Raw genomic sequence first — 54,849 nt, 5'->3', positions numbered from 1 at the left:
TTTCAAGATACATTTTCGCTTCGGCATGGCGAGCAGTGGAATAATTGCTGAAAGCTAGCCAGATGTTCTGTTTTGCCTGATAAAGTGCGGAATTCTCTCTGGAGAAGAGATCCATGGTATACCGTTCCGCAATTTTCAATGCTTCATCGGCTTTCTCTGTTTTTTTTGCAGCTAGATATTGTTGAGCCTTGGTCACGAATTGTTGCGACTTGAGCAGAGGCTGCTCCACTTCAATAACAATCAGTGCTTTGTTTGCCAAATCCAGTTCTCTGTCTGCATCCAGCTTTTTGTTTTTTGTCAGATATTCCTTTGCCCGGTCTAGGTGCTTCTTTGCCTTATCGGTTGGAAGATAGATGGATGCTTTATTTAGGGAATCATATATCGACGGGAAGTCCTTCAGGACCTGCTGCGGATTCTCATATTCCAAATGGTTACGCGCAACCCGGATAAGGTTCTTCGCCACAGATGTAGAGAGATTGTCTCTGATGCTTTCAATGAGCCATACAGCCTCATTCAATTCGTGTCTGGCTTTTGCGAATTCCTTGCGATGAATATCGGAACGAGCCTGGGAGATGCGACGCAACGTGACGATTACAGTATTTTCTATGGTAGATTCAACCCGCGGCCCTATGCTCTTGTACGGCACGGTTTTGATGTCGTCCGTTGTCTGAGCGAAAGCTGAAGAGACTGAAAATATGACAAGAATCAGTGACAGCATTAACATGTTCGATTGGATTGTTATTTTCATGATTGCTCCTCCCTAGCTACTTGGTGTGCCAACTCCTTTATCCATGGCCGATTCATTGACTTTCCAGCGTCACAAAGAATGTCTGTTTCCCTCTTTTCAAGAGAAATAGTGTTGGTTGTCCTTCGCTTCTTTTAGCCACGACAGCATTGAAATCAGCCAGGTTTTTGACGGCTTTCCGGTTGACTTCCTTGATGACATCGCCCCGTTTAATTCCCGCTTCATCAGCCAGACTTCCTTGTTCTACTCCAACTACCAAAACTCCAGTTTTTTCAGTGGTCCCGAATTGCTGTCGCCACTGTGGAGTAATGTTGTCTACTTTCATGCCGAAGCTCTGTACCGGAGCACTCGACTGTGCAGCGATTTTTTCTTCAGTCAACTCTTCTACTTTAATGGAGAGTTTGACTTCTTTGTTTTCACGTATAACGGTTACGGGGGTTGTTTTCCCCACTGGCGTTTCGGAAACGAGCAGTGGAAGGTCGTTGGAAGTCTTCACGTTTTTCCCGTCAAATGAAACAATTATATCGCCGGTTTTTATTCCTCCCTTTTCCGCCGGGCCGCCACTGGCAACGTCTCCAACCAAGGCGCCTTTCGTTTCCTTCATGCCGAATGACTGTGCAAGTTCCGGGGTAACGGTCTGTATAGTTACACCGATCCAGCCACGAACTACTTTCCCCTTGTCCTTTAGCTGGCCGGTCACTGATTTGGCCAATGCGCTTGGGATTGCAAAACCGATTCCCTGGCCACCCGGGACAATGGCGGTATTTATCCCAATAACCTCACCCTTGAGGTTGACCAACGGACCGCCGCTGTTGCCAGGATTGATCGGCGCATCGGTCTGGAGGAAGTTGTCATATGGGCCGGAACCGATTACTCTGCCGGTAGCGCTTATGATCCCCTGGGTAACGGTTTGTTCCAGACCAAAAGGGTTCCCAACCGCCATTACCCAGTCGCCAACTCGCATCTTGTCCGAATCGCCAAGGGCCAGGACTGGCAGATTTTCAAAAGTGGAGGAGATTTTTATCAATGCCAGGTCGGTCTTGCTGTCGCGGCCTATTACTTTTGCCTTGTACTCTCTGCCATCAGAAAGTTTCACCTTGATCTCATCAGCATTGTCAACCACATGATTGTTGGTGATTATGAACCCGTCTTTGTTGATGATAAATCCGGAGCCCAGACTCTGCTGCTTCATCGCCTTGTCAGGGACATCATCAAAGTAACGTTTGAAGAAATCGCCAAAAGGATCGTTCTGATCTCCCTGGTCAGGTCCGAAGAAATGCTTGAATGGGTTGCCAGGAACTTTTACGGTCGATGTCGTCCTGATGTTCACGACCGCTGGTTTTACCTTGTCTGCGAGATCAGCAAATGATTGTGGGAACCCGATAATTTCCGTCTTTCCTCTGCTCTCGCAACCGCCTTGTGCAACAAGAGAGAGAATTAAAAAAACGGAAATCAGACTTGTATTCAGAAACTGTTGCAGAATTCTCATCTTCATAGACCCCTCCCAATTGATGAAATTATTATTGTGGTTATCTCCCTATTAAATTTGTTACATTGCTTAACATGCTGACAAAATCCAAAATACATCAACAAATTGCGTCCTTGGTTGTTTTGATTCTAGTAATGCTTGAAGTGTTGCTTTATCGAGCAAACGCTGCTCTACCTCCCGTGGAAAGAGTAATAGTCTATAAGAGTCAAAAAATAATGCAGTTAATCACCGGAAATGAAGTAGTACGTTCCTACAAGGTTGCACTTGGACGTAGCTCGCTTGGCCATAAACAAAAGGCCGGCGACTGCCGCACCCCGGAAGGTGCCTATACAATCGACAGCCACAACAAAGACAGCCGGTTTTACAAGTCATTACACATCTCCTACCCCAACCGACACGATCTGGCATCGGCAAAAAAAAGCGGCCGATCTCCAGGTGGCGATATCATGATTCACGGGCTTCCCAAGGGGTTTGAAGATCTGGGTGATCTCCATACCCAGAGAAACTGGACCAAGGGGTGCATTGCCGTCAACAACACCGAAATTGATGAAATTTGGCAACTGGTCGCAGATGGCACCCCGATTGAAATTCGCCCTTGAAACACCGCTTAGATTGAACATTGTTTATTGAAGGCGCTTTCCAACCTTTCCCACGTCTTTGGCAACCAAATCTTCCGTAATGTCTGTCGGTATACCCGTCTTATCTCTTAGAGCCTTGGCCAGTTTTTGCTGATCAACTAACCCACTAACCCCTTTTTGATTAATTATCTTTTCTGCCTCAACCATGAGGTCTCGAACCTCATCGCCATGGACTTCCAGCAGAACCCTGCCGTTTGCAAATCCAATCTTCACGGGTTGGCGAATTATCGTGACTTTAGTTCCCACCCTCACCTTCTTGAATAGTTTTGGTATATCCTCTGGATATAGATGAATGCAACCATGGCTGACCTGCCTGCCGATGCCGAAGGGACGGTCCGTGCCATGAATCAGTATTGTGCCAATGGAAAGCCTTAGGGCGTGAGTGCCGAGCGGGTTGTCATTGCCCGGCGGGACCACATCAGGCAGTTCAGGCTTCTGCATTTTAATGGATGCCGGTACATGCCAAGCTGGCGCAACTATCTTTTCGATGATCCGATACGTGCCAATGGGAGTCTCCCATCCTTCGTCTCCGATACCGATGGGATAGGTTATCACTCGATCCTTCAGACGCTTTGGAAAATAGTACAGGCGCATTTCATCAAGATTAATCACAATTCCCTCCCGCACTGTCACGTCAGGGATGATCCATCGACTGGGAATATTCACCTGTGTTCCCGGTTCGGGCAAAATAGGATCGACACCGGGGTTCGCAGCAACAATCTCGTTGTAGCCTACGTTAAATCTTCGAGCCAATTCGATAAGAGAATCGTCCCCCCTCACAACATGCTGGTGTGAATTGCCAATAATATTGTCGCGAAGCGTGTATTCGGCAGCTGTTGCACCTTGAACCAACAGTACACATAAAAATGTCGAGATCAAAATCGATTGCATCCGAATGGTCAATGAACTCAATGTCTTTCCCATTAGTCAAGGGGGCTATGCATCGCCCCCTTGATCGAGTCCGGATAATCACTTCTTTTGCTCAAGGTTGAAAAGCTTTTCCGACTTCTTCTCTTCTTTCTTGGCTTCCATTGCAGCAGCTTCAGCCCTTTTGGCAGCAGCTTCAGCCCGATCAGCGTCTGCTGTAAGTTTGCCAACAGCATCGAGAGCTTTCTGCGCCTTGGCGTCAGCTTGGCTGATGGCCATGCGCTCAGCATCCGAAAGACCCGCTGGCTTTGCCTCAAGAGCATTGACCTTTTTCTCGAGCGTGCCCAAACGCTCGGCAAGCGGATCAACCTGAGAGTGGACAAACCCTTCTGTTGCACACCCGCTGAGACCTGCTATCGCCATAAGACCAATAAATCCCGCAATGCGTTTCATGTCATCCTCCCTAAATCTGATTATGTATTTCTTAGAGACGCCTTAATTCTGCTACAAGTAACTACAGCAGGTTTCACGCCAAACTAATCCGACATAAAAGCATAACAATATCGAATAATTACTATTTAATCCCGTAGTATTCAGTACTATTTAACTGCAATATTTATTGCACAGGAAATGTTGAGGTGTGATTAACAAACATAACCATACTAGAGCAGCTAATAATGCAGTATTGTTTACAAGCAAGACAAAAGTTGCATGTTCCTGAGCAGGTCATCAAGGTGGTAGACAAAAGCATAAAGAGCATCAAGTACTGATCTGATTAACACCATGCTGTCTAAACGTACAAAGCCGTCCTAAATGGGGCGGCTTTGTACATAATGCACGTTCAATAAAGCAGAATATTTTCCGTATTGACCTTGTACTCTGCACTGAAATGATAGAATAGCAATAATCATATTAATTGAGGAGGCCATATATGCTGACGTTATCGACAGTCAGAGCAAAACTGATTTTGATCGTTTCACTTCTTTCCGTCGGCATGGTGATCATTGGCCTTATCGGCCTCGGTAGCACCAAAAGAGCCAATTCTGGGATGGAGGAGATGTACAACAATAATCTGGTGCCGGTGGTCCAGATAACAACTGTTCGGGCAAGCATAAACGCCATAGTTCGTGAACTTGCTTTTGCCGCAATCCACGACCCAGCCAACCAAGTCAGCAAACTTCACGATCATCCCGTAACGAACCACACCGAGAGTGTCGAAAAGGCTCTTGGTGAGATAACGAAACTCTGGACCGAGTACGAAAAGACCATTGACTCGCCAGAAGAAAAGAAACTTGCTGATGCGTTTAACACTACCAAGAATGAATTTATTGATAAGACTGTCTCTCCTGCCCTGGACAATATCAAGAGCAATAATTTTGGGGTCGTCAACGAACTCATTTTCAAAGGGGGCACCGCCCAGGCAAAAAAAGCAGCCGGTGATGCGCAATTGTTGCTTGAGTTCCAGTTGAAGCAGGCAAAGGACCTCTATCAGAGCAGTAACGCATCCTACCAGAAGATGATAGGCTGGTCGGTAGCAAGCATCATCATCGGAGTCATCTTGGCAGTAATTATCGGATTCCTCATCATTCGCTCAATTACAAAATCTACCAGAAGCCTTATGGAAACAGCAGCGCATATCGAGCAAGGTGACCTGACCGCTCGATGCAACATGAGCGGTACTGATGAGATGAGCCAGATTGCAAAATCATTTGACCAGATCGCATCGACATTCACCAGCAGCATCAACAATCTTACCGCAATAGCCTCTGAGGTCACCGCAGCAGCGTCGAAAGTACACATGTCTTCGGAAACTCTTGCTGCAGGTTCTGAACAGGTTGCAAGCGAAACCACGACTGTGGCCACAGCAGGTGAAGAGATGGCAGCAACTTCCGGTGATATCGCAAAGAATTGCCAACTTGCCGCTGAAAGTGCGTCACAGGCCTCTGAACAAGCCAATCATGGATCAACAATCATCAAGAACAGCATAGCCGTTATGGAGCGAATCGCACAGCGGGTCAGCGAGTCGGCAAAGACAGTCGGATCTTTGGGGGAGAAGTCGGAGCAGATTGGCGCGATTATAGGTACTATTCAGGATATAGCGGATCAGACAAATCTGCTGGCACTGAACGCAGCAATAGAGGCAGCCAGGGCCGGCGAACAGGGACGCGGCTTTGCAGTAGTAGCCGACGAAGTTCGTGCTCTTGCAGAGCGCACCACCAAAGCGACCAAAGAGATTGACACAATGATTAAGTCGATCCAGCAGGAAACCAAGACCGCTGTTTCGTCTATGGAAGAAGGAGTTGTCCAGGTTGAGCAAGGCACTCAGGAGGCCGCCCGCTCGGGTGAGGCGATCGATTCAATCCTTGCCCAGATCAGCAATCTCTCCATGCAGGTGAGTCAGATTGCCACTGCAGCGGAAGAACAAACGGCTACAACCAGCGAGATCAGCGGTAATATGCAGCGCATTACAGATGTCGTCCGCCAGAGTTCTCAAAGCGCTCATGAATCTTCGGTAGAGGCGAGTCGTCTCAATACGCTGGCAGAATCGTTAATGGCAGACCTCAACAAGTTTACAATCGAAGAAAATGTTGCTTTGAGCCTCAAGAAGGCCAAGAGCGCACATATGATCTTCACTGGCAAGATTCGCGCACATCTGTCAGGTGCGACACGTCTCGATCCAAACAACCTGCCTACCCACCTCACCTGTGCGTTCGGCAAGTGGTGCCAAGGAACCGGCAAGGAACTCTGCGGACATCAACAGTTGTTCCGTGAGATTGAAGGTCCGCACGCTAAGGTCCACGATCTTGGCAAGCAGGCTGTGCTTGCGTTTAACAACGGAGATACCCGCAAAGCCCATGAATATTGCGACGAAATGATCTTACAATCTGAGTACCTTATCGATATGCTGGATCGTCTGTCGAATGAAAATGTCTAATTTTTACAATGGAACGCCAAATACAGCGTCAATATCCGCTAGTTCGACGACCAGCACAAGCGACTGGTCGATATGGTGAACCAACTAAATGATCCCATGGAAACCGGCAAGGGCCATGCCGCCTTGAAATCAATTCTGGATGGGCTCATTCAGTACACTGCATCACATTTTTCCGATGAAGAGCGTGTCATGGCACAGCACAACTACCCTGACCTGGCCATGCATAAGAAGGCGCACGAAAAGCCCTTGCCGGAGTTGGTCCTTAGCAAGGGCTTTTGTTGAGGTCGTCAGGCTCAGATTCGAGCGAACCCTACCCAGCCATCCGTTATTTTTTCCCCCACAGCGGATCATCAGCGAATTGCTGCCAGATTCGCTCTTCCGGATTCTGTTCGTAAAACTCATTCTCGGCAAAGAAGAAGCGGTATTCAGTAACATAGTCGAGTATAACCCGGTAGGCGGCATTCACCTGTCTGATCATCTCCGACTCATTCGTATTGCCGGTATCCGGGTGATGTTGTTTCACCAATTCCTTGTGTCGGGCCTTGATCTCCTTCAAGGTTGCCCGCTCACCTAAGCCCATCACTCGGCGCGCTTCTTTCAGGTCGGCATAGGTCATGGCTTGATTCCCAATACCTGAACTACGGATGCCAGGCCAGTATGTCCCCGCCCCTCCAGCACTTCCCGTTCCATTTGAACAGCATGCACAAACTCCAGACCGGCAAGTTCCTGTTTCAGGTCATCCAGCGACATGAGCATGTCGAGGGATTTGGGGCCTCCGGTGTCGTAGGGGAGTTGGTCCTTGCTGAACGCCTCCAATACAAAGGCACCGCCAGGTTTCAGCCCCCTGACAGCTGCCTGATGTAAAGGAATGCGGATCGCTGAAGGCAGGTGGCAATAGATGGCGACGATTCCGTCCCACACCTCCGGTTCTATTTCAAAGGTACTCAAATCAGCATGTATCGTGGTTATGGTAACACCACGCTCTAAAGCCAGTTTCGCGGCTTTACGCAGACCGACTTCCGATCCGTCAACTCCGGTCACCTGATACCCAAGCGATGCCAAATAGACGGCGTTTCGCCCTTCACCCTCTGCCAGTGAAAGAATTCTTCCGTTCGGAATTCGGTCTACTACCGATACCAGAAACTCATTCGGTGCAATGCCGTATGAAAAACCCGGCTCGCTGTAACGTTCATCCCAGTTCATCAATCGTAGTCCTTAAATATCAGTTATTGTAATCGCTGTTTTCTTCGCCGGTGATTCGACCATCGCTTACCTGAAAAATCCGATCGAATCCTTCCACCATCCTATGGTCATGCGTTACGACCAGAATCGCCGAATGGTTCTCAACCGCGAGCGATTTCAACAGAGACATGACGTTTTTCCCGTTCTCGGTGTCCAGCGCTGCAGTCGGTTCATCGGCCAGAATTACCTTAGGCTTGTTGGCCAAAGCCCGGGCAATGGCTACCCGCTGCGCTTCGCCACCGGAGAGAGCCGTGGGATAGTTGTTCAGGCGATGCCCCAGATTGAGGGATTCAAGCAGTTCAGTTGCCCGGCTTTTTGCCTCCTGTCCGGAGAGATTGTTGATCTCCAGCGCAACCATGACGTTTTCCAGGGCGGTCAGAAAAGGGATCAGGTTGTGATGCTGAAAGATGAAGCCGAGTTTTTCCCGGCGGAGCCGTTTCAGGTCGATACCCGTTATCCACCCTTCATCGGCAACTGTTGCACCGTCAATGACTACCGTGCCATGGGTCGGCTCATTGATCAGGCCGATAGAGGTAAGCAGGGTAGTCTTCCCTGATCCTGACGGGCCGAGAATGGCTACCAGTTCCCCTGGTTTTACCTGGAAGGAGGCATCCGCAATGGCGGTTACAGCAGTCTCGCCTTTGCCGTAAATCTTCGTCAGTTTTTCAACTTCTATTGCATACATGGATTTATCCACCAAGTGCCTCCGCCGGCTCTACCTTGAGTGCTTTTCTGATTCCGACAAAACTGGCAATCATGCAGATCGCAATGACAATGACAAACAGCGCCTGAAGGTCTAACGCCTCCAGGACAATCCGCCGGGGGAACTTTTCGTACGTCAGAAGGATCAATACGTAACCGATGCCGTAAGCGATCACTCCCATCAAGAGTGACTGCTGAAGGATCATGCCGACGATTACCCGGTTCTGCGAGCCGATCAGTTTCAGGGTAGCGATTACCTTAATCTTGTCGAGGGTCGAAGTGTAGATGATGAGCGAGATGATTACTGCCGAAATCACCAGCAGGATGATCCGGAACAGCCCCAACTGCATCCGCGCCTTCTCGATCATCCCCTTGGTGAGTATCTTTGTCTGCTCTTCCACTGAGATCGGCTTGAAATGGTTCCAGCGGCTTATCCGCTCCTGTACCTCTTTGAGATCAGCGCCCGGCGACAGCCGTGCCACGACGGTATTTACCGTATGGGTCGATTCCGTGATGCCAGATATGTTCTGTTGCAGAAACTTCGCCTGTACGGGAGATAGAGACTGAACGCCGGCCAGATTCGCGCCGATCCGTTCCCGGTCGTTCCTGATGGCGTCGTTATCTTTCTTGAACTGGATGTCCTGAGCATCGGCAAGGCTCACAAACGCTGCGGGGTCGCCGCTTGATGACACCACCTTGCCGGTGATGCCGACTACCGTATAGTCATGGAGTCCGAGATGAATCTTGTCGCCGATCTCCATCTTCATCCCCTTGGCTGCCACCATCTCGTAATGTTTCTGGCGGATGTTCCTACCGGCAAGAATCATTGGCGGTCCGCCGAAACCATTCAGGTCATATCCGATCAGGAAAAACCGGAACGGCATGTTCTTCCGCTCGATCTGGATGGTCTGGAATGAGAGCGGTGATGCTTCAGCCACACCGGGCACCGCTCGTATTCGATATTTTATATCTTCCGGAATGCGCGAGTTCTCGGCAAAAGGGCCGTTGGTATTCTGCTGCACCACCCAGATGTCGGCTTTGGTGAATTCCAGTATTGCCAGTGCATCGGCAAAGAGTCCCCGGTAGATGCCACCCATGCTCATAACCACGCCAAGGAGAAGCCCAAGGCCGATGGACGTCAGGATGAACCTGCCCCGGTGATAGCGTATGTCCCGTATGGCGAGATTCATTTACCTCCCCTTACCTTCATGCCTGCCTGGAATTTTGCCATTTCAGGAGGAGGGGCCATTGCAACCTGTTCGCCACCATCGAGACCGGTAACGATTTCGGTAACGTTGCGCTTATCCATGATACCGGGAGTTACTTCCCTGAATGCGAGTTTGCCACCGTTCACCAGCCACACGCCACGCTTTTTGTCCTTCGTGACAATGGCAGCAGAGGGGAGTGACGGGGCATCTTTCTTCGTCCCGGTAACGATGTAGACATCGGACTGCTCACCCAGGCGAAAGTTTTTCAGCGGCTCATTGAAGGCTACATCGACTTCGAGTTCTTCGGTTACCCGATCGCTCTGACGACCCAGCCTGGCAACCTGCCCGGGGAGTTGATCGCCGGGCGAGGAACGAAGGGTGATTATTGCCTTTTTGCCGACGTTAACCCCTTTCAACTGCGATTCGTCAACGTTAGCCTTGACCCAGATGGTACGAGGATCAGCCAGGGTGAAGACCGACATCCCCGGAGAAACAGTTGCACCCTTTTCCAGGTCTCGGGTGATGATGATGCCATCCTGGGGGGCATAGATAAGAGTGTCCGCCACTTTACTTTTAGCGAAACCGACTCCGGCGCTGTTAGCGCGCTGTTCCATCTTCACAGCCTCTACGGCAGCCGTGCTGCGGGCGACCTCTTCCCTAGCCACCTGGCAGGCGGTATCATACTGTTCAGCCTCCAGTTTGGAGACCAGGTTTTTTTCGGCCAGTGCCTTGAATCGTTGAGCGTTTTTTTCAGCCAGGACCAGGTTGGTCCTGGCCTTTTGAAGATTGGCCTGTTCCGCACTTAAGGAGGCCGCTGACCGGTTAAGGCCGGCCTCGGACTGCTGCTCCTGGTGGCGGAAATCTTCGTTTTCCAGTTTGGCGAGAAGTTGGCCCCGCTTCACCATGTCACCTTGATCGGCGTACAACTCAACGATTCGACCGGTGATCTTGCTGGAAATGCCGACCACAACCTTGGCCTCGACTGTACCGTTGCCATAGACCTGGGCGGTTAGGTCACGTTTTTCAATCGTGACGATTTTTACTGACTGCGGGGCCAATACGGTCATCTTGAGCGCAATGCCGAGAGCGATGAGCACTACTGGCCAGATCAGATACTTTTTCTTCCGTGACAGGGTTTTCAGCAGTTCCATTGATCACTCCTTGGTAGCGGCAACGCCTCTATTTCCCGGTTGCCCGGTCAAGTCGGCAGAGAGCGGTGTAATAGTCATATTGGGCCTGTATGCGGGCAGTTTGCGCATCAAGTGCCTGGGACTGGGCATCGGTCACTTCGATGATGCTGCCGACCCCTTCGTGATAACGCCCTTCAGCCAGTGCTTTGCTTTCATTGGCTGCGACAACTTCCTTATCGGTTGAGAGTATGCGGGCGGACGCCTCGTTAACGCCGAGCCAGGCGGATTCGACTTCCCTGGTGATCTGCAGTTTGAGGTTGTTCTGTCTGGCTTCAAGGGCATTGATGTTTGCGTTGGCTTCACGCACCTGCTCATCAGACGAGAACCCTGAAAAGAGCGGCATGGTCAGATTCAACCCTACGCCCCACACCTTTCCGTCAGGCGGGAAGTCCCGATCAGCATAGCCGGCACTGGCCGTGCCCGATATGACAGGGAGATAGGTGCTCTTGGCAGTTTTCAGGTTTGCGGTTGCGGACATTTTAAGGGCTGCCATTTGTTGCAGTTCTGCCCGTAACCGCAGCGCATCCTGTTGGGACAGAGTTCGCTCAGGCAAAGGAGTCGAAGAGGCTGAAGGCTCAACCAGGGTACGTTCTCCAAGGGATGCTATCCCCATGGCATTGGCAAGTTCGACCCGGGCTATCTCCCGATTGTTTTCAGCACGGATAAGGGAGGTCCTGGCGGTATACAGGTTTGCCTCGGCACGTGCGACATCCACTTTTGCCCTGATTCCTTCCTTGAAAAACTCCTGTGCCTGCCGGCACACATCCTCCCGGGCCTTTACGGTTTCCCTGACGGCTATGACCTGCTTTTCGGTTGCCAGAACCAGATAGAAGGCGTTCTTGACACGCAGCGCCAAGTCCTGCCGGGTTACTATCAGGGCTTTTTCGGCGGCCTCGCGATTGCTGCGGGCCGCATCGACGGCGCCGGCTGTGCGACCGAAATCATAGATGGTCTGCTTCAGATACAGGCCGCCGATGTTCACTTCTGTTGCTTTGATCATTTCCTGGGCCGGAAAATACGAGTCCCCTTTGTTCCAGTCACCGGCGATGCTGATCTGGGGGTAGTAATTGGCGAATGCCTGGCCGGCTTTCGCCTCGGCGCTGTGCACGTTCTCCCTTGCTTCGACAATCTGGGGATGTTTTTTCAACGCAGTTGTCAGGGCTTCATCAAGGCTGAGCGTTTCCGCAGCGTAGCCGCGTACGGCTATCAGGACAGATATTGCTATGACGATAATTGTTGCTCTCATATGTTCCCACTCTCGCGATATGTTTTACCGTATTGATTTACCGGGCCATTCCCAGAAGAGAACTCTTTTGTGCTAATTCCGCCCCACCGGGGGACAAACCATCCGTTCCTGTGTCATGTTCTTCTGAATCAAGTCGAGAAACTTCTGCTGCTGGTTAGCATCGAGTGTCGCCTTTTCCTGAAGAATATGGTCAATCACCATTCCTTCGATCTCTGCCTGATTCTTGCTTATATCTGCCAAGGCTGCCTTGATAGCCTGACCGTCTGTGACATCAGCACGCATGAGATTGAAGAGGTGATTTCTTTTTGCTACGACCTCCTGTCGTTTACGGTCAATCTGGGCACGAAAAGGCAGCGCTTTCTCGCGCATCTTCTTTACCTGGCCCGGCTGTAACGAGAGTTGTTCAAACAGGAATTTGTCTTTGCGCATTTTAGCGCCGAAAGGGGAGACCCAGTAAGCGTTCTTCGTGTAATAGAAATAACCAGCCGTTGCGAGAACGGAGAGATTGAATATCATTGAAACTGCTAGGGCAATTTTCAGGAAACTGATCCTCATCGTCTCTCCTCCGTCATGGCAAGATACGCCCGCCCTAAAGAGTCAGGCGGTAAAGCCTCGAAAGTATCAAGAGAAAGAGATGAGATAATCGCTTCTCCCCTGTGATGAAGAGCAAAAGAACTGATCAGCATGCCGCCCGACATGATCCCGGCTGATATGGTCAGCACGAAGACGCCAACTTCGGCAAACCGGATGAATATTGGAAATAACGAGAACCCCTTCACTGGTGCCTCGTTTACCTTCTCCATGATCCTTGCCTTTAATGCTGATGGGGCGGTAAATCGCTGGGCCTGATTGAACATTCCTCGAAGGTGACGAATCTGTTCCAGTTGCCCTGTGCATTGCTCGCAGTGATTTAGATGCGATTCGAGCAGGTCGACGTCTTGAGCACCCAACTCGTTATCAATATAGGACCACAGATATTTACCGGCTTTTGAGCATTTCATGACACCCTCATTCAATTTAACGATCCATGTTGTTATTTGTTCCGTACTTTTTTCATATTCTTTTGCAAATCTTCCCGCGCACGGGAAATCCTTGATTTTACAGTACCGATAGAGACATCTAGGATTTCGGCGATCTCTTCGTAGGAAAGCCCTTCCAGTTCATTCAGTACGACAACTACCCGTAATTTTGCGGAGAGATTATTCAAGGCAGCTTGTAAGGCATGCATTGACTGTTTGGTGGCGTAGGCTGATTCGGGTGTGGGAGCCTGTGAGGGGAAACGTTCAATGTGATTATCTTTGTTGTCAGAGAAAAATAGGGATTGAAGGGAGAATTTTCTTTTGTGGTCGATGCAGGTGTTGACTGCGATACGGTACAACCATGTGTAAAATGATGCGGTCGGGGAGTAGTTCTTGAGACCCTGATATGCTTTTATGAAGGTATCCTGTGCGGCATCCTCGGCGTCCTGAGGGTTTTCCAGCATATAACGGCACAGGTTATAAATCCTGTCCTGATATTTAAGGACTAACTCTGCAAATACAGAGGTATCGGCATTTTTGAAATGTTCTATGACCTTGTCGTCATTCATTTAAGTCCAAGATACGATCAGTGTGTCCAGTCGATAATTGCCTGTTCAATATATTCCTGCATTCTGCCAGCCGATGTGGCGATATCCAAGGGAACCCATGTGCCGTCGAGAAAAACGGTCGTGGCTCCTCTCAGTACATAGTTGGCAGCATCCGCTGAATCAATCAGATGTATCTCCAGGTCAATCGCCTCACCGAAGTGAGCCTTCATTCTATTGGCCACACCTGTGGCCATAGCGCAACTCGTTCAACCACTACTTCCGGTGTGAAATACAATCATCTTCAACATGGAAACCTCCTGATTATAAATTCAGTTCTGCTCAATGCAGTGCAGGTAATGATCTGTCAAGAACCTTGATGGGAGCCATTTATATTCAACAGGACTGCTGCCAGGGGCATCAGTATCCATCGCATCACAAAAACCCTTTGAGTTCCGCCACACCAGGTGCCTTTCCGGAAAACGCGACTTTCCCGTCAATCACCAGCGCAGGAGTGCTCATCACGCCGTACTTCATGATGGACGGGATGTCCTGCACCTTAACCACTTCTGCTTCTTTTCCAACCTCTTTGAGTGCGGACTTCACGTTGTCATAAAGCGTAGTGCACTTGGCGCAGCCGGTTCCGAGTACTTCGATTTTCATTGTCCATCTCCTTTGCCTGTATTTGACTTGTCGACTTTGGTTTGCCGTTCGAGAGCACCCATAAAGTCCTTCGCCCGCTCGCCTCGTAACTGTTCGGCAAGTCCGAGCAGACCATCAGTGAGATATTTTGCGTTATATCCTTTGCTTCGCAGATATGCCATTGCGATGGCTGAGCGATCCTTGTGCGGGCAGGCAACCACTATGATCTTGTCTTTTGGTAGATCATTGATTCTTTTAGGCAAATCGTTCAGCGGGATATTTTGCCCGAAACCGGTGCGCCAGGCGGCAACCTCCTCCTTGAACCGCACGTCAACAAGCACAGCCTTACCGTTTAGAAGGAGCGGTAGCAGCCCCTTGCTATCGATTTTCATATCATCGCGCAGTTCGTAATCGAAACGACCGAGAAACGCCTCAAATTCTGACTCTGACGCGGATGCAACGTGTGATTGCAGAAGTACGGCAAGTAATAACAGAACGATCATAGTAACCGTATGTCTCATCGGGTCTCCGTGGATATTGATAATGTTTTTATCAGTTGTTTTATTTCCATTGAACAGCAGCGCCCTCTGGGGCTCAACTCTTTATAGCACCCAAGCGTGAAGGCACCGGTAGTTCGTCTTATTGCATCTATGTTGCGGCACCATCATGTATGGATGTATAGATAGTGCGCTTTCTGACGTTGCTGTACCTGCAGACCATCTTATATTCTCATTATACTCGACCCTCACTCAGATATTTCCTTTTTCGAACTGCATGCACAACTGCATGAACAGTTCATCCCTTTTGCCTTGGCAAATGATTCCTTCCCTTCTTTGAAAGTCAGACATGCAATTAATACCGCTCCGATTGCGTCCAGACTGCCAATTCCAGTCAACTCATAGCCAACACTTGATATCATTAATACAACTGACAGGTAGAGACACGCTCGTGAACATGCTGCATCAGCCAGTATGGCAGGTGAGTTCAACAGCATACCGACTTTGGTCTTCTGATGAATCAGAACCCACATGAAAGAGACCGAGACAAGTGAGACAACGATTCCCCATATTGTTGTCTCAGGCTTGTGCTGCTGATAGAGGTTGAGCGCTGCCGTCAGAATCAAACCGATTGTCAGAACGTAGAAGGCGGCGCCGGTGATACGCAGTGCACGCTGCTCGAATTCGTCCCTGCTCTCATTACCGTTGGCCCGGATCCTACGCAGCATATGCCAGACACCGATTGCAGAAATCACTTCAATGAAGGAATCCACGCCAAAGCCGAACAGTGCCAGGGTTTCATCTGCAACCCCAAGCGATATCGAAACACCCCCTTCTGCCAGATTATAGAAAATCGTAAACAGGGCCAGCATACTTGCAAATCTATAGTTTCGATCTTTCATGCCTGCTTGTGTCCTTTATAGAATTGCATTGAACAGATACCCGACGATGATGATTGCCGTAGCCACGATACCGAAGAACGTTGCCAGCAGAGGTTTCTTCAGCACATTGCTGAGTATGACAGCCTCAGGCAATGATAGCGCTGTAACCGCCATCATAAATGCCAGCACGGTGCCGATAGCCATACCCTTGGCAGTCAGCGCCTGCACAATGGGTATAACACCGGCAGCATTACTGTAGAGCGGCACCCCAAGAGCAACTGCTACCGGCACGGCAAACGGATTATCACGACCAGCCCATTTGGCAAGGAAGTCCTGCGGCACATAGCCGTGGATGAAGGCACCGATGCCAACTCCGACAACCACATACGGCCAGATTTTTTTCAACAGTTCAATGGTGTACCCCTTTGCGTAATCGAACTTTTCACGCCAAGACATGACCTTGATCTCACTATTGCCGACCTGCATCTCCCAGACGTAATCCTGAACATATTTCTCCATCTTTAACTTACCGATCACAATCCCTGCGACAATAGCAACCAGCAGGCCGGTTCCGATATATATCAGGGCTATCTTCCAGCCAAACAGACCCCAGAGCATTATCAGTGCAACCTCGTTGACCATTGGCGATGAGATGAGAAAGGAGAAAGTCACACCCAGAGGAACGCCTGACTCAACGAAACCAATGAACAGTGGCACTGCTGAACAGGAGCAAAACGGAGTGACAATGCCGAGCAGGGCAGCCATGACGTTGCCCACGTACTCCCGCTTATGTGAAAGGATTTGTTTGGTCCGCTCCGGAGGAAAGGACGTCCGGATGATGGCAACCACGTATATGATCGTGGTGAGCAGCAAGAATATCTTCAGGGTATCATAGATAAAGAAATCGAGCGCTTCGCCTGAACGGGAACCGGGCACCATCCCAAAGAGGCTGAAAACAATGTAATCTGCGAAACCTTTCAGCATACAAACTCCATGAGTATTTGATTATTTACTCACTCAATGCGACAAAAAAATTTACTCTTAGGCAAGTCCGATTGTCTTATAAGCGGCCTTGCGGATAAGTGCCTCCAGAATCTCCTCGTAACTCTGGCCTTCGTAGGCGACTATTCGGAAACTCGTTTTCGAGCCGGTCAGGCAGGAGCATTACGAGCAGTGGATTCATCTGCTGCGGAATTGTCTAGAACCTCTTCCAGTGACTTTCCGTTGAACAGTATCAAATTCGATTGGTCCATTTGCTCTTCGGGCAGTTTCGTTTCCGTGAAACCGATGGTGCCCCCCTTGTCGGCAAGTTCATTATTCAGTTCTGCTACAGCCTCTCTGACCGACAAGCAGGTGGCGGCTTAGCGGTCAGAGGTTGCCCTTCTTTATCGTAATGCCGCCATTCTATGGTCAATTCATATCATGCTTTTATCCTCATAAGTGCTACCCTACAACGCTTTGAGCACCTTGTGCCGACCCGATATCTCCTGTTTAACAATCAACGTGACCATGTCAACTACATCAAGAATCTCCGGATGCTTGATTGCGTAGTAGATCTTCAGACCGTCCTTTCGCCGCGAAAGGACTCCTGAAGAGAGCATCATGCTCAGATGCCGGGAGGTGTTGGACTGCTCCTCGCCGATGGCCGGAAATATCTCGCAGACACAGCGCTCGCCATCGCGCAGGAACTCAATTATCTTCAACCGGGTCGGCTGGGCCAGTGCCTTCAGGATGTCGGCGCGGAAGGTGGAAATGTCGCTCATGTATGCTCACCTTTTATATGATTGATTAATCATGTAGTAATATTCATACCAGTTGTCAAGCATTTATTTGGGCGGTCCTCACCAGCGCCTCTTCATACAGACTCAAATTTTCATGAATTTATGGATAATTCATAACCAGCCGAGACGTTTGCATGCACCATAAACAAGGTATACTCCTACACACAAGAGTTGTAACCCACCGTTAACGAGGTGGAATGTTGACAAAGACGTCGCTGCATATTATTATATTCAAAAATTTGAATGTCTATTCAGAAGGGAGCAATGATGCCGATTTTCGAATATTTGTGCACGAAATGCGGTCACCACTTTGAAAAACTTCTCAAATACGACACATCACATGCAACACAATGCCCTGCATGCGGATCTGGTGACGTCAAAAAGGAATTATCAACTTTTTCATCTTCAGCAGGTTCAGCATCTTCCGCGGCATGTTACAGCGGCGGCTGAAAGATTTAGATGACGCCGGTCTGGCGTTACGGGATATCGTGTACATAATGAGCCTCCGGATTTCCGACAGTAATCTGGGGATGGCAGATGAATGCTGGAACAGTTTGATGTACGGTTATCACAATACTTAAGGTGCGGTCATGACCTATAATGATCTGCAGGAAGCCCTTCGATGTATGGGCCTCGGTGAGCGGGCTACATTGAATGATATCAAGGCCCGACACAAAGGACTGGTAAAACGCTATCATCTGGACACCGGTAACACAGACGAATCTGAAATGATCCGCCAGGTGAACGCTGCCTACCAATTGCTGCTTGAATATGTAACAGCCTACCGCTACACATTTACTGAGGATGAGTTTTTCGAACAGAATCCGGGAGCACGGATATGGAAACAGTTTGCTGATGACCCGCTGTGGGGCAAACGCTAAGTACGGTTTAGGCACACCCATACAACTTCACATCTTCCTTCGCTGCGCAATGCGCAGTCTTTTCCTCCTGTAGCACCTAATCCCATTCTCTCGATTCTGGCAGATTTGAAAAGGAGATAGAAAATGAACTGGAATGAATGCTTCAGTGAACCCGGCTTTGCCTACGGAACCGAGCCGAATGATTTTCTCGTATCCGTAGTTGCCAGGATACCGAAAGGCAGGCTTCTCTCGCTTGCTGAAGGAGAAGGAAGAAATGCCGTATATCTTGCGGCACTCGGCTATGAGGTGACGGCAGTTGACGGTTCTCCAGTCGGGTTACGCAAGGCTGAAGAACTCGCTGCTGAACGTGGAGTCGCCATTAAAACTATTCTTGCCGATTTAGGTGAATTTGAAATTGAACCTGAACAATGGGACGGAATCATCGCATTTTACTGCCATGTCCCCTCATCAATTCGCATGACTCTTCATCGGGCAGTTGTCAGAGGACTTAAACCTGGAGGTATGTTCGCATTGGAGGCGTTCAGCAAGGAGCAAATCGGAAATGAAACTGGCGGGCCAAAGTCCTTGGATATGCTTATGTCGCTGGATGAATTAAGGGGTGAATGTGCCGGGCTTGACTTCATTCACGCCAAAGAATTGCAACGGGATGTTCACGAAGGACGAGGACATACCGGCTTGGCATCGGTTGTTCAGATTCTGGGTGTAAAACCGTAAGCAGAGCCAATAGTGCAACAGGTGCAGGGCAACCGGCTGAAGTGCAAAATCTGCATGTAATAATAGTAAACCCTGAGTCACTTTTTGTAAATTACGTAGTAGTTTCAATTAAATATGAAATTGGCACATTCCCTGATACTCCTGAAGATACGTACATCACATCTTAGGAGGAAATAAGTCATGAAAACTCGTATGGTAACAACAGCAGCAGTAATCGGGTTATTGATTGCATTGAGTGCAGGCGAACTCCTTGCGGCAGGCCGTGGCAATGGTGGCGGCAAAGGACAGTCCAATGGTACCTGCACCAGTCAACAGGCAGGAACCGGCTCTTCGTCTGCAACCCGTCCCGTTGGTTCACAGCGCCGCGACGGCACGTTTCTGACCACTGGTACAACGGCCAACGGCGCAACATCACGTCCCAACAATGGCAAAGGACTTCAAGACGGCTCACGCCTGAACACTGCCACGACACCGGCAACAACACCGTAGAACTGCACCTTAAAACCCGGCAGGGAACCAAACCTGCCGGGTACGTCAAAAAAGGATTCCCTGTATGCTGCGATTCGTTCTCATTTTGATGGTTGCAATCATGACTGTCTGCACCCATGAAGCAAATGCTTTCTGGTGGAGTGACACAAAAGACCCAGTCAGCGGACTGGACGTTACTGCTGGCTTTGATGTCAACACCGTCACAACCATGACTGGTTCCGTAACTTCGCCTCCTGAACGGAAGGGTGAGCAGAATCATACCTTGATGTCTCTTGCCACCCAACAAGGCACTGTTACAGTCATTATGGGGCCATGGTGGTACTGGGAACGACAGACCATAAAAATTACAAGCAATCAGGAACTGACTGTCACCGGTTCACGCGCCCAGGGGAAAGACGGCACAATCTACCTCTTTGCTCAGCGCATCGAAAACCGGAGCAGCGGAGAGTCTCTGACACTCAGATCCGAATCAGGTGTTCCGCTCTGGTCACGTAGCGGCTCAGGCAATCAGAACGGCATGCAGCAGAGTGGTGGCCCACAAAGTGGAAGCGGTATGCGCAGCGGTGGCGGATTCAGAGGTGGCAGAAGGTGATGATACGATACCTGAAAACGCTCTACTCACTGAGTTTTATGATATTCACCTGCGTGACTACTGTGTTCGCAGCGGACGTCCCACCCAAGCAGCAGAGCGCCTCAGTAAGTTTTGGCGCTGAATACGCTTCGGGAGAGTACGAAACCGGTTCAACCACACGCAGCATCTATATGCCGCTGATTGTAACTTGGTTTCCGACAGATCGCATTGATGTAGGCGTTGAGATCCCGTTCGTCTATCAGAACAACTCAAACGTCACAACCGACCTGTACCGGAACAACCAAATAGCTGCTGCGGCAAAAACAGTCGCACGAGGTGGTCCCGGGGGAAGTGGAGGCTCAACGATACAGCAGCAGTCCGGAACTGGCAGTGGTAGTTCCGGATCATCAGATTCCGCTGTCTCCGGCATCGGTGACATAATTCTCCGGTTTGGTTTAATAGCGCTGTTTGAAGAGAGATGGCTGCCTCAACTTCGGCCGTCACTTTTTGTGAAGTTTCCTACTGCCAACTCTTCCGATGGCCTCGGAACTGGAGAGTTCGATGCCGGAGCAGGAATAGAGGCATCAAAATGGTTTGGTGATACCTATTTTCTGGGTGAGGTTCTCTATATTTATCAAGGCAAGGCAGATGGTTTCGGTCTGAAGAATTATGCCAGTTATACGTTAGGCGCCGGCTATCAACTGACAGCCTATTTTAAGCCGATGCTTATGCTCAAAGGTGCCACTGCGCCATCAACATACTCGGATGCTCTTCTTGAAGTAAGGGAAAGGGTTCTCTGGTCTCTGAGCAGCACAACCTCTCTCGACTTGTATCTGTCACAAGGAATTGCAGACAGCAGCCCTGATTACGGCGGAGGGATTGCAGTGGTCTACTCCTTCTGAACATGCTCAAATACACCCGCCTTATAATCGGTGTTCCGTTCTGTTTCACCCTTATGGTGATCTGGTTTGCCTGGTCCGCCTTCCGTGCGTCTCCGCAGATTGCAGCCGAAAACCTTCGTGGCGCTGGTCTATCCATCTCTGCAGCAATCGAGCAGTTGGTTGTAGCCGATGCCTCACTCCGTTCGCTTGCCAGATACACGACTCCCGACATAGCATACTTCGCTCTGATAGACAGGCAGGGAATAGTCCGCTTTCACACCAACCCCTTACTCATAGACCATCCATATACCGGTGCTATTCAGAATAGATTACCTGACGGTATCTCCGAACAGAGAGAACAACTAGGCACTGGCGAAGAGGTCTATATCCTCCGAACGATGATTCACGCCGGCAGCGACAAATATCTTCTCATTCTTGCGCTTCACACCTATCGCGCTGACCAGGTCATTCGTCGTGCACAAACCGGCATTACCGTTGTATCGGCTCTGACAGTAGCGCTGTGGGGCGGCACCATTCTTCTGTTTTATATGATACGGCGCGAAGAGCGCCATCAAAGGGAGATGCGGCGTCAGGATGAACTGGCGCGTCTTGGTGAAATGGGTGCCGTCATGGCCCATGAAATACGGAACCCGCTGGCAGGCATCAAAGGATTCGCCCAAATGATTGAAACAGTTGCTAGCATCGAGCAGGCATGCACCTATGCGGACAAGATAGTCTCACAGTCGATCAGGATGGAGGCGCTGGTAAACGATCTGCTTGCCTTTGCACGTGTTGACCATACGGAGAAACAAAATGCAGACCTCACACAGATAATCATCGATTGTGTTGAACTGCTGCGCCCGGAAGCGGCGGATCATAATGTAACCATCGTAGTTGATGCTCCGCAACATATCACAGCCAATGTTACTGAAGACCGTATCGTTCAGATGTTGCTGAACCTGATAAAAAACGGTATTCAGTCAATGCCTGATGGAGGGGAAGTCACTGTCGCAATGCGGCAGAACAGAGACACTGCTGTTGTCAGCGTGCGGGACAATGGAACCGGGATTTCACAGGAGCGGTTGCCTCACATTTTTGATCCGTTCTGGACAAGCAAGGCTAAAGGTACAGGTCTTGGACTTGCTCTCTGCCGGAAAGTCGCTGAAGAACATGGAGGCACAATCACCGTTTCAAGCAGAGAAAATGTAGGGACGAAATTCGTTGTTACATTGCCTGCAGTAAAGTAATTCGGGAACAGAAACCATGACAGCAACCATACTGATTGTAGAAGATGATGTCGTTTTCCGCGAACTGTTGACCACCATTCTTGACGGAGCAGGTTATACCGTAACAACGGCAGCAGATGGTGGTGAAGGGCTGCGTCGCATCCAGCGCGAACGGTTTGATTTGGTGCTGTGCGATTTGAAGATGCCTGTCCGGAGTGGACTGGATCTGTTCCGTGTAACACGCAGCGACCTGAACGCGCCGCTTTTCATCTTTATCACCGCCTTTGGCAGAGTTGAAGAAGCAGTATCAGCAATAAAAGAGGGGGCATTCGATTTCCTCTCCAAACCGCTGAAAGACCCGGCAAGCCTGCTGGCAACAGTACAGAGAGCACTGGAACAGGTGGCGCTGGAGCGCCTGACTATATCACTTAAGGAGGTCGAACAGGCGGGACTCCCACCAGAAGATCTGATATTTGCAGGCAGAGCGATGGAAAGCGTCAGAAAACTTGTGCAGGATGTGGCCCGCACAACTGCAAACGTTCTGCTTCACGGTGAGAGCGGCACCGGCAAAGAGTTGATTGCCAAGATGATCCATCTGGCAAGCCCACGTAGAGCGGCACCATTTGTTCCGCTCAACTGTGCAGCCATCCCGGAAAACCTCCTGGAAAGCGAACTGTTCGGACACGAGCGCGGTGCATTTACCGGTGCGGCCCAAGCGAGGCGGGGCAAGTTTGAACTGGCACAGGGTGGCACCATCTTCCTTGACGAGATCGGAGAGATGCCGATGCTGCTGCAGGCCAAACTGTTGCGAGTTCTGCAGGAGCGGACATTCGAACGGCTGGGTGGATCAATTCAGATAAAGGCTGACGTGCGCGTCATTGCCGCATCCAATAGGGACCTTGCAGCAGAGGTCGCGGAGAAGAGTTTTCGTGAAGACCTCTTCTACCGCTTGAACGTGTTTCCCATTACCCTGCCACCTCTTCGTGAGAGGATTGATGCTATTCCTGCACTCGTACGACATTTCTGTGCAAGGTTTTCAGCATCGGCAGGTGTACGTCGCCCCATCGGCATCACAGCAGATGCACTGTTAACTCTTCAGCGCCATACTTGGCCCGGCAATGTCCGAGAACTGCAGAATGTCATTGAAAGGGCTGTTATTCTAGCAAGAGGCGAGATAACAGTCAGCGAACTCCCCGAGACATTGCAGGAACAGCAGCCTGCTGAATCATGTGAAGGGCTGCTCAAGCATCGCGAGAAAGAAACTATTCAGAGGACACTTCAAGAGTTCAAGGGTAATCGACGAAAGACTGCCGAAGCACTCGGCATATCTCTGAGAACCCTGCAGTACCGGATTAAGGAACTTGGATTGCTGGTTAAGGAAGATTAAGACGATAGTAAAGGACATTGTTACATGGAAGATCGCCCGTTCATAAATCGCATTCTGATATCGCTGGTCACTGCCTTTAGTTTCGTTGCCATGTCCTTGTCAGGCATTGCCGCGTTCATCGTCCCCCAAGGCAAGGTTGCCTTCTGGACCAACTGGACTTTTCTAGGTCTATCCAAAACCCAGTGGGGTAACATTCATATAACCACCAGTGTCCTGTTTCTGATCGCCGGCATTTGGCATACCTGGTACAACTGGACACCCTTAATGCAGTACTTGCGAGGTGTTCCAGATCGTATGGCAGTCAGTTTGCGTGATCTGGCAGTGGCCACCTTGATAACGGTATTTTTTGCAGTCGGTGCTGTTACGCGAACTCCACCGCTCAACTATATTCTTAATTTCAATAATTGGGTAAAGGAGAGTTGGGTCCGAACGCCGGCGGATGATCCGCCGTTTGGTCATGCCGAGTTGCTTTCACTCAAAGGGTTCTGTAAGAAAATGTACATAGACACCGGAGAAGCGCTGCTTGAATTGCGTCATGCCGGACTGCGGGTAACTGACGAAAACAGTACAGTTGAACAGATTGCACATATGAACAAGATGACACCTGCCAGCGTCTATCAGATAATCAAGAAACTTGAACGCCCTGAATCTATCCCCCCTGCTGTAACCATACCAACGCCGGCATTAAGACAGGTAGTCCCTGTTTATAATTCTGTCACCAGGAACAGGACTGCCACTCCTCCGATTATTAAAGAAACGTCTGAATCCCCTCGTTACACAGGTGATCTTGTGGTAGAACGGTTTGAAGGAAAGGGGATTGGCAAGAAGTCACTCACTGTCATCTGTCAGGAACTGCACCTTGATTGTGAAAAAGTACAGCAAAAACTAAAAACCAGAAATATATCCCTCAAGGATGATGAATCGATAAAAGAAGCCGCATCACGTCTGGGCATGGTCCCGATCGAAGTCCTTAAAATTATCCTTGAAGGTGAACTGATATAAGCCTTATCTGAGGAAGTAATAACATCTTGGCAGTTCACAGTAGCCTGTGACTCTCGATTGAAATTGCAAAGTCCAGTTCAGTCACGCCGACAATGAGTCAAAGGCCACCTGCCCCAAAATGGACAGGTGGCCTTTGCTGTTGAAGCAGGGTTACTTTACGCAAGTACCAGATTTGATCTGCGTGCGCGTGCCTGTCTGGCTCTGTGATTTTGTGGCCGCGAAAGCGGATACGCTGAGAGATATTGCGACGAGGGCTGCTGTTGCTGCAAAAACAATTTTACGAGTTTTCATGGGTACTTCCTCCTTTGCGGTGTGTTTGGAGGATATTTCCATAGAGCGTGCCAAACAGAAATCAGTCTTTAACTGACTAATTTAACTACGTATAGAAAATATGTATAAAAAGATACTCCTGCGTTTCAGTGCAGAATTTGTGGCTATTCCGATGAATCCGACCAAAGAAACTGACATGATGACGACCGGTATTCCGCTGTGAAACCGACCAGCGTTCCGGCGAAAGCGACCAAGGCATCCTGTAGTCGCAAGGCAGGGTTTATTGCCCTTTACTTGTTATAAAAATCCATGAACTGCTGCCTGAAACGCTCCTCCGGGTTTTGCTCATAAAACTCATTCTCTGCAAATGAAAAGCGGTACTCGGTAACGTAGTCCATTAATATCCGATAGGCTGCATTTATCTGCCGGATTATTTCCGGCTCGGTTGTAATTCCGGCATCAGGATGATGGCGTTTTACCAGTTCTCGATGTCGAGTCTTAATATCCTTCATGGTAGCCCGTTCTCCCAGGCCTAAAACACGCAGAGCCTCCTGTAAATCTGCATAGGTCATGGTGTTCAGTGCGTCCAGTCGATGATTTTTGCTTCCGAACCAAGTTTATTTTCAACCGCAACTTTGATAGCTGAAAAATGCGGGCAAGGGTATCCAATGGGAGTCCCCTTCTTCATGCAGGAAGCAAAAACGATGGCCTCTGCTCCACGGTCAACCATCATCTTGGCCCGTGTAACCGCCTTCTTGCCCGAGCACCCACCACAGGAAATAAATCCAATAATTTCGACCGGTCCAGTCCCTTCGAAAGCCAATGTACCTTCTCTGGCTACCTTGAAATCCATACTTCCTGGGCACATGTCTTCAGTCAACTGACAACGAATAATACCAACTTTCATGCTTGTCTCCCTTTACTGTGCTTTCTGCACCTTAATGACCACGAATCCACCTTTGTCGTATCCTTCGGCAATACTCAAGTCGGTTGGTTCACCTGGAAATAGAGTTTGCCTGTATGAGACTCCCGAAAATCCGGCATTGATAAGCAACTTCTCCACTTCGCTTGCCGAATAAAAGGTTGCGTCACGATAAAAACAGCTCTGTTCCTTTTTCTGGTCATAAACGCGTCCTAACTCACTCTCCCTGTTGATAAACCCGACAACAAGATTTCCACCAGGTTTGAGGATACGCCACGCTTCCTTAAATGCCTTGGTAATATCATCGAGAAAGCAGACAACCGTTACCATGACCACAAAATCAAAGCTGATGTCGTCAAACGGAAGGGCTTCTGCTACACCTTCCAAAACCTCGATTCCACGTTGCCGTGCCAGTTCCGCCATTTGTTGAGCTGGCTCAACGCCAACCGAAATACCAAGAGGTGCCGCAAACCGACCGGTGCCGACACCGATTTCAACACCATGACCGTTAGAGGGGATAAAGGCCCTCAATGCTTCAAGCTCCGCCTGATAGAGTCCATTGTTTTTATCAAACCAGGCATCATATGCGGCAGTCTGTCGGTCGAAAGCTATTGTCTTAGCCATAACAGTTCCTGACTACCTCACGGGCAGCTATCAGACTCCTATCAGGTGAATGGCTTTCTGAAGAGCAGCCCGTAATGGTACGGTGGCAGTTCAAAGCGATTCTGCTCCTTAAAGCGGAATCCGGCTTCCTTCCCCCATTCGATGCACTGTTCCGGTCGAGGGCGGATTTCCATTGCTGGGCCACGCGGTGTTGACGGGTCATAGTTCCAGTGAATCACCGCCAGCATGCCATTCGGCTTGAGCACACGCAGCGCCTCCTTCATCAACGCTACCGGTTCTTCATGGTGCAGGATATTGAAGAGCAACGCCGCATCCATGGAGTTTTCGGCAAGGCCGGTGCCGGTGGCCACGAAGTCGCGTAGCGTTACTTCCACATTGTGTACTCCGGCATCTCGGCACTTCTGCTGAACGACGTTTGTCATCTCCGGTTCGATGTCCAGGGCATGAACGGTGCCTGAAACAATCGCAGCAGCGGCCAGAGTGAAGGTGCCATAGCCGCAACCAAATTCAACCAAGTCCTGAAGACCACGGTCGAGACCAAACGTGGCCAGCACTTTGGCCGGTTCAAAAAAACCGTCCCACATTTCCTCATCCGGCATGCCGCTGTCACGAACCTTCATGCGCACCCTCACTGGCCAGCGCCTGTTCAAGATACTCCTGCATTCTGCCTGCGGATGTGGCGATATCCAGTGGAACCCATGCGTCGTTAAGAAAGACGGTTGTTGCTGCTCTCAGCACATAGTTGGCAGCTTCAGGAGAATCAATCAGATGTATCGCTACGTCTATCACCTCACCGAAGTGAGCTTTCATCTTATTGGCTACACCTGTAGCCATGGCGCAACTTGTTCAACCCTTACTTCCGGTGTGAAATACGACCAGTTTCAACATGGAAACCTCCAGATATAAATTCAGTTATGTTCCAATAATGCGGATAGAGCCAAGGCACAGACTTTCAATGCTGTTTCATGGCCGTCGTCACCACCCTTTTCAAAGTCATCGTCACGAGTGGCCATGGAATTTGTAATGTGAGCGAAACAGATGACTGGCTTGTTGAGGGCCGTGCCCATAGCTAGTAAGGCGGCAGCTTCCATTTCCACGGAAATGATACCTTCATCTCGTCGTGCTGAAATCAGCTTCTGTGTCTCGCGGAATGGTGCATCGGTTGTCCAGGATTTGCCACGGATACACTGGAGACCAGCATCATTCAATCGTCGGGCTACTGCCTCCAGCAACGGTGATGATGCCTGTGCATAACGCTCGGGCGGCAGATAGTGATAACTTGTTCCTTCATCACGCAACGCCTGCTCAATTAGCAAAAACAAGGGTGTCTGGAACTGTTCGGCAATGAGTCCGGCTGATGAGATAGTTACAAGTGCCCTGCACCCCAAAGCGAAGAGTTCTTCTGCTACAAGCACCGAGAATGATGCCCCGACAGTGCCACCGATAATCCCGTACTCTGTTCCGTCAACAGACCAGCGGTAAAGGCGAGTATGGAAACAGGGCCAGGCAGGTTCGTGTGTTGTTGCCCCAGTCATCAGTAAAAAGTCCACCAGTTCGCCGTCAAAATCTAATAGGCAACCATGTGGCACTGTCAGCGATGGTAAATTCTTCTGAAGTCTGGCGGCTTCCAGCATGTTGCCAGCAAGAAACACAGGTTTCTCTGTATGGTCGTGCTCAAAGAGAGGTGACTTGGTTTCATTTGACACAGCAAGCACCTCCAGAACGTTTCTCCTGGTCAATCTCTTCCTTAGTTTTGCGCGTGACCGGCTCACCTGCGGCAAGTTGAGAAAGAATCGTTGAAACGAGCTGGGGACGGCTCACGAAGTAACACCGTTGGGAGCCATCCTGGGCGAAACTCACGATTCCTGCATTACGAAGCACGGTAAGGTGCTGCGAGATATTGGACTGAGATGCTGGCAAAATGTCCTGAATGTCGGTGACGCATTTGATGCCTTTGAGCAGTTCCGCAACAATCTGAAGACGCGTCGGGTGGGCGATGGCCTTTAAGAGTTCGGCCCATTCAAGTGATGTATTAAAATCCAAGATGTTCTCCTTGCTGATATTCGAATATCCTAATATCAGCTCCAGGCGAAACGTTCAAGAGAAATACCTCAACTGCCATTCTCTGCTTATTGTTTAAGGCCAAGGCTTGTTCTTTTCTTTCTCATCGATTCACCCTTCAACTCAACTTTGTAGGCATTGTGCACCAGCCGGTCAAGGATAGCGTCAGCCAGTGTCGGGTCTTGCATGGCATCGTGCCACGCCTTAATGGGTAACTGACTGGTGATGATGGTGGCTTTCCGGTCATAACGTTCTTCGACGATTTCCAGCAGTTCCCGCTGGTCATCCTGTGACAGTGGCGAGATGAGCAGGTCATCAAGCACCAGCACTTCGCACTTGGCGATTTGCGCCATGAGTTTGTGATAGCGACCGTCATGCCTGGCGATGGATATGTCCTGAAGCAGCCTTGGCAGTCGCTGGTAAAGAGTTGTATGCCCGTCACGGCATGCCTTCTGCGCCAATGCACAGGCAAGATAACTCTTTCCTGCGCCGGTCGGCCCAGTGATAAGGATGTTGTGGTGGCTGCGCACCCATTGGTTCTGGGCAAGAGACATGACCTGCGACCGGTTCATGCCGCGAGCCTCCCTAAAGTCCAGGTCTTCGATTGATGCCGAAAGCCGCAGCTTTGCGGTTCGCAGCCTGTTTTGCATCCGCTTATTGTCCAAGTCAGTCATCTGCTGGTCTACGAGCAGACCGAAACGTTCCTCGAAGGTGAGGGATGCCATGTCGGGTCGTTGCATCTGTTCGGCGAATGCCTGCGCCATTGCCGAGAGCTTCATGGCATTGAGTTTCTCAATGGTTGGTTGGGTCAGCACGGTAGTTCCTTTCATTATCCGTAGTAATCCGTGCCCCTGATGTTGTCATGGGCAACGGTAAGCAGCTCCTGCTGTTTGGGTAGTGGCTTCTGGTCAAGATTGTTGGTGAGAATCGACTTGATGCTGGTGTAGGTGACCCCCTTAATGAACATGGCTCGTTCGCAGGCAGCTTCCAGCCGTTCCTTGCCGAACTTTTTGCCAAGGGAGAGGATACCCATGCAGGAACGCACGCCATGCTCAGGATAGGCACGTCTTGAAAGGATTGATTCAACGACCGCTGTTGTTGCTGTACCGGTCTGCGCTGCCCAGGCGATAAGGCGACCGGGCGTGCAGTCGGCATACTCCCGATGGGCAGGCGGCATATGGTCAGGGTTGGTGGTGTGTTTCCCCTTCACGAAGGAGCGAGGATGCGAGGCTATCCGGTTCCCTTTATGGAAACACTCCACGATGGTTGCCGTGTAACGCACCTCGACCTGCTCTTTGACCAGTTGATAAGGGACGCTGTAGAAATGACCCTCCACATCGACATGGTAGTCGATATGCACTCGGGCAATCTTCCATTGGGCATACTCGTAAGAAAGTTCCGGCAGCGGCAGCATTGCCGGTCGGTCCAGTTCCTCGAAACGGCTTCTTCGGGTGCCGTGAAGTTTCCTGAAGGGACGGTTGTTCAGCAGTTCCAGCCGCTCCTTGATGGCGGCATTGGCCTCTGCCAGGCTGAAGAAGATGTGGTGGCGCAAACCGGCCAAGATGAATCGCTGCACAAACTGGACACCGGCTTCAACCTTGGGCTTGTCTCGTGGTTTACGGACACGGGCAGGAATGACGGCAGTGCCGTAATGGGATGCCAGTTCCTGATAGGTGGCATTGATACCCGGTTCATAGCGGCAGGTTCTGGTGACACCAGAGAGCAAATTATCCGGGACCAGGCAATGGGGCACGGCACCGAAGTAGGAGAAGGTTCTGACATGTGAGCCGGTCCAGTCGGCAAGGGTCTGGCTCCAGGTAGCTTCGGCGTAGGTGTAGTTACTGGCACCCATGACCGCCACAAACACCTGAGCGTCCCGTATCTCCCCGGTGGCCGAGTCAACAATGGGAACTGTCTGGCCGCAGTAGTCCACGAACATCTTCTCGCCAGCCCGGTGTTCCTGACGCATGGAGAGGTCGAGCTTCCCTCGCCAGTGCCGGAATTGGTCACAAAACTGGCTGTACTGATAACCAGAAGGTTCTCGTTCTTTGTACTCCTGCCAGAGCAGCATTAGCGTAAGGTTTTTGTGGGAAAGAAGTTCGTTGTGCAGAGATGCCCAGTCAGGCGGTGCCCGCCTGCTGGCTATTGCACGGGGATGAACAGGATAAAGCAGATGTTCGAGTTGTTCGTCATCGAGGTCAGGAGGCAGTGGCCAGGAAAGATTGGCGGCAGAAGCCCGGTACAAAGTGTCAGTAACGGTGGTCTTGCCCATACCGCAAGTATCGGCAATTGCTTGTCTGGTCAGACCGCATGCCCAGGCAAGTCGGAGTATCTCTCGTATCTTTCGCATGGCAACTCGATTCTGCGGCATTGGTGCCCTCCTTAGTGAATATGAGGGGCACAATACGCTGTTGAGTTACCTTGCGACTACATCAGCTTGGTCGGATTCGTTCCGGAACGCTGGTCGGATTGCCAGCGGAATGTTGGTCGGATTCAAATCGGAATCGCGGTCGGTTTCACGCCGGAACGGTGGTCGGATTCATCCGGAATTTGCAATTTGCAGATGAAACATATTTGAGTGCATGTGTCTGCACTAAGTTTCCCTGCTCGAATCATCTCACAACCAACCGAGGCGTTTGCATGCTCCGTAGACAAGGTACACGCCAATTCCCGTCACAAAAACCCCGAAAATGAGACGTAAATGAGGGCCCTTCATCTGATTCGCTAGGAATGCACCACCCCAGGCACCAACGAACATGGCAGTCGCGATAATTACGGCTGCCTTGAGGTCGACGTTACCGTGCCGATAGTATTCGAGAGTTGCGGCAAGACCTATTGGTGGCAATAGCACAGCAAGGCTGGTCCCTGTGGCTTTGTGTTGCGAGAAACCGGCCCAGTAGATTAATGCAGGGACAATGACGATACCTCCGCCGATGCCGAACATTCCAGATGCTACGCCTCCAAATATTCCGATTAATGTAAACAAAAACAACGGTGGCATGGTGAATTCTCCGCCAAAAGGAGGATCTTTATATTTCTCCTTATATAACCTCATACACTATAAGACCACAGACGACTGCCATTAAAGACAGCGCTAATATGAAAAGATTGTCTGCAATATTTGCCAAAAGACTCTTGCGTTTATTGTAACTTCGTATTTTCAAAGAAATATATGAAAGAATACAACTGAGGAGAAACAGAAATGCATCAAGGGCAAGCAACTCCTGGCCATAATGTGACGCACGTACTCCACCTAAATGTCGCATTATCCCTATAACAGTTAAACAAACACCGACAAGAGTTGCCGAGACAGTGAAAACATGGATTGTAAGATCAAATTCAACAAATGCCTTGGATGGTTCCTGTGACATATTGTGCCTCAAAGGAAAAGATCTGTTTTTTATTTATTTTCTAAAGAGATTTGCCGTTTTCAGCAATTATATCAGCCACCATTGCTGCTCTAGCCCATACTTATTTTTTCTTTGGAGTGCTCTTTCTTTTCGGGACTTTAACTTTGCGAGAACTTTTACGCTGTTTGGTCGCATTAGGTTCTTCCCGGATATTGCTCAATAGTTCACGTGGCTCGGTGAAGTTCGGATCAGCCATGCGTGCCGCCTCCAGAAGGGTTTTTGCCTTTTTTAACTCTCCAGTTTTAATTTTGAGTTTACCTAGTGCGTTCAACGATTTGGCGTGATCTGGATTGAGGTCTATGGCTTTTTGATACTCGGCAGCAGCGAGTTCATACTCCTTCTTGAAGTCATAGACAATTCCGAGTTTATAATGCGAGTTGGAATCATTCGGGTTGATATCAACTGCTTCCTTGAGGAGGGCAATCAGTCCGTCATATTTTTTTTGTTTTACATAGTTTGACAGTAATGCGTTTCGGATCCCCTGATCGTTTCGGTCAAGGCGTAGAATTTCCTGATACTGGCGCTCTGCTTCGGCATGCAATCCTTTTCTGGCATACAGCGCAGCAAGTTCTTTTCTTATCTCCAAGTTGTCTGGAGAAAGTCTGACTGCTTCCAGATACTCGTCGATGGCTTTCCGTGAATCCTTGTTTTTGTCATAGAGCCGTGCCAACCTGAAGTGAAGGATTGGATTATCACCGCGGAGTTTGATCAGTTCGTTGTACTCAGAGATTGATTGGGTAAAGTTGCCGCGAAGAGTATATATGTCGGCCAACCGGCGTCGCGGGTCGCCATTTTTGGAGTCATACTGCAATGACATCTTGTATTCCGCCTCTGCCTTGTCCAGCAGCCCCTTACGCTCGAAGAGTATTCCCAAAGTGTAATGAAGTGAAGGGATCGACGGGTTAAGTATGATTACCTGACTATAGGCTTTAATGGCGTCATCATCACGACCTGCTGCCATATGGGCGTCTCCTAGTTTTTCCATTGCATCTAACCGGTTTGGCTGCATCTTTACAACTATCTCATATGTTTCTACAGCCTTGTCATAATTTCGGGCAAGAAGCAGTTCATTGCCTTTCTGCATCAGTGAGGCAATGTCTGCTTCTCTTGGGTTGATCCCTGCCAGTTCCATCTCTTTTTCAGCAAGCAATTTGTCCCCTTTTTGCCGATACAGATCGGCCAACTGCTTATGAATGGACTTGTCAGAAGGGTTGGCAAGAGCGGCAGCGTTATACTCTCGTATGGCATCATCAATTCTGCCACTTTTTTCATGGATGCTGCCAAGACCGCACCGCGCATGTTCATTGTTCGAATCTCTGGCAATAACCTTTTCATATTCAATTGCGGCTTTATCGAGGTCACCATTTCTCACATAGGCGTCAGCGAGCCAGTTAATAACCTCCAGGTCATTTGGATTTTCTTTCACTGCTTCTTCTGCATGATAGATGAGTAACGCTGTCTCGCCTTCCTTGTTAAGAATCTTTGCCAATCCCCGGTGATAACGTGGGTCACGCGAATCATTCAGAGCCTTTGTCAACTCTGCTGCCGCAGAAACATCCGAACCCTGTTCAAGGTGCAATAACCCTAGACTGCCGTGAACTTGTTCCATTGTTGAATCAAGATTTGCAGCCTTTTGATATTCTTCGATCGCCTGACTGACATCCCTTTTTCGTTCAAGTTGGAAACCTTTTGCCAGGTGACCAATTGCACCTTCAGGACAGAGAGTTATTATCGGTCCCACAAGCGGTTCAGTCATCCCTTGCGATGAGTTGGCAAGCATCTGTGCCGCCTCCTGACAGGGCTCTTTTCTGAAGCCCCAGTCGAATCCGCACAACAGCAAAAAGAAAACTGCAATTGCAATCAAGCCAAGAGATGTTTTAAGTAGGGCTGCAGGGAATGATGTTTTTTCTTTAGTCATGATGAGCATTCTCCGTGTTTGCCTATTTCACGCTAAACAACGATGAGAGAAAAACAATTCTCAGTACGTTAACCGCTGGCAATGATACAGGCTCAGGGCACACACGGGGAGATGAGGGCTTACGAAACAGCCCTCATTTCCCCAGGGCTGTCTACTTGATTATAATGAATTCGTCGCGACGGTTTTTGGCCCACGATGCTTCATCATGTCCTAGGTCATTCGGTTTTTCCTCTCCATAACTGACGGTGGATAATCGCTGATCTGAAACCCCCAGTGAGTTCAGATAATGAGATGCTGTCCTTGCCCGACGCTCTCCGAGAGCCAGGTTGTATGAGTCTGAACCACGTTCATCACAATGACCTTCAACTCTGACTTTTAATTGTGGGTTTTGCTTCAGTACGTCAAAGGTTCTGGACAGAGTTTGGCGGGCAGTTTCGCTTAGTGTCGATGAGTCAAAGTCGAAATATATTTTCTCCAACGCTGTTTTCATTTCGGAAGTAGCCGTCAGCACCTCTGGTTTTTCTGATTTTTTTGCTTCCTCACTGACACGAGGTTGCGTATTTGCATCACCGGAATCAGGAGATTTGCTCTTCATATCTACCGGTTTGGCCGCTGTTCCTTTTGATACAAGAGGTTCGTCTTTCTTGACAACCTCCTGTTTGGCGCAACCGGTATACAGGAACATCCCAGCAAACAAAATTGTAACTAACTGATTAACAGACTTATTCATGTCATCTCCTTTGTTATGGATAGAATAATGCACAACACCCTGTTCATTGCGAACCAATAGGCTACCGGCAACGTACAGGGTTAGATGTTTTCAGGAATGTGGCTGAAAAGTCAGACGATTAACAGGGGGGGGCTCGGGGAGCGTTTGGTGAAAAATGCGAATAACCGGGAGGTTGAAATGCATATTGGAAATCGGAGCGATAAAAGACAGGCGAGGAGATCTCAACAGGTCTAATGGTGATTGCAACAGTTTCGAAAGACTTTTTTACAGCGCTTTGTGGTGCCTTGACCTGCTTGTCTAAAACTGCTCGATTGATTGGTTTGTGGCGGTGTGGGCGTGAGATATCTGGCACACGCATCCCGAGAAAGAGAATACTGAGCGCAGTCACACAAGTTATGAGAAATCGAACGCGGTGATAATTTATCATTTTGCCGTGAATGCAACTTGGATCGTATTTTAGTCTCTTATAGCACGTTCACACGAAGATAAAAAGCGAATCATCGTGTATATCTCCTGTAGCGTGTCGAACAAAGATCAATACATAACTATTTGATTTGTGAATCAAATACTAAGCGACACAATGGTCGAATCGTGATTTATGTGCAGTATTTAGCAGGTAGAGCCTATTTATTGCATTAATCTGCACGATGACTTTTTAGCATTTTCTCAACATAATTTTGGAATGTGCATTACATATTGACATTCATATATCTGAATAGTATTTTGTGCATAGTCACAAAACATCGGTGGGAGGATTAAATGAAAATATGTTTTCCAGTTGAGGAAAATCAAGGGTTGGAGAGTAAGGTATACGGGCATTTCGGGTCTGCACCCGGGTTTGTCGTAGTGGATATGTCCACCAACGAAGTAACATCTTTAAACATCAACGACCAGGTCCATCAGCACGGCGGTTGCAATCCGCTAGCAGGGCTTGGCGGCTATAAAGTGGATGCAGTGGTTGTTGGAGGCATTGGCGGCGGCGCACTTCACAAACTGAATGCTGCCGGGATGCGGGTATTTCAGGCACAGGTTGGAACAATTGCAGACAATGTTGCACTCTTCCAGTCTGACGGGCTGTCTGAATATATGCCGGGCCATACCTGCGGCGGACATGGACACAGTCATGGGTGCTCTCACTAACCATGCCGCGTCCACGTAAGCCGAGGAACTGTATCTGCCCGCACCGTGCCGGATACGCGGCGGTCTTTAAACCGGCGGGAGTGCCGCTGAAAGATATTCAGGTCATTCAACTCGCCCAGGACGAACTGGAATCGCTGCATCTGTGTGACGGAGAGGGAATGACTCAGGAGCAGGCGGGAGTCTGCATGGGAATTTCTCGAGGCACGGTTCAAAGGGTTCTGGCCAGTGCACGCAATAAGGTCGCTAAGGCGCTTGTGGGACAAAAGGCATTGGCCATTTCCGGAAGCACGTAATGACGTTTTTGTGAAAAAATTACTGCTGAAGATCAGCCAATCGAGCGGTATAGCATGACGGGTGAGAAAACAATGGAACTGTTTGAAAAACTCAGAGCAGTCGCACTCCAGCAAAACCTGGATAATGAATTCCCTTCGTGGCTACTTGCTGAAGTCATGACGATAGCAGACGAACCTGACCTCTATGAAGAGAAGGTTCATCTGATCGAACTGCTTATTGATCAGATCGACAATTTCGATCCTTATGCAGGTACAGGGTGTTTTGACACATCTGTTGGAGCAGAGACGATTCAGAGTACAATTCGTCGGGTTTTGAACTGATGACATAAAGAGGTGTGATATGGAGTGTGAATTGATGGCATGTTGCCAGTTCTTCATCGACAACATGAAGAACATGCCCCAGACAGAAGAGTATATTAAGAAGAGGCTCTGTTTTGGTGACTATTCATCATGCAACAGATACAGGATATTTAAGGAGTTCGGTGGAGAGAACGTTCCTTTTGACCTTGACCCTTACGACACTGAAGAAGTTAAAAAGGTTATGCAGTGTTTGAGGAAAAAGCAAGAATGCAAAAAAGCCCATATGAGCGAGCCAAAACAGTCGTTAGAGAATGATATGAAAACATCAAGGAACTCTTAAGTGCTTCAGGACCCTACAAATCAGTACATTGCCACGATTCTGTCCCACTGTGATATTCGTGGCAAGGACGTCCTTGAAATAGGGTGCGGCAAGGGGAGAATTACCCGCGACTTGGCGAAATACGCCAGGCGTGTGGTTGCTGTAGACCCGGATGCTTGCGCCATAGATTACGCACGGACCTCCTTTTATGCGAATAATGTTCTGTTTATGCAGGCACTGAAGGGGGTTCCGGACTCTTCAATCGGCAATTTCGACATAGTCATCTACACCCTTTCACTTCATCATGTTCCTGAAACGGAAATGTCAAAAAGCCTGCTGTCGGCTGCTGCCCTTCTCGGTAAAGACGGAACTATTGTTGTCATCGAGCCTGGTGATGGCGGGTCGTTCACCGAAGCAAAAGAGCGCTTCGGTGCAGGTAGCGGCGATGAACGGCCTGCACGTGAAGCAGCCATACGTAACATGCTTGAAATGAATGGCTGGACTATGGGAGAGACTATAGCATTTCGCACCCAGTTCCGGTTTGACGATGATGACGACTTCCTGTCAAGCATGCTGCCGAACTATCCTCAACAGCCTGAATCTTTTGTCAATGACGTCAGGCGGTTTTTAGAACAACACCGTACTGCTGACGGCATAATCCTTGAGGCTGATCGACGTTTGAACGTGTTACGGCCATCTGAATATGTGAACTCCCATGATTAATCTGCTCGACTACAAGTTTCTCATCCCGTTAACCCTTCTGCTCGGCTTTGCACCCTTCTTCCCGCAGCCGCACATTGTAGAAAAGATCAGAATGCTGATGAACGGTACTCTGAAAAGGCCAATCGACATCTTTGACCTAGTGTGGCATGCCTGGCCATTCCTGTTACTGGTTTACCGGGTTGCCATAGACCTGATCAATAAAAACAGGATAATCTGATACTTCCAGACGAAGGAGACTAGATGCAGCCTCAGGAACTATTGAAGAGAATTACATCTAAAAAGGCGCCCGCTGTTGTAGATGTACGCACCGCTTTTGAATTCAAAAAAGGCCACATTCCCAACGCCATCCATGCTCCGACATGGAAAATAATGTTGAGAATGGCACCCATCCCTTCAGATAAAAACGCCGAAATGGTAGTGACCTGCGAACATGGTCCCCGCGCACAAATTGTCAAAAGTTTACTGGGGTTTTTCGGCTATCGGAATGTGACACTGCTTGAAGGACATATGGCAGCATGGAGACAAGCCGGACGGCCTCAGGACGTATAACGCACCACCAGTGAGTACACTTTTTATAGAGAAGGGAAACGAACGGATGCAATGGGCGGAACTTTACCAGAAAGAGACAGATAAACCCCTCATACAGTTTGTGGCGGATCTAAAGAGCGCAGCAGGCTCAAGAGGTTTCAGCATCCACAACGAAAGCGGCATGAATATGGCCAACTCCTTTGGTGCTCACGGAGTAGAGGTGGCGCAATGGTTTGACCTTCACATGATCCAGATCTGCAAACCTGAAAAAGCGGCGGCTAGCCTCCAGGCTAATCCGGAGCGCGCACCCCTGATGCCAAAGTTCGTCATGATATTTTCCCGTGACGGCAGGACTCAGGTGCGGTTTCTGGTCTATAACCGTCCAATGATCGAGACACTGGTCGGCGACCCGGCCTTTGCCGATTCCCTAGCCGAGAGTTACGCTGCAATCAAAACCATGATCGAAGCGGCTCTCTGATATGTGGGCGTTACTGACAAAACTGAACAAGAACCTGCTGTTAGCCATTCCAACCATGATGCTGCTTGGCTTTGCCTTCGGTGCAGTGTTCGATGCCGGATTTCTAAAAAGTTGGATTGTACCGTTCACCTTCCTGATGGTCTACCCGATGATGGTAACTCTCAAACTGAAAAAGGTACTGGAGGGTGGAGACGGCAAGGCTCAGTTGCTGACCCAGTTCATCAATTTCGCGATCGTACCTTTTGTCGCATATGGCCTCGGCAGGCTCTTTTTTGCCCAGCAGCCGTATATGGCCCTTGGCTTGCTACTGGCTGCATTGGTACCGACAAGCGGCATGACCATCTCATGGACCGGTTTCGCAAAGGGTAACCTTGAAGCAGCTGTCAAGATGACAGTAGTCGGTCTTATTCTCGGTTCACTAGCGACACCGTTCTATGTTCAGTGGCTTCTCAGTGCTCATGTGACCGTTGATACGCCTGCGGTCATGAAGCAGATTGCGGTTATCGTTTTCCTGCCAATGGTTGCCGGTTATGCCACCCAGCAGTGGCTGATAAAACGCTTTACGCAAAAAGTCTTCCAGGAGACCTGGGCTCCACGCTTCCCGGGGCTGTCAACAATCGGTGTCCTGGGGATTGTGTTCATCGCAATCGCACTCAAAGCACGCGCAATACTGGCGACTCCGGAGTCATTGTTCCAAATATTCATCCCACTTTCGATTCTTTACGTAACCAACTATCTGCTCAGCACCATTGTCGGGAAGTTATTCCTTAAACGCGGAGACGCTATCGCGCTGGTCTACGGCACAGTCATGCGCAATCTGTCGATTGCCCTTGCAGTGGCCATGAATGCTTTCGGAACCGCTGGATCGGATGCGGCTCTGGTAATCGCCCTAGCCTACATCATTCAGGTTCAGTCGGCAGCCTGGTATGTAAAATTAACGGATAAAATGTTCGGCAAAGTTGCGACCTGACACAAAAACAAAATTGGAGGCACGTATGAAGAAAGCATTTTTCTCGTTACTGACACTGACTTTGCTGGCAACAGCGACTATTGCTCTGGCCGCTGCAACCGCGCCATTGAGTACACCCGAACTGAAGCAGACCATCGGTGCCAACGGCAAACCCACCCTAGTATTTTTCCAGAACCCTAACGGTGGACCATGCAAGGCGCAAAAAGGGATTCTCGACAAACTGTCGCAGGATAGAAAAGGGAATTTCAATATCGCCAGTGTGAATGCCATGAATAAGAACGATCAGAAAGCATTTTACGATTACGGCGTCAGAAGCCTTCCATCACTGGTTCTGGTAGATAAGTCCGGAAAGATTTCACGCGTATTCCCTCCTGGAATCCAAAGCCAGGAAACACTCTCTGCTTCACTGGATGGCGTTAAATGATCGAACTCGGCATCTCCAGCATACTGCTTGCAGTCGGAGCCGGACTGGCAAGTGTGATGTCGCCATGTGTTCTTCCGGTTGTCCCGATCATCATGGCCGGAGCTGAGCGTAAAGACAGGCTCAGACCAATGATTCTGGTGATGGGGCTCTCACTGTCATTTATGATAATGGGAGCCATATCCTCGCTTTTTGGCGCCATGCTGGTTGGACGTACCCGATACATAGAGATTGCCGGTTCTATAGTCATCATTGCACTGGGTTTGATGGTGATCTTTGATATCAGCATCTTTAAGAGGATAACCGCACTATCAAACCTCCATGTAAAGGGCGAAGGGCGACTCGGTGCGTTTGTTCTCGGCATGGCGCTTGGTTTGGTATGGGTCCCGTGTGTCGGGCCTTTCCTGTCGAGTATTCTGACCATGGTGGGAACAAATGGCCAACTGACATACGGCATTACCCTGCTCGGCTTTTACTCGATGGGATTAGCAGTGCCGATGCTGATACTGGCCTATTCGTCTCATCTCCTGCAAAGCAGGATCAAGGCGCTGGCACGACATGACAAGGTCTTTAGGTACGCATCTGGCGCGATTCTTGTTGGATTTGGGTTGTATGCTGTCGTAATCGGCAATTTTGCGTTTTAAACGTTAAATGTAATGGAGGATCGTACCATGGAGATGAAGATTACCTTTCCTGGCGGCAAGAAGGCCAATGCTGAAATGAACGGTATGATAGTTCCAACTGACCAACCGGTGGAAGAAGGCGGGGAGGGAACTGCGCCGAGCCCTTTCATCTATTTTCTATCGTCACTTGGCACCTGCGCCGGAATTTATGTTCTCAGTTTCTGTCAGCAGCGACAGATTGACACCGCAGGGCTCGAACTCACTCAGAAGATGGAGTTCGTTGCCGATGATAACGGCAAGAAGCGACTTTCCAGACTGACCATCGATATCATGCTGCCACCTGGCTTTCCCGAGAAATACCGCAACGCCATTGTCAAGACAGCCGAACTCTGCACCGTGAAAAAGGTCATTATGGACCCTCCGGAGTTTATCATCAATGCCTATAACTCCCACTGATGTATATATACAGATCATATTTCACGGTTGTATATGCGTGAATCTCTGCTACTTTTTATGCACTGAGAGAGCATACCGATCAATGTTTCGTATAGTTTCATGGACATTTATTCCCGAACTACAGTCAGGTTGATAATTATTGAATCAGGCGCCTTTGTAGAAGGAAAAATATGAAACTTCAGCCCACAAAATCAGTTGATAATCTGACAGAGGGCTCTGAAGTAAAGGCAATTGCCGTAAGAACTCTCACATATGTTATTTGTGGCGCATTACTGCTGATCCTGTTTTCAATGATACAGAGAAGACTGATGGGAGTGGCAATCAGTTTAACTCCCAGGGCTTTCGTCGTTCCGGTTATTTTTGGTGGTGGCAGCGGACTCTTGCTTGCCATTTGGCAGGAACGGCTTAGAAAAACAATGATGTTGCTTTCAATAAGTGAAGATCGCTACCGAACAGTTACCGATTTCGCCACCGATCTCACCTACCTCCTTTCTCCTGACGGAACACTTCATTATGTCTCTCCAGCAGCATTCAAACTGACCGGTTACTCCCCATCAGATTTCATTTCAGACCCTTCACTTCTTGATAAGATAATTCATTCGGATGACAAACAAATATGGCTAGCCCATAAAAGCCACCATAGCGAGCAAGGTGAATTCGAAGAGGTTCATGTAAGAATAGTGACTAAAAATGGCAGAGTCCGCTGGATAAGACATGTATGCAGGCCTATTTCGAATGAAAGTGGCGAATTCCTGGGTATCAGGGGGAGCAATAGCGATATAACCGAGATCAAAAACGCTGAAAATGAAATCCGAGAACTCAATCTTTCGTTAGAATCAAAAATCGCAGAAAGAACTGCCAGGCTCGAAACTACGCTGGTGGAACTCAATTGTCTCAACGAGGATTTGCTTCGGCAGAGGCAGGCTTTGGAATGTTCAAACCAGGACCTTGAAGCCTTCAGTTACTCGGTTTCTCATGATCTGAGAGCCCCATTGCGTCACATAATCGGTTTTTGTTCCATTCTTTCTCAAGAGTGCTGTGAAAAACTGAGCACAGAAGAAATGTTCATAGTAGATCGTATCAGCAATGCCACAAACAGAATGGACAAGATGATTGATTCAATGCTGCATCTTGCAAAAATTAGAAATGCCACTATGTGCAAAGTGCCGGTGAATCTTTCCGAAATTGCTGAAAGTGTTGCATCAATGCTGAGAGATACCTCTCCTGGACGTTCCATCAAAGTTACAATTGAGGAAAACCTCACAACAATCGGTGACAAGATGCTGCTAGAAAATGCAATTCAGAATCTGTTTGCGAACGCGTGGAAATACACATCCATGACAGAAAATGCAGAAATAGAATTTGGAAGAGAAATTATAGACGGAGTTGAACAGTTCTATATAAGAGATAATGGTGTCGGATTCGACATGGCTTACGCTGATAAACTGTTCACCGCATTTCAGCGTCTGCATGGCAGAGAGTTTGAGGGGTCAGGCATTGGTCTTGCCACAGTAAAAAGGATAATCGATCTGCATGGCGGTAACATAAGCGGTGAAGGACAGAAAAACTGCGGCGCTGTTTTTCGATTTACCCTCGGGAGCAGTTTTATCTAAGGCAAGAACTGTCACTCGAATTGTCGATAAATATGCAATTCACCCAAGGAGTAGTGATGAAAACATTCCGGCAACTGTTATTTGCTGTAGCGTTGACAGCCGTTATCGGCGTTCTGACCTACACTGCTGTCACTAGGTATGTTGTGCACAAGGCTGAAGAGAACCTCCAGAGCATCATCCTCTCACACCGGTCATTTCATGCCTACATCCAGCAGGTAATGCACCCGACCTACTACAAGGCCAAAGACGAGGGGAGGGTCGCCAAGGACTTCTATGCGCCACAACTCCTCTCGTCGTCATATATCATCCGGGTCATGCACGGCCTCTTCAACAAGGAGCGAGAGAAAGAAGGGCTTCCCCTCGTCTACTACAAAATGGCCTCGCTACCCCCCAGAAATCCGGTCAACATAGCCGATGACCGGGAGGCATGGCTGATAAACTGTTCAATGAGCGACGCGACCTGAAAGAACATATCGAGATCAGGAGCATTGACGGGAAGAAATACCTGCTCTTCGCCAAACCGTTCCTCGAGACCAACCAGGCATGCATTCTCTGTCACGGCAAGCGCTCCGATGCACCGATAGTACTTCAGCAGATCTATTCAGGACAGGGCGGATTCAACGAGTCTGCCGGCACGATCAGAGCGATCGAATCTTGACTGTTTGACATCCATCTCTTCATTTATAACCATTCCAATAATTATCGTGGCATCCTCTGAGGCCTTCTCATGTATGACCTTAGATATGATGTAAAAATCATCCATTGTCATACTGCTACTACCTGTGATGTTGAGTAGTATTCCTCCCGCTCCACCAATTTCAACACCATAAAGCTCTATTGCTGACGCTGTCTCTCAATGGCACGTGGAAAATAAATCTATACAAAAGGGCCGTTATTTCTAACGACCCTTCAAAACGTATCTTTAACTGAACAGATCTTCGATCTTCTCGACCCAAACCGGCCCGAAATCAAGACCAGCTGTGTTTTGGAAATTCTGCTCCCAGCCCTGTTTTATACTCTCAAGCTGGTCAAGCAACTGCTGATCACCCGGATCGCCCCGCTGCCTTACGTCGTGAATCAGTGCCAGCACTTGTCCATAGCTAGGGTTTAATAATCCCCCATAGAAGGCATCCATCTCTCTATGGTGACACATGTCGATCTCATGGCGGTCGCTGGACCAATCGCAAATCAGAATCGATCCATATGCGAAATAGACATACTCAGGGATACTCCTGCTCGTACCCTGTTCCCAAGCCCAGATTCGCGTTTCTGGGACAACCGGGGAGTACTTGCACCCTGGCACGTAGACGGGAATAAGTTCTCCCATTTTTTTCAATGACACTTCTCCGTAGCGCAAGTTGGTGCGTATCAACTCCAGGTTCAGCGGCTTACATCCCCACATAGAGACCCTCCTTTTCAAGGCTAGGAATGAATCCCCCATCGTTCCCGCCGCTTTTGATGTTCTGTTATCTGATCAACATGCTCACTGATGATCGCATGCCGCTTGATGTTGAAAAAAACCGGCGACAGGCTTTGAGAAAGTCTTTTCAGATCTCGGTGGAGCCGCATATGCATTGTTTTCGGAACACAGAGCAGGTTTTCGACACGATTGTCGTCAGTAATGCCGTTTAGGTGATGAATGCAGCAACGCGGCGGCACCCTTTTGCCATGCGCACGTTCCCATAGGACAATGTGCAGCATGCGATGCAGAGTCTTTTTCGCAACTGGGTCATAAACATACAAGACGATGTACCCCGCGCTGTTTCTGAATGATTTCGCGTTATCCCATAAGTGGTTTTTACTTGAAAGATACGGGGTTTTGCTCTCAGTTGATTCCATTTTCCACCTCCGATTTCAGGATTATGCCAGAGCGCCGATGCCTGAATTCATTGCGTGCCATGCCTTGTATGCGCGGCTGTTGATCAACGCGACCCCATCTGGCTCAAAGAGAGGAGTTTCTGGCAATCCCTCGTACTGGTCTTTCGCAATCATGATCATCAACCTGATTACGAAGCATGTCTTGATCATCATTTCCGAAGATGACGGCATCGGCAAGCCCGTTTGCCGGCATCGCAGCTCCACACCTATCCGAGCAAGCCTAATAAATTCCATGGTGTGTTCAGCAGCAAACGCATCAAGTTCCTTTGCGTCCTCCAGCCTGAGTTTATCCAGGGTCACGTTGCTGTTGCGCTTAACCCACTTTTTCATCTCCGAGAAGCTTCTAGCCATTGTAATCTCCTTTCTGTCGTAGCATTTACGTCAATTGTTCGTATATTTCGACAAACAATAAGCACTCAATCGACGAGTGCCATTTTTGGTTATTATACGATTATTGGTCGTATATTTCAATAAAAAAATTATGCCGCGTTTTCTTCGAAAAGGTCCTGACCGAACTCCCTTTCCAAAATGGCCTTTACTGCCCGCATTTTTACGCTCTTGTTTCCGGTAAGCCGCCCATACACAAGGTCCCTCGCAACGCTATGTGGTACGTCGTTCTCCTCGCACCACTTCCGAAACGACAATCCCTTGTCAATGAGAGCATGTTTGACTCTTTTGATGCGGTATTCGTCTTTAGATGTCATGAGAGTTATATACACGACCCCGGCGGTCCGTTCAAGCCAGATCACTCAGCCGTCGACAATCGCTCTCCATCTGAAATGCCTGCTTTCAGACAGCCATCGTCTGAAAAACTGGTCATTATTTTTATAAAGTTTTACTGAGCTGACAAATTTTCAAATGGCCTCTTCCTCGTCTCACCAGATTTGCCCCCTCATTTTCATTACTTGTCACAGGTTGGCATTGCCGGCATGACGCCCCCTTCGCTGACTCCGACTGCGGCTCCTGAGCGTTCAACATTATCATCAACTCAACAACTTGTCCGGGTCGCAACCGGGTTTTAATTAAGGTGGCAGCATTACTCCGAGTCCGTAAAAATTTTTTTCATCAATTTTTATGAATAATTTCGACATATTGGTCACTACATTCATGTTAATGGCCCATTTCAGGGGTGCAGCCGGTAACAAATAATACATGGGTGGTCATAGTCATAACCGCAACAGGAGGACGAAATGCAGATCTTCAATTACGAAATCAACGAAATATTAGAAAGTTGCACCTCAATCTTACCGCCGGCGCACCTCGCGGTCGCGGTCGATATCCTGGCAATCCTCGACAAAGAGGGATATGTCTCCTCAATCTACAACAAGTTCCCCCAATCGAGGGCAACAGGCACCACCTCAACGCACTCAATACTGGCAAAAATCTCTCTGCGGGATCACTCGATACATGTCGCCCGAAAGTTCCAAGCAATGGTCGATCACCGGCAACTCCTTTACCCCCTAGGCATTATCGCTTGCCTCGCTCACGACATTGGCAAGATTCCACGTATCTGCAACCAGCTGCCGGGCGAGTACACCATGACCAAGCACGCCCGTGCCGGCGCTGTTGCCATGGAACGCTTGATTGATGGCAGGCTGACGACCAGGGAAGCCTTAGCTGTCATCCTTGCGATACGCCATCACCACGATTGCAATACCAACGCGAGCCCAATATTGGATTTGCTCCGCCGAGCCGACTGCGAGGCTAGGGATGATGAGTTGATTGGGCTGTTCAGGGGGGAGGCTTGATGAAACTTGGATGCATATCGGCAACATTGAAGAGATTCTGGCGCCTGAAGTGCCTGACAGTTACTGTTCTTTGTCCAAAAAGGCGGAGAGTCGTTGCTGTCCCGATAACGAGTTATAAAACCGATGGAGATAGCATCAAGAAAGATTTAAAGAAGAATGAGGCCAATATGCCACTTAACGCAAATACAAAGGATCACGGGAGGACAGAGACATGCCAGACGATGAATCTTATGACATTTACCTCTCATTTGAGGAAGTCATTGATACCGTACACGTCAAGAAATGGAATGAGGAACTGAATCTTTCTCGTAAGCTTCTCAAGCTTCTTTACGACTTGGGCAGACTGTACGGCGATCAAATATGCGATGTCGAGTCGATGGAGACAACTGCGTTGCTGATAAAATCCGAGAGATTTATCAAAATGGCTTTGGCTCGACTGACGAAAACAGATCGGCAGCGGCTTATCGACACGGCGGAATACAACAAATGGGAGTCGTACGCATACACACGGACCTATAACCTCAGCAAACCACCACGGACAAACGACCTTGTTGCAGAGATCGAGACGCTGTTCGGGTTTACCCTGTCAAAGCAACAAATCAAGAGGGTCAATATAATCAGGAAAAGAGCGATCAACAACAAATCGTACGCTAAAAAGAAGGGAACTGCGGAGAACTCCACAGAGCGGAAGGAGTAACTCATGGATTCTCCTAACTTTACCATCAATCAGCTTCGTGAATGCTGGGATCGATACCTCCGCTATTTGCCCCCGATGGAGCGAGGTATCGCGTCTAAGCTTCTCTTCATGTACGACGGCGCCCGGTTTTATTCCCCAGCAGTCTTTACCAGTCCCCCAGAAGAGGATCCGGACTTGAGGTTCACTCCGTTCACAAGGGCAGGCTTCGAGTCGGTCCCCCTCGGCCAGCACGTGGTCTACGCGGTCGAAGCGCTCGCCCGCCTGCTGCCAGCCAGTGAGCTTATGTACAGTTCAGCCATGCTGGCAACACTTTGCTGTGATCTTGGCAAGATTCCGGGCATTGTCGACAGGCTGGTGGACAATCACGCCATCTACGGCATGGTATTGTCTGACAGGTACTACCTTAAGGGTTTGGGGGATACCCTCAGGGAAAATGTGCTCAACGCAATTCTGCTCCACCACGCCAACGTGAACAGCAACACGAAGGACAGCACCATTCTCTGCGACCTGGTCAGAAAAGTCCACCAGATGGCAACGCTAACGGCAATCCGTGAGCTGTCGATGGATCTTACTTCGCTGATCGCAACCTGGCGCAGGTTCAAGGCGGAACCTTTCATCCATCCACGGAGGGAATGGTACCGCTACGTCGAAAGCACCACGCCGATAGATTTCTCATGGCTTGACCCGCAGCTTTTCCTGGCTGAGCTCGCCCCGTTGATAAACAGGACATTGCCGGACGAGTTCGTGTACCTGACCAAGGATGATGTTGCTCTGGTCAGCGTGGACACTTTCCTCAAGATCGTACGCAAGATGGCCCTGGATCAGTGCTGGATGGATATCCTTGTCTTCGAGGCTGACCATCTAGAGCGCTGGCGGATGGTCACCCTTATTATCGAGCGGTTTCTCGGCGCCAGCGATGTCATAGCCATAGGGCTGTTAGGTAAGGATCACCGTCTTGCACGTTTCGATGTGGGATATCGCAGCGGCAAGAGACTCAAGGCAAAGCTGATACCAATCAATGTAGCGACATTGGGAACGAAACGGTTGGACGCGCTCAGAAAGGGCAAGCCGGCCTGGGCTCGGGTGACAGCATGCCGTAAGATCACGGAGAAAGAAGCCGAATCAGTCGGGTGGCGGGATGATGAGTGAGGTGGTTGCGGGCCTGCCCAATAGGAGATGAACCGTCAGGTTCCATTTCCCAGGGAGGTCGAGACATGAAGAATCCGGCGAAAAAAACAGCAACGAGCATCGAGCCACCGGCCGCGAACACGGCAAGGAAATTCATCTCTCCGAATGAACTCAGTGAGCGTTGGGGCTGCGCCCGCACCTCGGTCGACAGAATCGCCCGGGCAGCAGGGATGACCAGGGTGCTGCTTGGCGAAGGGAAAAACGGCATGGTTCGCTACCTGTACGACGAGGTCGTCGCCTACGAGGAAAGCCGAATGGTGGGCCCCTCCTGAGGGGCCACGTCATCACTGTCCCGCTATCTGCTGTGCACAAGCCTCAGTTGCGGTCGTTTCGGCCGGTCAGACTCGTCCTGAGGCAGGCAATCGCAGTCTCCGCCACGCCCAGTGGGCGATTGCTGCGAGGGATCGTCGGCAGCAGGTCCGGCAGGACTGGAGCCCGGTTCGGGGAACTCCACCGAGTCGGCCATACTGGCTGGCATAAGGTGGACGTAGTGCCGGTGGCAGATCTCGGGCGAATTTCCCATTAACGCGGAGATCTTCTGGAGGCTCTCCCCCTTCATTGCGAGCTGACTGCCAAAGGTGTGACGGTAGTCGAGGCAGGTCCAGGGCAACCCATTCTCAGCATTTGCCGCGGCCAGGTCGCGCGAGAAATTGTCCTGGTCCCACCTTGTGCCATGGGGCGATGGGAAGAACCAGTTGCCATCAGAAGGAGGGGGCGCGTAGCTGGCGAGGATCTCCCTCAAGCGCCTACTCACTGGGATCGCACGATGATCGCTTGTCTTGGGCTGCCACGAGTCCTTCTTGGCCTTCTTCTGACTCCTGGCCTGCCGCCTGGACTGCTTGCGGTCGAGCCGCGTCGCCTTGCCGGAGCTGGGCTGCAAGCCGTTGGACCCCTTACTCACATCCGACTTGGTATAGACCCTGACCATGCCGTACCTGCCGGCGGTCAGATCGATATCGCCGGTCCTGAGCCAGAGGACCTCTTCCCGCCGTAGCCCGGCAAAGATCAGGACGGCAACCATCACCCTGAGCTGAGGGTATCCCTTGAGTTCCTCCAGCTGCTCCTCGATCTCCTCGAGATCGAGAAAGATGATCTCGGTCCGCTCCACATCGAGCATCGGGACCTTGGCTGCCGGGTTAATGCCGCCGGGGAAGCGTACGCCGCGCTCGGTCATGGCCCAGTTGATGAACCGCACGACGACCTGCCTCAGGTGGTTCGCCGTGTTGTTGCTGACACCTTTGCTCTTGAGGTAGTTGTCGCGGCAGCGGGCGACATCCGCAGTGGTCAGCTGCTCAAGGAACGGCACCTCCAACCTGACTCGCTCCTCCCGCTCAGGATAGATCTGTGCCTTCCTGCTGATCTTAGGGTTCTGCACCTCAAGCCCAGGGCAGAGCGGCCCGAACGCTTCACGTAGGTACTGGATGATCTTGTTCGCGTTGTTGCGTTTCTTGGTGAGTCGCAGATAGTCGACGTACTCGCCGAGGATAGCCGCGAGGGGAGTCCGGGTCGGCAGCGGAATGTCCTCGTCACGGAACAGAGCGGACTCCACCATCCGCATCTTTTCCTCTGCCATCCGCTTGCTCGAGGTGTGAAGGTTCTTCCTGACCTGCTTTCCGCTCAAGTAGTACTTGTAACGCGCCACATGGTTTGCATAATTCAGACACATGGTTTACGCATTATTCCAACTAATAAAACCTTCGTAAAAAGGGTGCAAAAGCACCCCTTAAATCAACCGCATTTTATACACGACTAAAAGAGTCGGGTTTAAGGTTTTTAGGGTAGTTTTAAAGAGTTCATATGACCAGCCTCCATATTTGACTTGTAAGCCGTTTTCTAAGTTTCCCTATATCGAGCCACGCCTTTAAAATCCCTTCTTAAAACCAATATATGGCGGTAATTCTTTCCTACAAAGTCTCCATCAATTCAAACGCCACAGAGTGGTTATTGACGTAAGGGAATTCGATCGCAGATAACCGCCGCAACGTTGCCAGCCAGCTCCGTTTTTTCAGCAGTACTCCGGTGTCTGTTGGCTCAAATACGAAAAGCAGCGGCTGATCGATGCCTCGATCCCATTGCATGTCGAATATGTCGCTGAACGCCTGGTCCTGAGAATTGACCGGCAGAGTAAACTGTATTACCCGCCGCGGTTCAGATCGATCATAATAATCCACTCCACCTTTTGACCGCTCGGAGGTAGTGTCTGTCTCGAGACTGATTGATGCTCCATAAGACATGTTTAAACCCGGTTCAAATGCCGGCGCGTAAAAGGCCCTGCCGATCTCAATATATCCGGCCGAGTTGGCGGTATCAACGATCTCGGTTTTCCAATAGCGGGCAGTTGCTGCCGCAGTCAGAATGACATAAAAATCCTCTTGGTAACGCTTCTTGTTTTCCACGGCCGGGTAACCTTCTGGCCATACCGACAGTGCGGTTGAATCCCAAACCAACGACGTATAGCCCGAATCAGAATAGCCCCTAAATCTGACAGTGGCAGCAGAGCTAAGGTTGTGCCTGAGCAGCGCCAGGGCTCTAATGGCTCGCGGTGTGCCCATATCAGTATTGAACTGGGTGGATGCTGCCAGAGCATTCGTTGACCGGGCTTTTTTCGATAACAATGGGCTTTTCAGGTTTGTCAGTGGCAGAGTGGCCGACCAGGATCCGCCGGACAACGTCGTGCTGTAACTGAGAGAATCATCCAAGCGGTTCGGATAACAAAATAAACAAGGCATATCAGCCCCACAGGTAAAAAGTGATTTTTTTAGCCGACAATTCCATATTCACGCCGATCAAGACGAATAGCTTTCCGGCATCATATCCGTAACGTGGGTACGTTATTTTTATGACTTTCCCGACTGTAGGCATGCTAGCAAGAACACTCGAGTCAATTGAGATCGATACATAATCCCGCCGAACTTTTCGCAGACTGAGTTGCCGAGTGGTTTCTGTTTGTGCCGCCGCTGACGACACCAATAAACTGTCCAAGGTTATTTCTGTCGCCAGGGGATGCACGGTCAAGACAGCATTATCAAAGTCGTTTACCGTGCGATATTCTAAAGAAACCCGCGAAAGGTACTCTGTAGAAGGTGCAATTCTATAGGTGAAGATGTTGGCGCTATTGAACGATACGGCGATGAATGAGCCGTTACCATAAGCAATTCCCTGCCAGTTGGCAGCTGACGGCAAGCCGACCTGATACCATAAAATACCGTCAGGAGAAACAGCAGCCACCTTGCTATTATTCTCGACTGTCGCAACAAAAACCCTGTTGCCATAAGTGATATTTGACCAATATGCCGTCATCGGCATGGTCCGCGCTGTCCAGGTTATTCCGTCGGGCGACGTGGCGAAAACATTGCTGTTATAGACGATTGCCACAAAAAGCCCATTACCGAACGTGACAGACCTGCCAGCGCTGTTTGTTGGCGTTCGGGCCGTCCAGGTTACACCATCAGGAGAGGTTGCCAAAGCGCTGCCATTATAGGTAATAGCCACAAACACATTGTTACCATAAGCAACGCTGGTCCAAGTACCATTCGCCAAGTCGCCTTGACTCCAGGTAGTACCATCAGTCGAACTCAAGGCACAAACTGTGCTGCTGGCAGCCAGGGCAACAAAGCGGCCATTCGCATAGGTAATAGCAACCCAAACACTTGAAACCGGCAACGTCCCAGGAGTCCAATTTATGCCATCAGTTGATGTTGCATAAACATTGGTGGCATTGCCGTTTGCCCCATTTCCCAGCAAGACAAAAGTGCCATTGCCATAAGCTATTTTTACCCAATAACCGCCAGTCGGAGGCGACGGCAAGGTCCGTGAGACCCAGGCAATACCGTCCGGGGATGTCGCGTAGGCCGAACCGTTTTGCGGGATTGCAACGAACAATCCATTACCATAAGTGATTGCCGACCAATATGCCGATGCAGGGAGAGTTCCGGCAACCCAGGAGAAATTCAAGCTGCCGGCAAGACTTGTCATGTTCTGAACCGTGGCAACCTTGTCATAGTTCAAATTGACTTTCCAGACCGGTAAACCACGCCCTTCGTCTTTGGTAGGCAGTAGCTGAAGGTTGCTTATTTCCTGCTTTGTGAGTTCGATTTCAGGAGTGCCTGAAGGGGAATCCAGCCGGCCTACGTTGAGCTTGTTATTTGCGTCAAACCCATACCATCCACCGATACTGCCGATTACCTCATCCAATGCCTTTGCAATGGTTGTTTCGCTATTTATATATATGCCAATAACCGCACTATTGAGAGTATCCAGATCAGTGAAGTCCTGATCGATCAGGTCGTTGGTTGTGAGTACCCGCAAGGCGATCTGCTTTGCAATCTGGGCAGCAGTTCTATTCGCTGCAGTTGCACCCTGTATCCCGTCGAATGTCACAACTCCGGCTGGCGCAGATCCCAACCGGAACATGCCACCACCCAGCCAAGCTCGGTAATATCCTTCGGCCGGCGGGTTTGCCTCCATATCTGCTTGGCTAGTGTAATTAGTGCCACGGCCGAGTAGAACACCCTTGTCGTAAACTGCGGGGATATCCTGCAGCGCACCATCATGCCCCTGATAAATCAGCCGCGAGGTATTAACCAGAAAAGGCGTGGCATTCGACACCTGACCCAACAATACAGGTTTAGGCTTACCCTTGATGTCAGCAGTACCTTCAACCCCTGCGGGAAGAACGTTGGTGCCGGCATATTTATTTTCCTGGAAAGCTACATCAAGAACGACTTGGGGATCCTTTATCCTGATTGACACGGATGAATCGTTGAATACTGGTTGCTCCATGCTGCAACTCAACGTCATGCCAATAGTCACTCCAGCAATTAACTCTCGTATCACAGCGATTCTCCCACCTATTCCATAGTTGCGGAGGCTGTCCAGCTGCCCATCTTTATTGACCAGCTGTATTTCTCCGTAACCTATTTTGGATGCGCCTCTTGTAGTACCTTCACCAAACATCATAATTTTCAGCGCACCAGGGTTAGACACGCATGGTTCATAGTAATAGCCGTCATAAATTCGACCGGAACCGCTGGTGAATCGGAGAGTTTCAACAGCACTGCCAGTATGGGCAGGGATTTCTATAAGATATTCACTCATTGATTAACCAGTTGCCGGTTGTCACGTTCAATGCCAGACAGCACCTTTTCCAATGCCGTGAGTTTATCGATCTGCTGGGAATGCCCGGCGCCGGAGAGGCGAACCAGGGCGCGGACTTCGGTGATAACTTCCTTGAGCAGCGCAACCAGTTCGGAATTGTCACCGCCGCTGCCGTTGACCTGGATCCCGTACTTGCGAAGTACTGCCGACGATGCCGGGTCAACAATGATCTCGCCTTTATGAACCTGGGCCATCTGGTCGTAAGGGATGAATGGCGAACCGACGTCATAGCTGCTGATGCCCAGCATTTTCTTGATTTCATCGGTGACATTGCCGCTGCCGTTGGCGATACTTAGCCAGACAATACCGTCGCCGGTGTCAATCTTGCCGTTCGGGGAAGAAACGCCATTAACTATTGGCCCAACGTCATATTTAGAGTCATAGCCGGTGCGCTTGCCAACTGAATATTCCATGGCGATCTGGGCATATTCTCTAGCTTTGACCTGTACCTCGGCAGCAACGGCAGCTGCCCTCGCCTGCTCTGCAGCTATTCTTTGACGCTCGGCCTCTGCTGCGGCCTGGGCATCGGCTGCCGCCTGGGTTGCGGAATCCTTGGCCGCCTGATCAGCCTTGAGGTACTGCTCAAGAAGGGTCGAAACGCCGCTGTTTTCGCCCAGAATAGATTTGAGGTAGGTGAGCTGATCGATATTGCCGTCAGCAATCGAAGCCTGGATCTCTTTGAGCTTGGAGAGCTGCTGCTGCGCCACGTCGATCTGGATCTCGGTGGAGGTTGGCAGACCGCCAAGCTCGGCCAGAGTCTGAGTAACCAGGGCGAAATCGGCAGCATAGGCCGGGCCGGTGGCATTGTAACTGCGCGACGACGTCAGAAACTCCTGGGCGATCTGGCTGATCCCTTCCAGCGCAGAGACATCGCCGAGTCTAGCGCGGTCGGCAGTTGCCCGGAACGATGAGCCGAGCTGGTTGTACTTAAGATCAGGCGAAAGCGTAGAGAGATCACCACTCAGCATGTTTTTCAGAGTAGTCATGATCTGCATCTGAGCCGAAACAGCCGAGGATAGCTTGCTCTTGATCTGCTCGGCAGCAATGGTCATCTCGTTTGACGACTCTTTAAGGGTGGTTGAAACGTCTTTTACAGCCTTTTCATATTCAAGTTGCTGGACAATCAGCAGCTCAGTGACGTCATAGCCCTTGCCGAGATAATCCTGGTACTCTTTCTGCTGATCGATTACCAGCTCCAGAAGATCGGCCGAGGCATCGTTGCCGGCTACTCTCAAGCGACGGATCTGCAGATCCTGTTGGGCTGCATACGCCGCATCAACTGCGTCCATCATCGTGCCGAACGATTCGGCAATATTCATCAGGGAGGCAAAAAGCGCCTGGCCGGTTTCCTTGGTCAGATCCAAACTTTCAACCAGAGTCCTGAACCCTTCGCGGGTAGTTGGCACGGTTAAATGCATCTCGTTGAACGCGACATTCACCTGGCGGGCTGCCTGGGCTGCCTTGCGCCCTTCCTGTTCGGCATCACTGAACATGGTGGTGAAATAGGTGTCGATAGCGTCGGAGAACTTATCAAGCCCGCCCATAAGTTCGGTGAGCTTATAAGCAGCATTGGCGCCTGACATTGTTGATCTAATGAAAGTGCC

Annotated in this window: 70 protein-coding genes and 2 pseudogenes (1 of these 72 only partly in view); 32 read left to right on the top strand and 40 right to left on the bottom strand. The window is 49.8% G+C overall.

Going from position 1 to position 54,849, the window contains the following annotated elements; translation table 11 throughout:
- A protein-coding gene (locus KI809_RS19435) for a YfdX family protein (protein ID WP_214173264.1) crosses the window boundary here: on the bottom strand, nt 1–748 show its 5' portion. Its footprint begins 515 nt before the window's first position; the window shows 748 of its 1,263 coding nt (coding positions 1–748); the start codon lies at nt 746–748; its stop codon lies beyond the left edge, outside the window.
- A gap of 52 nt (nt 749–800) precedes the next feature.
- Nucleotides 801–2,240 (bottom strand): DegQ family serine endoprotease, encoded by a 1,440-nt coding sequence (locus KI809_RS19430; protein WP_214173263.1) that lies wholly within the window; start codon nt 2,238–2,240, stop codon nt 801–803.
- Between the two features lie 68 nt (nt 2,241–2,308).
- On the opposite strand from KI809_RS19430, the gene KI809_RS19425 reads away from it, so the two are divergent.
- A complete protein-coding gene (locus KI809_RS19425; RefSeq protein WP_214173262.1) occupies nt 2,309–2,833 on the top strand; it encodes a L,D-transpeptidase family protein in 525 nt (174 codons plus the stop codon).
- Nucleotides 2,834–2,857: 24 nt separating this feature from the next.
- On the opposite strand, the gene KI809_RS19420 is transcribed toward KI809_RS19425, so the two are convergent.
- Nucleotides 2,858–3,784: a L,D-transpeptidase family protein gene (locus KI809_RS19420; protein WP_214173261.1), complete on the bottom strand. Its 927-nt coding sequence runs from the start codon at nt 3,782–3,784 to the stop codon at nt 2,858–2,860.
- A gap of 57 nt (nt 3,785–3,841) precedes the next feature.
- Entirely contained in the window at nt 3,842–4,192 is a 351-nt protein-coding gene (locus KI809_RS19415; RefSeq protein WP_214173260.1) for a hypothetical protein, read from the bottom strand.
- A 478-nt stretch (nt 4,193–4,670) separates the two neighbouring features.
- On the opposite strand from KI809_RS19415, the gene KI809_RS20815 reads away from it, so the two are divergent.
- Nucleotides 4,671–6,674 carry a methyl-accepting chemotaxis protein gene (locus KI809_RS20815; RefSeq protein ID WP_214173259.1) on the top strand — a complete coding sequence of 668 codons (2,004 nt, stop codon included), beginning with the start codon at nt 4,671–4,673 and terminating at the stop codon, nt 6,672–6,674.
- A gap of 54 nt (nt 6,675–6,728) precedes the next feature.
- Nucleotides 6,729–6,956, top strand: a pseudogene (locus tag KI809_RS19405) (hemerythrin domain-containing protein); the annotation flags it as partial.
- Between the two features lie 43 nt (nt 6,957–6,999).
- Here the strand turns inward: KI809_RS19405 and KI809_RS19400 are convergent.
- The 16 genes from KI809_RS19400 to KI809_RS19325 form a co-directional block, all read right to left on the bottom strand.
- Nucleotides 7,000–7,290: a J domain-containing protein gene (locus tag KI809_RS19400; RefSeq protein ID WP_214172901.1), complete on the bottom strand. Its 291-nt coding sequence runs from the start codon at nt 7,288–7,290 to the stop codon at nt 7,000–7,002.
- Entirely contained in the window at nt 7,287–7,877 is a 591-nt protein-coding gene (locus KI809_RS19395; protein ID WP_214173257.1) for a class I SAM-dependent methyltransferase, read from the bottom strand. The genes KI809_RS19400 and KI809_RS19395 overlap by 4 nt, the downstream gene beginning before the upstream one ends.
- Nucleotides 7,878–7,896: 19 nt before the next feature.
- A complete protein-coding gene (locus KI809_RS19390; protein WP_214173285.1) occupies nt 7,897–8,601 on the bottom strand; it encodes an ABC transporter ATP-binding protein in 705 nt (234 codons plus the stop codon).
- A 4-nt stretch (nt 8,602–8,605) separates the two neighbouring features.
- Complete coding sequence (locus tag KI809_RS19385; protein ID WP_214173256.1) at nt 8,606–9,808, bottom strand: ABC transporter permease; 1,203 nt, start codon at nt 9,806–9,808, stop codon at nt 8,606–8,608.
- Nucleotides 9,805–10,977, bottom strand: a complete 1,173-nt coding sequence (locus KI809_RS19380) for an efflux RND transporter periplasmic adaptor subunit (protein ID WP_214173255.1) — start codon at nt 10,975–10,977, stop codon at nt 9,805–9,807. The genes KI809_RS19385 and KI809_RS19380 overlap by 4 nt, the downstream gene beginning before the upstream one ends.
- A gap of 28 nt (nt 10,978–11,005) precedes the next feature.
- A complete protein-coding gene (locus KI809_RS19375; RefSeq protein ID WP_214173254.1) occupies nt 11,006–12,262 on the bottom strand; it encodes a TolC family protein in 1,257 nt (418 codons plus the stop codon).
- Nucleotides 12,263–12,334: 72 nt separating this feature from the next.
- Nucleotides 12,335–12,817 carry a Spy/CpxP family protein refolding chaperone gene (locus tag KI809_RS19370; RefSeq protein WP_214173253.1) on the bottom strand — a complete coding sequence of 161 codons (483 nt, stop codon included), beginning with the start codon at nt 12,815–12,817 and terminating at the stop codon, nt 12,335–12,337.
- Entirely contained in the window at nt 12,814–13,263 is a 450-nt protein-coding gene (locus KI809_RS19365; RefSeq protein ID WP_214173252.1) for an anti-sigma factor family protein, read from the bottom strand. The genes KI809_RS19370 and KI809_RS19365 overlap by 4 nt, the downstream gene beginning before the upstream one ends.
- A gap of 32 nt (nt 13,264–13,295) precedes the next feature.
- Complete coding sequence (locus KI809_RS19360; RefSeq protein WP_214173251.1) at nt 13,296–13,850, bottom strand: RNA polymerase sigma factor; 555 nt, start codon at nt 13,848–13,850, stop codon at nt 13,296–13,298.
- Nucleotides 13,851–13,867: 17 nt separating this feature from the next.
- Complete coding sequence (tsoX, locus tag KI809_RS19355) at nt 13,868–14,137, bottom strand: HSGNPxU motif (seleno)protein TsoX (protein ID WP_353743155.1); 270 nt, start codon at nt 14,135–14,137, stop codon at nt 13,868–13,870.
- 124 nt (nt 14,138–14,261) lie between these two features.
- Complete coding sequence (locus KI809_RS19350) at nt 14,262–14,489, bottom strand: thioredoxin family protein (protein ID WP_214173249.1); 228 nt, start codon at nt 14,487–14,489, stop codon at nt 14,262–14,264.
- A complete protein-coding gene (locus KI809_RS19345; RefSeq protein ID WP_214173248.1) occupies nt 14,486–14,989 on the bottom strand; it encodes a rhodanese-like domain-containing protein in 504 nt (167 codons plus the stop codon). Before KI809_RS19345 ends, KI809_RS19350 begins: the two co-directional genes overlap by 4 nt.
- A 224-nt stretch (nt 14,990–15,213) precedes the next feature.
- Nucleotides 15,214–15,867, bottom strand: coding sequence for a cation efflux transmembrane domain-containing protein (locus KI809_RS19340; protein ID WP_214173247.1), 654 nt, complete (start codon nt 15,865–15,867; stop codon nt 15,214–15,216).
- Between the two features lie 15 nt (nt 15,868–15,882).
- Entirely contained in the window at nt 15,883–16,830 is a 948-nt protein-coding gene (locus tag KI809_RS19335; RefSeq protein WP_214173246.1) for a permease, read from the bottom strand.
- Nucleotides 16,831–16,997: 167 nt separating this feature from the next.
- Nucleotides 16,998–17,195 carry a DUF2703 domain-containing protein gene (locus tag KI809_RS19330; protein ID WP_214173245.1) on the bottom strand — a complete coding sequence of 66 codons (198 nt, stop codon included), beginning with the start codon at nt 17,193–17,195 and terminating at the stop codon, nt 16,998–17,000.
- Between the two features lie 99 nt (nt 17,196–17,294).
- Entirely contained in the window at nt 17,295–17,609 is a 315-nt protein-coding gene (locus KI809_RS19325) for an ArsR/SmtB family transcription factor (RefSeq protein WP_214173244.1), read from the bottom strand.
- 261 nt (nt 17,610–17,870) lie between these two features.
- On the opposite strand from KI809_RS19325, the pseudogene KI809_RS20995 reads away from it, so the two are divergent.
- The 10 genes and pseudogenes from KI809_RS20995 to KI809_RS19275 all read left to right on the top strand — a co-directional run.
- Nucleotides 17,871–17,975, top strand: a pseudogene (locus KI809_RS20995) (FmdB family zinc ribbon protein); the annotation flags it as partial.
- A 242-nt stretch (nt 17,976–18,217) separates the two neighbouring features.
- Nucleotides 18,218–18,508, top strand: a complete 291-nt coding sequence (locus KI809_RS19315) for a J domain-containing protein (RefSeq protein ID WP_214173242.1) — start codon at nt 18,218–18,220, stop codon at nt 18,506–18,508.
- A 123-nt stretch (nt 18,509–18,631) separates the two neighbouring features.
- The gene (locus KI809_RS19310; protein ID WP_214173241.1) at nt 18,632–19,222 is read left to right on the top strand and encodes a class I SAM-dependent methyltransferase; all 591 of its coding nucleotides are present in this window, start codon (nt 18,632–18,634) and stop codon (nt 19,220–19,222) included.
- Between the two features lie 180 nt (nt 19,223–19,402).
- Nucleotides 19,403–19,711: a hypothetical protein gene (locus KI809_RS19305; RefSeq protein ID WP_214173240.1), complete on the top strand. Its 309-nt coding sequence runs from the start codon at nt 19,403–19,405 to the stop codon at nt 19,709–19,711.
- A gap of 64 nt (nt 19,712–19,775) precedes the next feature.
- Nucleotides 19,776–20,303, top strand: a complete 528-nt coding sequence (locus KI809_RS19300) for a MamS/MamX family magnetosome protein (protein ID WP_214173239.1) — start codon at nt 19,776–19,778, stop codon at nt 20,301–20,303.
- Nucleotides 20,303–21,184, top strand: coding sequence for a hypothetical protein (locus tag KI809_RS19295; protein WP_214173238.1), 882 nt, complete (start codon nt 20,303–20,305; stop codon nt 21,182–21,184). Before KI809_RS19300 ends, KI809_RS19295 begins: the two co-directional genes overlap by 1 nt.
- Before the next feature lie 2 nt (nt 21,185–21,186).
- Nucleotides 21,187–22,410: a sensor histidine kinase gene (locus tag KI809_RS19290; protein ID WP_214173237.1), complete on the top strand. Its 1,224-nt coding sequence runs from the start codon at nt 21,187–21,189 to the stop codon at nt 22,408–22,410.
- A 16-nt stretch (nt 22,411–22,426) separates the two neighbouring features.
- On the top strand, nt 22,427–23,776 hold the full coding sequence (locus tag KI809_RS19285) for a sigma-54-dependent transcriptional regulator (RefSeq protein ID WP_214173236.1): 1,350 nt from the start codon (nt 22,427–22,429) through the stop codon (nt 23,774–23,776).
- A 24-nt stretch (nt 23,777–23,800) separates the two neighbouring features.
- On the top strand, nt 23,801–24,778 hold the full coding sequence (locus KI809_RS19280) for a DUF4405 domain-containing protein (protein WP_214173235.1): 978 nt from the start codon (nt 23,801–23,803) through the stop codon (nt 24,776–24,778).
- 139 nt (nt 24,779–24,917) lie between these two features.
- A complete protein-coding gene (locus KI809_RS19275; RefSeq protein WP_214173234.1) occupies nt 24,918–25,145 on the top strand; it encodes a hypothetical protein in 228 nt (75 codons plus the stop codon).
- A 193-nt stretch (nt 25,146–25,338) separates the two neighbouring features.
- On the opposite strand, the gene KI809_RS19270 is transcribed toward KI809_RS19275, so the two are convergent.
- The 12 genes from KI809_RS19270 to pal all read right to left on the bottom strand — a co-directional run bounded on the left by KI809_RS19270 (nt 25,339) and on the right by pal (nt 34,713).
- Nucleotides 25,339–25,620, bottom strand: coding sequence for a J domain-containing protein (locus KI809_RS19270; RefSeq protein WP_214173233.1), 282 nt, complete (start codon nt 25,618–25,620; stop codon nt 25,339–25,341).
- Nucleotides 25,621–25,625: 5 nt separating this feature from the next.
- Nucleotides 25,626–25,955, bottom strand: coding sequence for a CGGC domain-containing protein (locus KI809_RS19265; protein WP_214173232.1), 330 nt, complete (start codon nt 25,953–25,955; stop codon nt 25,626–25,628).
- A 12-nt stretch (nt 25,956–25,967) separates the two neighbouring features.
- Entirely contained in the window at nt 25,968–26,594 is a 627-nt protein-coding gene (locus KI809_RS19260; RefSeq protein WP_214173231.1) for a class I SAM-dependent methyltransferase, read from the bottom strand.
- A 41-nt stretch (nt 26,595–26,635) separates the two neighbouring features.
- Nucleotides 26,636–27,214: a class I SAM-dependent methyltransferase gene (locus KI809_RS19255; RefSeq protein WP_214173230.1), complete on the bottom strand. Its 579-nt coding sequence runs from the start codon at nt 27,212–27,214 to the stop codon at nt 26,636–26,638.
- Nucleotides 27,201–27,482, bottom strand: a complete 282-nt coding sequence (gene tsoX / locus KI809_RS19250; protein ID WP_337661130.1) for an HSGNPxU motif (seleno)protein TsoX — start codon at nt 27,480–27,482, stop codon at nt 27,201–27,203. Before tsoX (KI809_RS19250) ends, KI809_RS19255 begins: the two co-directional genes overlap by 14 nt.
- A gap of 20 nt (nt 27,483–27,502) precedes the next feature.
- Complete coding sequence (locus KI809_RS19245) at nt 27,503–28,300, bottom strand: nucleoside phosphorylase (RefSeq protein WP_214173228.1); 798 nt, start codon at nt 28,298–28,300, stop codon at nt 27,503–27,505.
- On the bottom strand, nt 28,290–28,637 hold the full coding sequence (locus KI809_RS19240; protein ID WP_214173227.1) for an ArsR/SmtB family transcription factor: 348 nt from the start codon (nt 28,635–28,637) through the stop codon (nt 28,290–28,292). Before KI809_RS19240 ends, KI809_RS19245 begins: the two co-directional genes overlap by 11 nt.
- Nucleotides 28,638–28,723: 86 nt before the next feature.
- On the bottom strand, nt 28,724–29,470 hold the full coding sequence (gene istB, locus KI809_RS19235; protein WP_214173284.1) for an IS21-like element helper ATPase IstB: 747 nt from the start codon (nt 29,468–29,470) through the stop codon (nt 28,724–28,726).
- 14 nt (nt 29,471–29,484) lie between these two features.
- A complete protein-coding gene (gene istA / locus KI809_RS19230) occupies nt 29,485–31,005 on the bottom strand; it encodes an IS21 family transposase (RefSeq protein WP_214173283.1) in 1,521 nt (506 codons plus the stop codon).
- A 267-nt stretch (nt 31,006–31,272) separates the two neighbouring features.
- Nucleotides 31,273–31,656: a sulfite exporter TauE/SafE family protein gene (locus KI809_RS19225; protein WP_214173226.1), complete on the bottom strand. Its 384-nt coding sequence runs from the start codon at nt 31,654–31,656 to the stop codon at nt 31,273–31,275.
- A gap of 470 nt (nt 31,657–32,126) precedes the next feature.
- Nucleotides 32,127–33,983: a tetratricopeptide repeat protein gene (locus tag KI809_RS19220; protein WP_214173225.1), complete on the bottom strand. Its 1,857-nt coding sequence runs from the start codon at nt 33,981–33,983 to the stop codon at nt 32,127–32,129.
- A gap of 151 nt (nt 33,984–34,134) precedes the next feature.
- Nucleotides 34,135–34,713 carry a peptidoglycan-associated lipoprotein Pal gene (gene pal / locus KI809_RS19215; protein WP_214173224.1) on the bottom strand — a complete coding sequence of 193 codons (579 nt, stop codon included), beginning with the start codon at nt 34,711–34,713 and terminating at the stop codon, nt 34,135–34,137.
- 759 nt (nt 34,714–35,472) lie between these two features.
- Between pal and KI809_RS19210 the strand changes: the two genes are divergently transcribed.
- From KI809_RS19210 to KI809_RS20610, 15 genes are all read left to right on the top strand, one after another.
- Nucleotides 35,473–35,853, top strand: coding sequence for a NifB/NifX family molybdenum-iron cluster-binding protein (locus KI809_RS19210; protein WP_214173223.1), 381 nt, complete (start codon nt 35,473–35,475; stop codon nt 35,851–35,853).
- Nucleotides 35,854–35,855: 2 nt separating this feature from the next.
- Nucleotides 35,856–36,146, top strand: coding sequence for a DUF134 domain-containing protein (locus tag KI809_RS19205; protein WP_214173222.1), 291 nt, complete (start codon nt 35,856–35,858; stop codon nt 36,144–36,146).
- Nucleotides 36,147–36,218: 72 nt separating this feature from the next.
- Nucleotides 36,219–36,467 carry a GSU3529 family protein gene (locus tag KI809_RS19200; protein WP_214173221.1) on the top strand — a complete coding sequence of 83 codons (249 nt, stop codon included), beginning with the start codon at nt 36,219–36,221 and terminating at the stop codon, nt 36,465–36,467.
- Nucleotides 36,468–36,486: 19 nt separating this feature from the next.
- Nucleotides 36,487–36,786 carry a hypothetical protein gene (locus KI809_RS19195; RefSeq protein ID WP_214173220.1) on the top strand — a complete coding sequence of 100 codons (300 nt, stop codon included), beginning with the start codon at nt 36,487–36,489 and terminating at the stop codon, nt 36,784–36,786.
- A complete protein-coding gene (locus tag KI809_RS19190; RefSeq protein ID WP_214173219.1) occupies nt 36,787–37,488 on the top strand; it encodes a class I SAM-dependent methyltransferase in 702 nt (233 codons plus the stop codon).
- Entirely contained in the window at nt 37,481–37,705 is a 225-nt protein-coding gene (locus KI809_RS19185; RefSeq protein WP_214173218.1) for a hypothetical protein, read from the top strand. Before KI809_RS19190 ends, KI809_RS19185 begins: the two co-directional genes overlap by 8 nt.
- Nucleotides 37,706–37,728: 23 nt before the next feature.
- A complete protein-coding gene (locus KI809_RS19180) occupies nt 37,729–38,037 on the top strand; it encodes a rhodanese-like domain-containing protein (RefSeq protein ID WP_214173217.1) in 309 nt (102 codons plus the stop codon).
- A gap of 46 nt (nt 38,038–38,083) precedes the next feature.
- Nucleotides 38,084–38,494, top strand: a complete 411-nt coding sequence (locus KI809_RS19175; RefSeq protein WP_214173216.1) for a DUF302 domain-containing protein — start codon at nt 38,084–38,086, stop codon at nt 38,492–38,494.
- Between the two features lies 1 nt (nt 38,495).
- Nucleotides 38,496–39,464, top strand: a complete 969-nt coding sequence (locus KI809_RS19170; RefSeq protein ID WP_214173215.1) for an arsenic resistance protein — start codon at nt 38,496–38,498, stop codon at nt 39,462–39,464.
- A gap of 25 nt (nt 39,465–39,489) precedes the next feature.
- A complete protein-coding gene (locus KI809_RS19165) occupies nt 39,490–39,888 on the top strand; it encodes a thioredoxin family protein (RefSeq protein WP_214173214.1) in 399 nt (132 codons plus the stop codon).
- Nucleotides 39,885–40,529: a cytochrome c biogenesis CcdA family protein gene (locus tag KI809_RS19160; protein ID WP_214173213.1), complete on the top strand. Its 645-nt coding sequence runs from the start codon at nt 39,885–39,887 to the stop codon at nt 40,527–40,529. Before KI809_RS19165 ends, KI809_RS19160 begins: the two co-directional genes overlap by 4 nt.
- A 27-nt stretch (nt 40,530–40,556) precedes the next feature.
- Nucleotides 40,557–40,964 (top strand): OsmC family protein, encoded by a 408-nt coding sequence (locus tag KI809_RS19155; protein WP_214173212.1) that lies wholly within the window; start codon nt 40,557–40,559, stop codon nt 40,962–40,964.
- Nucleotides 40,965–41,134: 170 nt separating this feature from the next.
- Nucleotides 41,135–42,577, top strand: coding sequence for a PAS domain-containing sensor histidine kinase (locus KI809_RS19150; protein WP_214173211.1), 1,443 nt, complete (start codon nt 41,135–41,137; stop codon nt 42,575–42,577).
- Nucleotides 42,578–42,633: 56 nt separating this feature from the next.
- Complete coding sequence (locus KI809_RS19145) at nt 42,634–43,041, top strand: c-type heme family protein (protein ID WP_246559519.1); 408 nt, start codon at nt 42,634–42,636, stop codon at nt 43,039–43,041.
- Nucleotides 43,005–43,235 carry a c-type heme family protein gene (locus KI809_RS20610; protein WP_246559518.1) on the top strand — a complete coding sequence of 77 codons (231 nt, stop codon included), beginning with the start codon at nt 43,005–43,007 and terminating at the stop codon, nt 43,233–43,235. Before KI809_RS19145 ends, KI809_RS20610 begins: the two co-directional genes overlap by 37 nt.
- Here KI809_RS20610 and KI809_RS19140 read toward each other — a convergent pair.
- From KI809_RS19140 to KI809_RS19125, 4 genes are all read right to left on the bottom strand, one after another.
- Nucleotides 43,179–43,415, bottom strand: coding sequence for a hypothetical protein (locus KI809_RS19140; protein WP_214173282.1), 237 nt, complete (start codon nt 43,413–43,415; stop codon nt 43,179–43,181). The genes KI809_RS20610 and KI809_RS19140 overlap by 57 nt on opposite strands.
- 84 nt (nt 43,416–43,499) lie before the next feature.
- Nucleotides 43,500–43,979, bottom strand: coding sequence for a hypothetical protein (locus tag KI809_RS19135; RefSeq protein ID WP_214173210.1), 480 nt, complete (start codon nt 43,977–43,979; stop codon nt 43,500–43,502).
- Nucleotides 43,980–43,999: 20 nt separating this feature from the next.
- Nucleotides 44,000–44,416, bottom strand: coding sequence for an HNH endonuclease signature motif containing protein (locus tag KI809_RS19130; protein ID WP_214173209.1), 417 nt, complete (start codon nt 44,414–44,416; stop codon nt 44,000–44,002).
- A 21-nt stretch (nt 44,417–44,437) separates the two neighbouring features.
- Nucleotides 44,438–44,806, bottom strand: a complete 369-nt coding sequence (locus KI809_RS19125; protein ID WP_214173208.1) for a hypothetical protein — start codon at nt 44,804–44,806, stop codon at nt 44,438–44,440.
- An 839-nt stretch (nt 44,807–45,645) separates the two neighbouring features.
- Between KI809_RS19125 and KI809_RS19120 the strand changes: the two genes are divergently transcribed.
- The 4 genes from KI809_RS19120 to KI809_RS19105 all read left to right on the top strand — a co-directional run bounded on the left by KI809_RS19120 (nt 45,646) and on the right by KI809_RS19105 (nt 48,360).
- On the top strand, nt 45,646–46,203 hold the full coding sequence (locus KI809_RS19120) for an HD domain-containing protein (protein WP_214173207.1): 558 nt from the start codon (nt 45,646–45,648) through the stop codon (nt 46,201–46,203).
- Between the two features lie 211 nt (nt 46,204–46,414).
- Nucleotides 46,415–46,900 carry a hypothetical protein gene (locus KI809_RS19115; RefSeq protein WP_214173206.1) on the top strand — a complete coding sequence of 162 codons (486 nt, stop codon included), beginning with the start codon at nt 46,415–46,417 and terminating at the stop codon, nt 46,898–46,900.
- Between the two features lie 3 nt (nt 46,901–46,903).
- Entirely contained in the window at nt 46,904–48,049 is a 1,146-nt protein-coding gene (locus KI809_RS19110) for an HD domain-containing protein (protein WP_214173205.1), read from the top strand.
- Nucleotides 48,046–48,360 (top strand): hypothetical protein, encoded by a 315-nt coding sequence (locus KI809_RS19105; protein ID WP_214173204.1) that lies wholly within the window; start codon nt 48,046–48,048, stop codon nt 48,358–48,360. The genes KI809_RS19110 and KI809_RS19105 overlap by 4 nt, the downstream gene beginning before the upstream one ends.
- A gap of 23 nt (nt 48,361–48,383) precedes the next feature.
- Here KI809_RS19105 and KI809_RS19100 read toward each other — a convergent pair whose 3' ends face one another.
- The 4 genes from KI809_RS19100 to KI809_RS19085 all read right to left on the bottom strand — a co-directional run.
- On the bottom strand, nt 48,384–49,754 hold the full coding sequence (locus tag KI809_RS19100) for a tyrosine-type recombinase/integrase (RefSeq protein WP_214173203.1): 1,371 nt from the start codon (nt 49,752–49,754) through the stop codon (nt 48,384–48,386).
- Nucleotides 49,755–49,992: 238 nt separating this feature from the next.
- Complete coding sequence (locus tag KI809_RS19095) at nt 49,993–50,817, bottom strand: hypothetical protein (RefSeq protein ID WP_214173202.1); 825 nt, start codon at nt 50,815–50,817, stop codon at nt 49,993–49,995.
- 1 nt (nt 50,818) lies between these two features.
- Nucleotides 50,819–53,185 carry a DUF6242 domain-containing protein gene (locus tag KI809_RS19090; protein WP_214173201.1) on the bottom strand — a complete coding sequence of 789 codons (2,367 nt, stop codon included), beginning with the start codon at nt 53,183–53,185 and terminating at the stop codon, nt 50,819–50,821.
- Nucleotides 53,182–54,849: hypothetical protein (locus KI809_RS19085; protein WP_214173200.1), on the bottom strand; the 1,668-nt coding region annotated here is incomplete at its 5' end. The genes KI809_RS19090 and KI809_RS19085, both read right to left, overlap by 4 nt.

It is taken from the genome of Geoanaerobacter pelophilus (assembly GCF_018476885.1).
In the GTDB taxonomy this organism is placed as follows: Bacteria; Desulfobacterota; Desulfuromonadia; order Geobacterales; family DSM-12255; genus Geoanaerobacter; species Geoanaerobacter pelophilus.
This window is presented reverse-complemented; position numbering and strand designations above follow the sequence as displayed.

What these genes read in the sequence shown, in the direction of transcription:
- KI809_RS19365 (WP_214173252.1), bottom strand. Translation starts at nt 13,263, where the DNA reads ATGAAATGCTCAAAAGCCGGTAAATATCTGTGGTCCTATATTGATAAC.
- KI809_RS19200 (WP_214173221.1), top strand. Translation starts at nt 36,219, where the DNA reads ATGGAACTGTTTGAAAAACTCAGAGCAGTCGCACTCCAGCAAAACCTG.
- KI809_RS19150 (WP_214173211.1), top strand. Translation starts at nt 41,135, where the DNA reads ATGAAACTTCAGCCCACAAAATCAGTTGATAATCTGACAGAGGGCTCT.
- KI809_RS19110 (WP_214173205.1), top strand. Translation starts at nt 46,904, where the DNA reads ATGGATTCTCCTAACTTTACCATCAATCAGCTTCGTGAATGCTGGGAT.
- KI809_RS19145 (WP_246559519.1), top strand. Translation starts at nt 42,634, where the DNA reads ATGAAAACATTCCGGCAACTGTTATTTGCTGTAGCGTTGACAGCCGTT.
- KI809_RS19415 (WP_214173260.1), bottom strand. Translation starts at nt 4,192, where the DNA reads ATGAAACGCATTGCGGGATTTATTGGTCTTATGGCGATAGCAGGTCTC.
- KI809_RS19255 (WP_214173230.1), bottom strand. Translation starts at nt 27,214, where the DNA reads ATGAAGGTTCGTGACAGCGGCATGCCGGATGAGGAAATGTGGGACGGT.
- KI809_RS19195 (WP_214173220.1), top strand. Translation starts at nt 36,487, where the DNA reads ATGGAGTGTGAATTGATGGCATGTTGCCAGTTCTTCATCGACAACATG.
- KI809_RS19300 (WP_214173239.1), top strand. Translation starts at nt 19,776, where the DNA reads ATGCTGCGATTCGTTCTCATTTTGATGGTTGCAATCATGACTGTCTGC.
- KI809_RS19425 (WP_214173262.1), top strand. Translation starts at nt 2,309, where the DNA reads ATGCTGACAAAATCCAAAATACATCAACAAATTGCGTCCTTGGTTGTT.
- KI809_RS19205 (WP_214173222.1), top strand. Translation starts at nt 35,856, where the DNA reads ATGCCGCGTCCACGTAAGCCGAGGAACTGTATCTGCCCGCACCGTGCC.
- KI809_RS19370 (WP_214173253.1), bottom strand. Translation starts at nt 12,817, where the DNA reads ATGAGGATCAGTTTCCTGAAAATTGCCCTAGCAGTTTCAATGATATTC.
- KI809_RS19390 (WP_214173285.1), bottom strand. Translation starts at nt 8,601, where the DNA reads ATGTATGCAATAGAAGTTGAAAAACTGACGAAGATTTACGGCAAAGGC.
- KI809_RS19290 (WP_214173237.1), top strand. Translation starts at nt 21,187, where the DNA reads ATGCTCAAATACACCCGCCTTATAATCGGTGTTCCGTTCTGTTTCACC.
- KI809_RS19180 (WP_214173217.1), top strand. Translation starts at nt 37,729, where the DNA reads ATGCAGCCTCAGGAACTATTGAAGAGAATTACATCTAAAAAGGCGCCC.
- KI809_RS19315 (WP_214173242.1), top strand. Translation starts at nt 18,218, where the DNA reads ATGACCTATAATGATCTGCAGGAAGCCCTTCGATGTATGGGCCTCGGT.
- KI809_RS19265 (WP_214173232.1), bottom strand. Translation starts at nt 25,955, where the DNA reads ATGAAAGTTGGTATTATTCGTTGTCAGTTGACTGAAGACATGTGCCCA.
- KI809_RS19170 (WP_214173215.1), top strand. Translation starts at nt 38,496, where the DNA reads ATGTGGGCGTTACTGACAAAACTGAACAAGAACCTGCTGTTAGCCATT.
- KI809_RS19260 (WP_214173231.1), bottom strand. Translation starts at nt 26,594, where the DNA reads ATGGCTAAGACAATAGCTTTCGACCGACAGACTGCCGCATATGATGCC.
- KI809_RS19345 (WP_214173248.1), bottom strand. Translation starts at nt 14,989, where the DNA reads ATGAGACATACGGTTACTATGATCGTTCTGTTATTACTTGCCGTACTT.
- KI809_RS19225 (WP_214173226.1), bottom strand. Translation starts at nt 31,656, where the DNA reads ATGCCACCGTTGTTTTTGTTTACATTAATCGGAATATTTGGAGGCGTA.
- KI809_RS19090 (WP_214173201.1), bottom strand. Translation starts at nt 53,185, where the DNA reads ATGAGTGAATATCTTATAGAAATCCCTGCCCATACTGGCAGTGCTGTT.
- KI809_RS19270 (WP_214173233.1), bottom strand. Translation starts at nt 25,620, where the DNA reads ATGACCTATGCAGATTTACAGGAGGCTCTGCGTGTTTTAGGCCTGGGA.
- istA (WP_214173283.1), bottom strand. Translation starts at nt 31,005, where the DNA reads ATGCGAAAGATACGAGAGATACTCCGACTTGCCTGGGCATGCGGTCTG.
- KI809_RS19280 (WP_214173235.1), top strand. Translation starts at nt 23,801, where the DNA reads ATGGAAGATCGCCCGTTCATAAATCGCATTCTGATATCGCTGGTCACT.
- pal (WP_214173224.1), bottom strand. Translation starts at nt 34,713, where the DNA reads ATGAATAAGTCTGTTAATCAGTTAGTTACAATTTTGTTTGCTGGGATG.
- KI809_RS19095 (WP_214173202.1), bottom strand. Translation starts at nt 50,817, where the DNA reads ATGCCTTGTTTATTTTGTTATCCGAACCGCTTGGATGATTCTCTCAGT.
- KI809_RS19160 (WP_214173213.1), top strand. Translation starts at nt 39,885, where the DNA reads ATGATCGAACTCGGCATCTCCAGCATACTGCTTGCAGTCGGAGCCGGA.
- KI809_RS19185 (WP_214173218.1), top strand. Translation starts at nt 37,481, where the DNA reads ATGATTAATCTGCTCGACTACAAGTTTCTCATCCCGTTAACCCTTCTG.
- KI809_RS19155 (WP_214173212.1), top strand. Translation starts at nt 40,557, where the DNA reads ATGGAGATGAAGATTACCTTTCCTGGCGGCAAGAAGGCCAATGCTGAA.
- KI809_RS19210 (WP_214173223.1), top strand. Translation starts at nt 35,473, where the DNA reads ATGAAAATATGTTTTCCAGTTGAGGAAAATCAAGGGTTGGAGAGTAAG.
- KI809_RS19175 (WP_214173216.1), top strand. Translation starts at nt 38,084, where the DNA reads ATGCAATGGGCGGAACTTTACCAGAAAGAGACAGATAAACCCCTCATA.
- KI809_RS19360 (WP_214173251.1), bottom strand. Translation starts at nt 13,850, where the DNA reads ATGAATGACGACAAGGTCATAGAACATTTCAAAAATGCCGATACCTCT.
- KI809_RS19305 (WP_214173240.1), top strand. Translation starts at nt 19,403, where the DNA reads ATGAAAACTCGTATGGTAACAACAGCAGCAGTAATCGGGTTATTGATT.
- KI809_RS19340 (WP_214173247.1), bottom strand. Translation starts at nt 15,867, where the DNA reads ATGAAAGATCGAAACTATAGATTTGCAAGTATGCTGGCCCTGTTTACG.
- KI809_RS19350 (WP_214173249.1), bottom strand. Translation starts at nt 14,489, where the DNA reads ATGAAAATCGAAGTACTCGGAACCGGCTGCGCCAAGTGCACTACGCTT.
- KI809_RS19375 (WP_214173254.1), bottom strand. Translation starts at nt 12,262, where the DNA reads ATGAGAGCAACAATTATCGTCATAGCAATATCTGTCCTGATAGCCGTA.
- KI809_RS19220 (WP_214173225.1), bottom strand. Translation starts at nt 33,983, where the DNA reads ATGACTAAAGAAAAAACATCATTCCCTGCAGCCCTACTTAAAACATCT.
- KI809_RS19335 (WP_214173246.1), bottom strand. Translation starts at nt 16,830, where the DNA reads ATGCTGAAAGGTTTCGCAGATTACATTGTTTTCAGCCTCTTTGGGATG.
- KI809_RS19310 (WP_214173241.1), top strand. Translation starts at nt 18,632, where the DNA reads ATGAACTGGAATGAATGCTTCAGTGAACCCGGCTTTGCCTACGGAACC.
- KI809_RS19100 (WP_214173203.1), bottom strand. Translation starts at nt 49,754, where the DNA reads ATGTGTCTGAATTATGCAAACCATGTGGCGCGTTACAAGTACTACTTG.
- KI809_RS19135 (WP_214173210.1), bottom strand. Translation starts at nt 43,979, where the DNA reads ATGTGGGGATGTAAGCCGCTGAACCTGGAGTTGATACGCACCAACTTG.
- KI809_RS19385 (WP_214173256.1), bottom strand. Translation starts at nt 9,808, where the DNA reads ATGAATCTCGCCATACGGGACATACGCTATCACCGGGGCAGGTTCATC.
- KI809_RS19125 (WP_214173208.1), bottom strand. Translation starts at nt 44,806, where the DNA reads ATGGCTAGAAGCTTCTCGGAGATGAAAAAGTGGGTTAAGCGCAACAGC.
- KI809_RS20815 (WP_214173259.1), top strand. Translation starts at nt 4,671, where the DNA reads ATGCTGACGTTATCGACAGTCAGAGCAAAACTGATTTTGATCGTTTCA.
- KI809_RS19400 (WP_214172901.1), bottom strand. Translation starts at nt 7,290, where the DNA reads ATGACCTATGCCGACCTGAAAGAAGCGCGCCGAGTGATGGGCTTAGGT.
- KI809_RS19295 (WP_214173238.1), top strand. Translation starts at nt 20,303, where the DNA reads ATGATACGATACCTGAAAACGCTCTACTCACTGAGTTTTATGATATTC.
- KI809_RS19120 (WP_214173207.1), top strand. Translation starts at nt 45,646, where the DNA reads ATGCAGATCTTCAATTACGAAATCAACGAAATATTAGAAAGTTGCACC.
- KI809_RS19395 (WP_214173257.1), bottom strand. Translation starts at nt 7,877, where the DNA reads ATGAACTGGGATGAACGTTACAGCGAGCCGGGTTTTTCATACGGCATT.
- KI809_RS19130 (WP_214173209.1), bottom strand. Translation starts at nt 44,416, where the DNA reads ATGGAATCAACTGAGAGCAAAACCCCGTATCTTTCAAGTAAAAACCAC.
- KI809_RS19325 (WP_214173244.1), bottom strand. Translation starts at nt 17,609, where the DNA reads ATGAGCGACATTTCCACCTTCCGCGCCGACATCCTGAAGGCACTGGCC.
- KI809_RS19285 (WP_214173236.1), top strand. Translation starts at nt 22,427, where the DNA reads ATGACAGCAACCATACTGATTGTAGAAGATGATGTCGTTTTCCGCGAA.
- KI809_RS19380 (WP_214173255.1), bottom strand. Translation starts at nt 10,977, where the DNA reads ATGGAACTGCTGAAAACCCTGTCACGGAAGAAAAAGTATCTGATCTGG.
- KI809_RS19430 (WP_214173263.1), bottom strand. Translation starts at nt 2,240, where the DNA reads ATGAAGATGAGAATTCTGCAACAGTTTCTGAATACAAGTCTGATTTCC.
- KI809_RS20610 (WP_246559518.1), top strand. Translation starts at nt 43,005, where the DNA reads ATGGCTGATAAACTGTTCAATGAGCGACGCGACCTGAAAGAACATATC.
- KI809_RS19165 (WP_214173214.1), top strand. Translation starts at nt 39,490, where the DNA reads ATGAAGAAAGCATTTTTCTCGTTACTGACACTGACTTTGCTGGCAACA.
- KI809_RS19115 (WP_214173206.1), top strand. Translation starts at nt 46,415, where the DNA reads ATGCCAGACGATGAATCTTATGACATTTACCTCTCATTTGAGGAAGTC.